Raw genomic sequence first — 49,238 nt, forward strand, 5'->3', positions numbered from 1 at the left:
TGACCTCGACGGGCGGGCGGCGTTTGCCGCGCCCGAGAGCGGGTACTCGGCTCGCGTGTTTTCTCACGACTGAAGAGGTGGGGTGCGTGCCATGATCGTGCTCGGATTGATCTTGCTTCTCATCGGTTTCCTGACCGGCATCTCGATTCTGTGGACGATCGGCATCGTCCTCATCGTCGTCGGGTTGGTCCTCGCCATACTCGGGGCCACCGGTCGGGCCGTCGGCGGTAGGAAGTACTGGTATTAGCCGGGTTGCCTCGACACGGCGACATCGAGACCTCCCGTCACGTCCGCAAGTAGTCCCAGCGCTCTGACGGCAGTGTCGCGAACGACTTCGATCGAGTTCGGCGCGGCCGTGCCGGCGTAGGCGACGGCAAGCCACACCGTGCCGCCTTCACAGCGTCGGGAAGGCGGCCGATCGTGTGCCGATCACCCGACGAGCTCGCTCGGGTCACGCAGCGAGCTGACTCCGGCAGCCCAGCAGCTCATCATGTGGTCGGCGACCAGGGCGTCGAACGCCAGGCACGCCGCGGCGCCGAACAGCACCCCCTCCGCCCTCTCCGGATGCTGGCGGATCAGACCACCGGCGAGATCGCGGACCGCGATCTGCTCGTGCACCGAATCGGCTTCCACATGCTCGTCGAAGAACAATGTCGCCGCACGCCCGAACCCGAGCCTCCGCAACCCGATGCTGTAGCGCTTGCTCGGCACCGACGACGTCGTCTCGACCGCACACAGGTGTCCGACCAGCTCACCCAGACATCTGCGATGCAGCCCGAAGAGCGACAACGCGTTCAAGGACGCGAGAGTGACCGCTGGAACCACCGCCAGGTACTGCGCATAGCCGTCGTCCAGTCCCACCGCACGCAGGGTCCGCGCGAACAGCGCCGAGTGCATACGCTCCGGCCGGCCACCGCCGTACTCGTCGTCCTGCACCTCTACCAGCGCCGCTTTGGGCGCCCCCGACAGGCGGGGAATGCCGAAGGTGTGGACGTCAGCCTCGCGGAGCTGATAAAGCGATCGATGGGCGAGTAGTTCCCGGAACTGTCCGACCGTGGCTTCGCGTGCCATGTAGCGGGAGAGCCCCGGGCCGTTGTCGGCAGCTGTCATCTCCCACAGTTCTGTCTCGACCTTGTCGGGATCGCCTGTCGGCGGCGCCGTCACCATGTCGCGGAGCGCCCGTTCGAAGGGGCGCTCGAGTGCAGTCCGGGCCGCGAGCAGATCGACGTCCCACTCCCAGTTGTCGCTCACCCCCGCCAGACCCTGGAGGTGAAGCTCGTAGAGCAACGTCAGGGTCAGTTGGATGTCCTCGCTGCACAGCACCTCGGCCGGTTCGGTGTGCAGCGTCATGCGTTGAGCTGACGCCCGGAAATCTGCCACAGGAGACTGGCCCGAGAAGACCTCGAGCAGCTGCGCGCTCAACGGTCCCCGGGGCGGAGGCAACGGCATGGACAGAGGCGACCCAGCGGGAGAAGTAGTCGCGCTGCTCGTATGCGTTGGCATGGACAGGGGGTGTAGAGAGGACACATGGACTCCGTTCCTGAATCCGACGCGAACCCGCTCGACGAGGCCGCCGTCACCATCACTGTCTGCCCTGGTGGTCCCTTGCTTGTTCGTGGACCAGTGCAACTCCTCGATTCCGACGGTAATCCTGTTCCCCGGCATCGCAAGGTCATCGCGTTGTGTCGATGCGGTCGCAGCGGCTTGGCGCCGTACTGCGACGGCTCTCACAAGCACAGGAAGACGGTGCGATCCCGCGCAGAGGACTAGCTCGGTGGGGGTGGTGGCTGAGCGGGCGCCGATTCGGCCCTGGCGCGTGAATCCGCGGTGCTCAGCGGGTCAGGCATCGTGGCCGGCCTCGAATTGCTGAACGTCGGCGAAGGTGATCATCGCGGGTGGATCGGTCCGTACCTCACCCGCCGTGGGTTGCAGGACGAAGCCGACGTGATCGCCGAATGGGATGCGATCGAGGATGCGGCCGACAAACCAGGCGGGAGCGGCGTCGAGAACAGGAAGGCCTGACTCGCCGGGGTGCCACGCACAGTGCGCGAACTTGTCTATCTGATCGCCGGTGTGTTCGCCGAACAGACGGGCCAGCTGGAGATCCGCACCCGAGAGCAGGTGTACGACGAGATGCTCGGCTCGCGCGGCGACACGGAAGGTGCGGTTGCGCGTGGACAAGGCCACCAGAAAACGGGGGGGATCGATACTGACCTGCGAGGTGAACCCGACCAGACAACCCGCCATCTCCCCGCCGGCAGCGGTGGTGACGACGAACATCGGATAGTCGATCATCCCGGCCACAGAATCGAAGGCCGCGTCGCCGCTGGCACCGGATGGAATCACCCGTTGATTGTCGCCCAGTAGGTCCCCTCGGCCAGGGTTTTCGTCGTCGGGATCGTCCACGTGGACGTGACAGCCGCACACGCCTTGTTCGACCGTCGCCAACCGGATTTCAGCGCGGTGCGTCAGCTAGGCGGGGGACGCGACCGTGCTGTCGCCGGCGCGGTTGGCCGGTTCGATGCTTCGCCGCTTGACGAGAAGAATGATCGCGAGGATCGGGTAGGCGAGCAGCGGCGCGAAAGTACCCACGTACGCCTGCTGGTCCAGCAGGATGACGGCACCGGTGAGCAGTGAGAAGTCGAAGAGTCCGTGTACGACGGAGTTGAGTGCGTTGCTGCCCGAGACGCGCCGGGTGAGGTAGAAGAAGTACCCCGCGAGGCTGACGATGATCGCCTGCGGGATCGCGGAGGCGCCACCGCCCGTGAACGCGTTCGACAGGTGCACCACGCCGAAGATGAGGCTGGACCACAATGCGACCTGGCCCTCACGCAGGCCGTGTTGGCGCAGCACCGTCACGCCGATGCCGCGGAACATGCCCTCCTCGCCCCAGCCGACGAACTGTGTGGCGATGAGCAGGCAGACGATGAACAGCCAGCCCTTTTCCGACAGCGCGCTGTAGTTGATTCCCAGCAGGATCGCGCCGAGGAGGATCGCCGGCACGACCCAGACCCATCGGCTGACCGGGCGGTCGTCCTTCATCACCGGCCGCCACCACCCGAGCGCGGCGATGACACCGTAGGTGAAGATCACGGAGAGCCCGAGCGGGATCAGCATGGTGAAGACCACCCCTCGGGTGGTCAGGGTGTCGTCCTCGTCGGCCCAGCCGCCGATCAGCAGCCCACTGATCTTGATGACTGCCAGGTATGCGACGACGATCACGGCGAAGGTCAGGTAGGAGAGGCGGCGGCCTGTGATTCCGAGCGGCGGCGCCTCGTGCTTCGGTGTATTCACTGCGCCAGACTAATAAACGCCCGTGCCTCATGTCGGTATCTGGAACGGTGTGGTTCGTCGCTTCCCTCGTCGACGCACATCGATCACCGGTACGGCCGGCGTTCTGATGCGATGGCCCGGCCGGCTCAGGGCTTGTCGGCACGGATCACCACCAGATCCTCCCAGTCCTGGCTTGCCGGACAGAGTCCGTGCGAGACGAGGTAGGAGGCGCGACTCCGCATGACCGGGCCGAAGGGGATGCGCTCGCGCTTTGCGATAGAGGCCACGAGATCGGCCTCGCGCAGCTGTCTCAGTGTTTTCGTCGTCCCGGCCACGCTCGATTGGACGAGGAGCAGGAAGCCGCCGCGCCGGAGAAGATCCGCCGCCTTGCGGCAGAGCGGGTCGAGGACTGCTCGGCCGTCGTGGCCCGCGTCCCAGCGTTCCGAGTGGGCGCCCGAGTTCGTGCGCGCTTCTGGCGCTGGGCAGGGCACATACGGCGGGTTCGCCAGCACCACATCGAACGGACCCCTCTCCAACGCCACAGGCAGGTTCCCGCGCCGGATGCGGATCGGCAGTCGCCGGGACCAGGCATTGGCTCGGGCGGACGCCACCGCGCGCACCGACATGTCCACCGCCGTCACTCGTGACGCACCGGATCTCGCGGCGGCCATGGCCAACGCACCTGTGCCGGTGCAGAAGTCGAGAACCGCAGCACCGTCGGGCAGGCCGACCTCCGCGAGCGTCGAGGCAAGCAGCCAGGTGTCATCCTGGGGGCGGTAGACGCCGGGTAGGCGCCAGATCCGCTGCGGCATCAGATCCGACGCGTCAGGGTGCCGAAGGCTGGACACCGTCCCCGGTTCGGGGACCCATCGTGGCGGGTGCGTGTGGCTCACCGGTGCGTGATCCCCCGGGAATGCCTCGACACTCTCCATGTTCCGCCCTTGGGTAGTGGTGCTGTGCCCGTCGACTACTGGCTCGGCTGTGGAATGTTGCATTCGGACACCTTCGGGTTGACCCCGGCGTAGTTCAACGGCCCGGCCAGCACCGTCACGATGATGGTGCCTACGCCGGCACAGTTCTCTTGGGTGTCCGTGTAATAGCCACGCTGGCCCGCCGCGATGGCACCGACCAGGAGCCAGATCAGCACGACGATCGTGATCAGTCGCACCACACACCTCCGTCCTGGCGTGGTTGTTCGATGTCGGAGCAATACCCCGGAGCGAACCTCGCGAAACGCCTCCCATGCGGTCGGCGGCCTCATGGGGCGGACCGGCACGGGAGGCGATCTCGGCCGTTCAGTCCTTGAAGGCGTCCTTGACCTTTTCTCCGGCCTGCTTGAGGTTGCCCTTGGCCTGGTCCTTCTTGCCCCGGGCCTCGGTGTCCTTGTCGCCGGTCGCCTCGCCGACCTTTTCCTTCGCCTTGCCTGCGACCTCTTCGGCCTTGTTCTTCGCCTTGTCGATTGCTCCCATGGGGATCTCCTCTTTGGTCAGTGGTTGCGCAGAGAGTTGATGAGTTCTTTCTTGCTCTGCTTCGAGTACCCGCTGAGTCCGAGCTCTCTTGCCCGTTTCTTCAACTCGGGCACCGTGCGGTCTTCGTAGGACTCGGCGTCGCCCCCCTTTCTTCCCACGGAAGTACGACCCTTGGCCGCGGCGGCATTCGAGATGCGTGCCGCCTTCTCCTTGGAATCGCCCTCCTTGCGGAGCTTCTCGTAAAGATCTTGATCCTTGAGGTGCGGGTCCGATCCCTTCCGCGGCATCGACTCCTCCTTCCTGGTAACGCCGTGCGTCGACCGGGTGGCATGAGGCTTGCCGGTCTCTGCTAGCCACAAGTACCCACGCCTCGACGGGCCGAAACCGCGGTGGGCAGCGTCACTCGTCCATCGCGGCACGGAGCGAGGCCAGGGTCCGGGCGAGAATCCGTGAAACATGCATCTGTGAGACCCCGACCTGCTCGGCAATCTGCGTCTGCGTGAGGTTGCCGAAAAAGCGCAGCAGGAGAACTGTGCGTTCTCGCTCGGGTAGGGCGGCGATCAGCGGTCGGAGGGCCTCGCGATTGTCGATCGTGTCGAAGGCGGCGTCGAGATCCCCGACAGACTCTGCGAGCGGCGGCGAACCGGGACGCTCCGTCGCGGGAGCATCGACCGATGTCGTCTGGTAGGCGCTTCCCGCCAGCAGGGCTTCATCGACGTCGTCGCGGCTCACGCCGAGTTCCGCGGCGACCTCTGTGGGGGTGGGGGCACGGCCGAGTTGCTGACTGAGTGCGCCCGTCACCCTTCCGACTGCGACGTGGAGTTCCTTGGTGCGGCGCGGAACCCGCAGCGCCCACCCCGCGTCGCGGAAGTGCCGACGGACCTCACCCATGATCGTCGGGACCGCGAACGACACGAACTCCGTGCCCCGCTCGTGGTCGAACCTGTTGACGGCGTTCACCAAACCCAGCCGGGCGACCTGAACGAGGTCCTCATGCGGTTCGCCACGTCCCGAGAAGCGGCGGGCGATGTGCTCTGCCAGCGGCAGGCAACGTTCCACGATCTGCTCACGCGCCGCTGCCCGTGCCGGGTCGTCGGACGGCATCGCGGCGAGGGCGGCGAACCGGACGTTGACGTCGGAGTACTCGTCCGATCCGGGCCCCGAGCGTCGGCTCACCCGGTCGCGCCGTCCGCCCGGCGGGTGAACTCGATCGTGAGAATGCGCCGGGATTCATCGTCGGGGTCGGTCACCTGATTCGCGGCGACCTCATCGGTGAGGGTTCGCAGGACATGCCATCCGAAGCCTTGATCGAGACCGCCGACCGGCTCGTCGGCGCCCGTCGACGTCGATCCGATGAACCTGAACACCCGTTCGTGAACGCGAAACCGGCACCACAGCACAGCCTCTGGTCGGCCGGCTCGGATGAGCCGGGTTGCTGCCTCGTCCACGGCTAGCGGCAGATCCGCGATGGTGTCGAGATCGAAGTCGTTGTGCGTCGTGATGGCCGTGACGACAGCACGGATGAGGAAGAGTTGGTCCACCCGAGCTGCCAGGCGGAGTTCGACTTCGGACCCGGCTTGCTGCTCAGGCTCTTCGGCATACGCCCGTGACATGCGGCCTCGTTCCCCAGCATGAGTTGTGGTTCCCGCAGACTACCCACTTCGCATCGCTCTCCAAACGTCAAACCGGGTTGCCGAACGTGTGCGCCCGGCATTGGCCTTGGAGCATCGCGTGTCACCAGCGCGGCATAGTCAGATAAATTAAGTTCATTGGCCGGCGTGTGCTCGATCTGGTAGGAACGAGACAGGTTGAGCCCACAGCCGGCGGTAGGTCGAGCGGATTGTCGCAGCTCCCGAAGACTCGGTTTCACCTGTTGATCGTTCGGCCACCACCGCTTTCTTTACGCAAGTCAACTGCGATAGCGAGGCGGGTGTCATGCCTGGACTTCACCGATTCGAAGTGCCGAACCGAAGTGCGAACACGTCGGGAACCCCGAACAGTGGATGTTCACCAGAACCTTCGCCACGCGTGGTGACGCTGAGCGGCGACGTCGATGCCGCGACGCTGCGAACAGTGAATGAGCAGCTCGGGGCCGGGATCGACACGGCCGAGCACGTGCTCGTTGTGGACCTCTCGGAGGTCACCTTTCTCAGCATCAGAGGAGCGGAGGCACTCGCGGCCGCGCAGTGGCGAGCCGACGCAGACAGGGTCGAGTTCTACGTGGTCACCGGTTCGGCTGCCGTCGACCGCACCCTCCGGGTTACCGAGCTGGGCAACCGATTCCGGCGCTTCCCCTCGATCGAGAATGCGCTCGCGCAGATCCATCACGATCGATCGCTGACCACGGTTCGAGCCCCGATCAACGGGTGGCGGGCGGTCAGCTGAAGGGCCGCTACCTGCCGCGGCGGGGCAGGAAACTGGCGTCACCGAAGACGACGTGCGTGCGGTGTTCGGCTGCGGAACCGGCGGCTCGGCTTCTGAACCGCCGATCCCTCGGCACCTACGGCCGCCCGGGAGGCCGCGGGGCCTACCAACTGGATGCCCGGGCACTCGGTGATCAAACCGCGGAGCCGGCATTCACCCGATCGGACGCTGCCCTTCGGTGCGCGTCGCCGTCGTCAAGAGGATGTGGTTGAACTCGTCGCGGAAGCCCTGCGGCGCGTCGAGCTTGGAGATGTCATTGAGCAATTGCCGTGCCACGTCGCGCAACTTGACGTTCGTCTCCTGTGAGCGCCAGGTCAGCACCTCGAAGGCGCGCTCGGCCGATATCCCGTAGGCGAGCATCAGCGCGCCTTTCGCCTGCTCGATCGCACCCCGCGACGATGCGATCTCCGCGATCGCGTCGTCGACGGATTCCTGGATGTCGGATTCGAACGCGTCCGTGACGTCGATGTAGAAACCGAACGTCCCGATCGCGGTGCCGTCCTCATCGAGGAGTCGATCGCCCACCACGACCACGTGGTGGGTTTCGCCTTTCGTGTCGATGATGCGGTGCCTGCTGCTGAAGGGTGCCCCGTGTGCCCGGACGTTGTCGAGGATGGCGGCGACGTGTGATTTGTCGTCGGGATGCTTGTGGGAGAGCATCAGTTCGGTGGTCGGCACGACCGAGCCGGGCTCGTAACCGTGCATTCTGGCCACCGCTGCCGACCACTCCCACGCGTCCTCCGCGACGTGAAATCGAAAGCTCCCGACGAGCATGGCCGTCTCCCCACCGACGGGCTCGAACTCCGGCTGCGCCTCGGGCGCGACATCGCTCACCTATCGAGTATGGACCCCATCGCGGGCGGAGGCGCCGCATCGCCGGTCGCGACCACGTCGACCAGGGCCTTACAGAAGGCCGGTAGGTCATCCGGGCTACGGCCCGACACGAGGTTGCGGTCGACCACGACCTCGCGGGCAGGTTCGTCGTCGAGTGAGACCAGGTCTTATGCCTGATCAGAGCTGTCGATCCGTCTGGTTCTCGACAATCCAGGCCGCGATCTGTGTCCGTGAGGTGAACCCGAGCTTGGACAGCACGTGTTCGACGTGGCCCTGGGCGGTACGGGGGGAGATCACCAACATCGAGGCGATCATCTTGTTCGAATGGCCCGCTGCGACCAGGCGTGCCACCTCGGTTTCGCGTGGGGTCAACAGCGACGCCACCGGTGCGGTCCGGGGCTGGTCGGTGGGGTCGTCCCCGAGTGCGTAGGCGACGGATTCGTCGAGGTTCATGGCGGTGCCGGTGCGAAATGCTTCGCCGTAGGCGCGGGTCCCGAGTGCGTCGCGGGTGAGTTGCTCGCATTCGTCGTGGTTGCCGACCAGGTACACGAGGGTCACCGTGACGCTTCCTACCGTCTGCGCGATCGTCTGTGCGGCACCCATCAGGACCGCGGCACGCGTCGGCTGGTGCTCGCGTATCGCGATCCAGGCCAACGACTCCAGGCACCAGCCTGTCATGACCAGGTCCTTGAGCTGCCGGAGGAGCCGCAACGCCTGCACCGTCAGGGTTGCCGACCGATTGATCTCTCCCGCCTGTAGCAGCGACTGTCCGAGAGCCCATGACGAGTACGCACGGAAGAAGGACTCACCTCGCGGAGTGGTGATCGCAAGCACCCGCTCCTGGCAGTCGGCGGCCGCCTTCTCGTCTCCGGAAAGTCCACTCGCCGCTGCCAGACCGAGCAGGCCGCCCAGCAGTCGTGTGATCTCATACCCGAATCGGCTCGGGTCGTTCCAGGGCGACCGTTCGTTTGCGCTGGCGAGCGCGGCCTCGAACGATTCGACCGCACTGGCGAGGTCGCCGGTGAACAGTGCCCGGTAGCCGCTCGCGTAACCCGCGGTCTCGAGCGACTCCGCGTCTCCCAGCTGTTCCGCGAGCGCGCGGCATTGATCCGCTCGCGTCGCGGCCTGGTCGAGTTGTCCCTGCATGCCCGCCGACACGCAGTCGCCGTACAACATCTCCACTCGTTCCTCGACCTGCATGGCGTCGGAGCCCGTCAGGGAGCGGCCCATCCAGTATCGGGCCTCCGCCAACAGGCCCCGGCACGTCCAGAACATGAACATGGCATTGGTGATCCGCGCATTGACATCTGGATCGGTTGCGACGACTTCCTCGGTCAGGCTGAACGCCAGCGCGTCCCGCAGGTTCGGCTGTTCCCGATCGAGCCGGGCGATCCAGCTCATCTGCTCGGGCCCGATCCATTCGGACTCGGCCGACTCCACCAGCCGTTCGTACCACGCGAGGTGCCGCCGCTGTGCCCTGGGGAGGTCGCCGGATTCGCGCAACCTCTCCCTGCCGTATGCACGGATCGTCTCGACCATGCCCAGGCGCACGGCGTCCCCGACCTGTTCACGGACCACGATCGACTTGTCGACGAGCGAGGTCACCGCGTCCACGAAATCGTGGGTGACCAGTTCCTCGGGGCAGATGCCCTCGGCCGCGTCCAGCTCGAAACCGCCTACGAACACCGACAGCCAGGCCCACAGCTGCTGCTCACGGGGCTCGCACAGCTCGTAGCTCCAGTCCACGCAGGACCGCAACGTCTGTTGTCGGGACGGTGCCACGCGGGATCCGACGGTCAGCAGCCGGTAGCTGTCGGTCAGGCGCTGCAGGGTCTGCTCGGCCGACATCGCGCGGATCCGCACCGCGGCCAGCTCGATGGCCAACGGCAGCCCGTCCAGCCTGCCGCAGATTGCCGCTACCGCAGCGCAATTGGCCTCGGTGAGCGCGAAATCAGGCAGAGCGTCGGTGGCCCGTGCGACGAAAAGCGCCACCGACTCGTACTGGGGCATCGCCTCGAGTTTCGGGGTTTGCTGTGGGTCCGGCGCCGTCAATGGCGGCACCTTCAGCACCCGCTCGCCGTCCACCCCGAGGAGCTCTCGACTCGTGACCAGAATTCGCAGCTCCGGGCACTCTCGCAACAGTTTCTGCGCCAAATCCGCGACGGCACCCAAGAGGTGCTCGCAGTTGTCCAGGACCAACAATGTGTGCCGGGTGGAGAGGTGATCGGCCAGCAGGCGGGCCAACGACAGGCCCGGCTGGTCCGGCAGCCCGAGCGCGCCGGCGACGGTCTCCACCAACAAGTCGGAATCCTGCAGGTCACCGAGCGCGACGAACCACACCCCGTCCGCGAAAGTTCGACTCGAATCTTCGGCGACGCGCAACGCCAGCCTGGTCTTACCGACCCCACCGATGCCGGCCAAGGTCACCAATCGCGAGGTCGCCAGCAAGCGCCTCGCCTCGGCGATCTCGTGGCGCCTGCCGATGAAACTGGTCAGTTCCGCCGGCAGGTTTCCTGGCTTGTCCTTCACGGAGGTCGTCATCGAACGTCATCTCGTCTCACGGTGTGCTGTGATCGACGTTATCCCCAGGAGGCGTGAGACGAAATCGTGGTGGCCATATCGTTGCGTCCATCTGTCCACCCGTTCTGCTCATGCTCGACCCACCGAACGGATGCCTCGGAAATGCATCGAGTTCTCGGGTGTCACCCGGTCGCGTCGGTGCGGGGGAGGGGCGTGCCCCTCGACACCAGTTGGTAGGCCGGGTTCAGGGCCGCGGCATCCCGGACCGAGGCGCCCGCGCCCGCGGTGTACCGCTGCGTGGTGTTCATCGACTCGTGCCCGAGCATCCGCATCAGCGTGTAGATGCTGACGTTCTGGTCGGCCATGGCGGTGGCAAATGTGTGCCGAAGCTGGTGCACGAGGGCGCCCTTCGCGCGGTCGCCGTTGATCCCCGCGCGGCGATAGGCGCGTTCGACGCGATACTGCAGCGTCCCGCGGGTGATCCGCCGCCCGTCGCCACCGACGAACATCGGGTCGGCGGCGCCGAATCGTTCCCATGGGGAGACCTCGGCCCGTGGCCTGCGTCGCGCGGTGTCGGGGAACCGCTCAGAGCGGTTGACGAGGTAGTCACCGAGCACGTCGACGACGGCCGGCTCGACCGTGACCACCCGCTCCTTGTTGCCCTTGCCGTGCACATGGATCACCTTGGCGTAGCCGGCCCCGTCGTCGACCGCGTCGCGCAGGTCCCCGAGATCGACCGCGATGAGTTCGGCCGAACGCATGCCGGTCAGCAGCCCGGTGAGAATGAGCGCGAGATCGCGTTCCGGCCAGGCGCGTGCGCCGCTGTCGTCCGACGACTGCAGGGTTGCGACCAGCCGTTCGACCGAGTCGGCGCGAAACGCCTTCGGCAGCGTCTTGGGTGCCTTCGGGCGGAGCACGGCAGACATCGGGTTGGCGACGATGGCGTCGACGGAGAACAGGAAGTCGCACAGCATGTTCCAGGTGGACCAGCAACGCCTGATCGACGCCGCCTGGTGGGTCCGCGCGTAGTCGGCGAAGGCCGCACGCACGGTCGTCTTGTCGAGGGCGTCGAGGGTGAGCTCCACGGCGGTCACCCCGCGGGCTCGCGCGAGGGCATCGGCGATGAGGGTGTAGTCCTGGCGGTACGCCTTGAGCGTGTTCGGTGAGGGCTTGGCGGTGCTGCGGTGAACGAGGAACTCTTCGAACCAGGGGGAGAGCCGCCCTTGCTCCCTGTCGCCCGCCTGGGGAGTTTCGTCGTCGGGTTCTTGCGCCGTCACCATGAGCGGGCACGCTAGCGGGAGGCACCGACACGGAGGGGAGTGGGTTCCGTCGTCTGGGCCCTCCACCGCGGGGGTCGGAGGGTCGGCAACGGCGCCATGCGGAGTCACCGGTGCCGCCGAAGGTCGCCTGACACAGATAATGTCATAACGCTTGGCGTATCGGCATCGAGCACGACGCAGTGGTCGTTCGCCGATGACGGGCGGAGTCACCAGCCACTTGCGTCCCGAAACCAGGACGAAGGGCCAGGACAACCTGCACGCGCGCGGGCGAATCGGTGATCGACACCCGGAACTGGATCGGGTATGCGGTTGCCGCGGTTGGCCTCGTGGTGACGGCGCTGTGCCTGGTCGCCGCCGGCCACGGCTACGAGGGCTGGGCCTGGCTCAGCGGGGTGGTCGGGCCGGGTGCTGCAGCCTCAGGCACACGTCGCGGTCGCGGTCACTTCCGTGACCGCGACCGCGATACCAGACCGGGAGCGGTCTGTCGGGCTGGGTTCGGTTCAATCCTGATGGGCGCGTTGGCGCTGTTCCTGCGCCTCCGCCTTGGCCCGCGCCTTCTCGGCGGCGGCCTCCTTGCCTGCTGCCTCACGCTGCGCGTCGGCCTTGTCCTGCTGTGCTTGACCCTCCCGGGTCAGATCGTCGTTGCCGGTGACGGCGCCTACCGCCTCCTTCGCCTTTCCCTTGATGCCCTCGACGGCGCCCTTGACGCCCTCGGCGGGACCAGACTTGTTCTCTGCCACTACTGCACCTCCTGTTTCGGTTGTCATGCAGGCGTTGGCTACCCGCCTGTCGCGGAATCAAACCGTTGGGGCATGTGACTCACGACGGGTTTGCACAAATGTGCGGCGTCCTATCGGGCACCCCGGTGCGGCCGCCGCGTTGTTCGAGTCGTAGGCGGATGGTGCAGAGCTCGAGTGAGAATGCCCAGCTTGGCGCCCATTTACGGGCGTTGAGCGGTATACAGCCGAGCCCCTTTGTGATAGGAAGGAGGTGGTTGAGATGACAGCCGATGGTTCATACCCATCCTGGGTTCACTGAGTTTCCGCTTCCCCATTTGATCAGGAGCGGACGTCGGCGCGAACCGATCCCTTTCCCCGTCGGGAGGTTCAGTCATGGTCGCAACCGCGTCACTCGAGCGCCGTCACCTGGGGTCAGGCCTCGGGCAGCCGTGCTATCGGGAGTCGGAGGAGACCCGCGTCGTCAGCTGTCATACCGCCGTCGTGATGGTGGTGGGCGATCTCGATGCTGCGTTACTTCCCGAGTTCCAGCTGCTGCTCGACCGCGCGCTCGCCATCAGCTATCACTCGGTGGTGATCGACCTGTCGCTGGTTGCCTTCCTCAGCCTGGAGGCGGCTTCGGCGCTGGGCCCCGCGCAGGAGCGGGCATCGGGCAATCGTCTCGAACTCAGCGTTGTTGCTGGTTCGCGTGCGGTCGAACGGGCCCTCGAGATCACTGGAATGGATGCCCTGGTCCGCACCGACACTGTGGATACTCCCGCGCCGCTGGCGCTTCCGAGCTGACCAGGCCGCGCCCAGCCGGGCACATGGGTCTCCGCGCTCGCCCGGGTGTGGTCGTGGAGTTGGAGTGGCGCCCCGAGCGAATCTGATCACCGGCACCGCGACGCGTGATGCGCCAGGGTCATTGCGTACCTCTGGAGAGCAAGATGTGGTCGAACTGGCTGCGCACGTTGTTGGGAAGGTCCAAAGCGGTGGGCAGTGCGCTGACGAGTTGTTCGGCGATGACCCGGAGCTTGACGTTCGACTCTTGCGAGCACCAGGTGAGCACCTCGAAGGCGCGGTCGGCGTCGACGCCGTAAATCACCATCAAGGCGCCCTTGGCCTGTTCGATGACGGCACGGGACTCGACGAGTTCGGGCAATCGTTCGGCAATGGTTTGGTCGATGTCGCGGTGGACGGAGTTGGTGACATCGACGTAGAAGCCGGAAGTGCCGATCACCCTCCCATGGGCGATGATGCGCTGACCGATGACAACGACATGGCGGACGTTGCCGATGGTGTCGATGATTCGGTGCCTGCTGCTGAACGGCTCGCCGTCTTGGAGCACCCGACGCAGTAGGTCGGCGACACCGTCGCGGTCCTCGGGATGCTTGTGCTCGAGCAGCAGCTCGGTCGTGGGGATGACCTCGCCGGGTTTGTAACCGTGCATGCGGGCGACGGCGTCCGACCACTCCCACCGTTCGCCGTTGAAGTAGAAGCGAAAACTCCCGACTCGTTCGAGCCGGCCCGACATGAGAACCTCACGGTAGTCGTCGCCAGCCGTCGTCACCCTTCAAGTCTGGCACCGATCCCGGAACGTATCCAGTGGGGGTACGAAGGGGTCGGTACCGAGGGTTTTTGCCGTTCAGAGGGTCTTGATCAGCGACAGCGGAGGTCTCCGGCGGCCGCGCAGCGGGTGGTGCAAGTCGCCGGTGGGGGAGGGCGACCCAGGACCACATCGCGCTCTCTCGCGAGCCGGGTGGGCGGTTGGTTTGAGAGGGCTTCCCGGGGGAACCCAGAGCCAATGAGAGGACTGCCGGTGCTGACCGGCAGAGAACATCTACAACCTGGTCGCGCTGGCTTGTCCCTCACGGGCCGCCAGCGCCTGCTTCGATATCGATGATGTGCGGGAACTGAACTCGCGCGTCGAACTCTACGGATGGTGTTCGCCATGATTGTGCTCGGATTGATTCTCTTGCTCATCGGATTCCTCGCCGGCATCTCGATCTTGTGGACGATCGGAATCGTCCTGATCGTGGTCGGTGTGATCCTCTGGATCCTGGGCGCGAGCGGTCGCGCAGTTGGTGGGCGGAAATACTGGTATTGATCCGGGACTGATAGGCACTGAGTGCCCACTCACGCGGGTGGCCCACCGGCACGCATGGCGAATTCGACCATGAGCAGGTGACCCGGTGCAGCAAGCAGGTGGTCCTGATCCGGCTCCACGGCAGGTTCGCGCCGCATCGTGAGATCCTCGGTGAGCGATCGTAATACGTGCCAGCTGAAGCCCTCCTCCGGCCATTCGGAGACGTCATTCGGATCGACCCGGCCGCTGACACGGAATTGCACCCCTGTGTCTGTCAGTGCGAACCGGCATTCGAGCAGCGTGTCGCGGAGGGTGCGACGGAGCAGGCGTGTGCAGGATTCGTCCACCGCGAGCAGCAGGTCGGCGACCGCATCGATATCGAAGTCGCGCTGTGCGGCGACAGCGCTTGCCACCGCCCGGACCACAGCGAGCTGATCGGGTTCGGCGGGCACCTTGATCTCAATCTGAGTTTTCACGCGCACCGACGCGTTCTCGCGATCCCCGTCGTAGCCGGTATCGGACAGCTGGCTCATGGATCCTCGCGGTTGCGTCTCGGCAGGTCGCCGCGTTCCGTTTCGTGACACTAAAGCTCTGCCTACCCGGACTGGTCCGGTCCCAAACAGTCCTGAATCCGGCACCGGGTGATGGAGGCTGTGAGTGTGAAGCCGTGACGGCCAGGATGAGATCGCGCTCGGCGCCGAGAGCGCCGGAGACGAAGCCGATCGTGGTCATGCCCGCCGGGCCGACCCGAACGCGATGTGACCCCCGAGGGCACCGCTGGCCGCGGCGGCCGCAAGCCCCGCCCAGCTCCACGCCTCGGCGCGCAGGCTCGGTGCGTGTCTGCGAAGTCGGAAGGAGACGAGCATCGCGGAGGCCGCCGCCGTGTTACCGACCGCGTGAACCAAGCCGGCACGACGGTCGGGATCGTCCCGCACCGCCCAATCCGCCCATCCCGTCGCGACCGCGAGTGGCGCGCCGGCCAACCCCAGGCCGATGAGGCGCCGCGCCGCGCGGTGGTCACGCAGCACGGTCTCGAGGACCACTGCCGCCGTCCAGGCGCCGACGGGGACGGTGACCGCCATCGGATGGACGGGATGGCCCAGCCAGGACCCGCGCAAGACTCCGGCCGCGGCACCGTTGTCGAGGATCCCATTCACCCGCTGCTGGAGGGGCACGCTGATCCGATCGAGCGCGTCGACCGACTCGGGTACGCCGAGGAGTTCACGAACCTTCATGACAGGCCGCCGTTTCGCTCAGGTGTGCCGTGGATGGATCGCCGTGTGCGCCGTGCTTCCCACCCGTCCTAGCACCAGGCCCACTGCGACCATCGCCGCGCCGAGCCCGAGGTGCAGCCAGTTGTCCGCGGTGTTGACCGGAATGAAGTTGGCCGTGCTGTGCTGGTCGACCACCAGGCCGTAGATCCACAGCACGAGGTAGATGATGCCGCCTCCGACGAGGAACAGCCGCGCCGCGGCGGCCGTGCGCGCCATCGCGATACCGGCGACGCCGAAGAGGAGATGCACGACGTTGTGCAGGACCGAGACGGTGAACGTGCCGAACAGGGCCGCTCCGGACTCGTGTCCGGCGAACTCGAGTTCGTCATAGTTCGTCGTGATGCCCGGGACGAATCCGAGGATCCCGACGGCGAGGAACACCAGTCCGACCACGAGCGCCGCGACCTGGATCGGGGTTCGGGTGGCGGTGGGCTCTTGTGGTTGTGATTGCATCGGTACGCCTCCTGCCTTTCGATGCCGACGTCGAAGCGGTACCCGCGGATCACGACCGGCAAACGGTGCGGCGAAACTCACTCGCGGTGTACCTCCGCGGGGGCCTTGTCCGGGCGCATCCCGCGCAGGATCGGGTGCAGGCGGTGCGAGCCCGTCACCGAGCACGACGAGGAGAAGCACGATCGGGTGTTTGCCTCGGCGGTGGCGCTGCGCATGCTCGGTCAGGGTGCGCTTCGAATCGGTGGTGAGGAGTACGCGGAGGACGGCGGGACCAGGGGAGTGGCCACCCTGCTCCGCGATCATGTGGTGGTGCCCGCAAGTCCTACGTCGATTCCAGCGAGCCGCGATGAGGCCGCTTTCGTGGCGACCGATGGCCAGGCTCGGTGCCGCGGTCACTCGATCGGTGAATGCGGGCGATGCGGATCGGTTGCCGCGGTGGTGCCGAGTCGCGGAGTCGCGAAGAAGACGACGAGCATCGCGACGCCCAGCCCGAGGTGCAGCCAGTCGTCGGCCGGGTTGGTTGGCAGGAAGTCTGCTCCGGACCCGTCGTCGACGATCAGGCCGTAGATCCACAACACCACGTAGCCGATACCGCCGAGCACCAGGAACAGCGCCGATGCGGCCACCGAACGCGACGCGGCCACGCCGGCAACACCGAACACCAGATGCACGATGTTGTGCAGGATCGACACCTCGAACATGCCGAACAGCAGGGCGTGCGAATCGTGTGCCACGGCCAGCGCGTCGTAGCCGGTGGTCAAGCCCGGAACGAAACCGAGCGCACCGATGATCACGAAGACCAGGCCGATCAGACCGGCCGCCATCTGTACCGGCGCACTGTTGCTCGTGCCTGGAAGTCGCCTCATGGCTGCTCTCCTCGCGTGTTCATCGAGACCATCGCTGCCTCTTCCGCGCACCCCGAGTACCCAACCGCGTGGAGGCACACACCCGATCTCCGTGCGCGGTGGGGCGGCAAGATCGCTCGGTGACGTCGTGGAGGTCCGGCCGTAAGGGGGTGGGGAGAGGTGGGGGCGCCGCGGCAAATGGTTGCCAGTGAGGAGGAGATTCGTGGAGCGCCACGGCCAGGCGTCGGAGTCGGCGGGACACCGGTGGTGATAATGACATAACGCTTGGTCTATCGGCATCAGGAGCCCGGCAGCGGTCGCCGACACCGACACCTCACCTTCAGTGCTGCTCCCGTCCGAACAACCCGGAAAGGGGAGGGGCGTCGCGCCAGGCCGGGGTGACGCGAGGGCCTTAGGCTCGTTTGCAACGTTCTGTTCGGATGTCCAGGCAGGGGAGTTGCGATGGAGACGGTCGAACTATCGGTGGGGACGATCGAGTACGAGGACACCGGCGGGTCGGGGCCGGTGATCGTGTTCCTGCACGGGCTGACCATGGACGGGACGCTGTGGCGTCACATCGTCGCCGATTTGCGTGACGAGTATCGGTGCATCCTGCCGACGTGGCCGCTCGGCGGCCACCGGATTCCGATGAAGCCGGACGCGGATCTGTCGCTGTCCTCGCTCGCTGTGCTGATCGGGGAGTTCGTCGAACGGCTCGGGCTGACGCAGGTGACGCTCGCGCAGAATGACTGGGGCGGTGCGCAGGTCCTGATCGCGAACGGCGACACCTCGCGGATCGCCAGGATGATCATCACCGCCAGCGAGGCCTTCGAGAACTATCCGCCGCCGCCTGCTCGACCCATCGCGGTCCTCGCCCGGATCCCGGGAGGGCTGTTCCTGACCATGCAGGCGATGCGCCTGCGCGCGATGCGACGATCGCCGAGAGCGTGGGGAGGGATGAGCAAGCGCGCGGTACCGACCGAGGTGATGGACGGCTGGTTCCGGCCGGCCTCGGAGAACGCGCAGGTACGGCGCGACCTTCAGAAGTACGTGACCTCCGTGCCGAACCGGGACACGCTCCGGGCCTGGGCCGCCGCGTCCGCCGGCTACCAGGGTCCGGTGCTGGTCGTGTGGGGGACCGAGGATCGGGTGATGCCGGTCGAGCACGGCCGCCGCCTGGCTCAGCTCTTTCCCCATGCGGAGCTGGTCGAACTCGCCGACTGCTACACGCTGATCCCCGAGGACAGTCCGCGCGAGTTGATCTCGGCTATCCGCGGGTTCCTATCGTCGCCGTGAGTGGCGCTCAGACGACCCGGTAGGCGACCCGCCGTCGATCGGACGGCCCGACCCGAAGCAAGACGCACCTCGCTGCGCAGCCGCGGGCCGTCGAAGGATCCTCCGGCCGCGCCGAAGAAGGTCCGGTGCCCGAACGGCCCGCCGGCTCGGTACACACGGCGTTTCGACCGAGTCACGCGCTGATTGCGCGTTTCTGACTCGCGAGTTGCTGCCCAGGTGCGCGAATCGTAAGAGCGGCGACACCGGGCGCCACGGGGTGGACACAATCCGTCTCTAGGGTCATTCGCATCTCCACCCCGCTGTCTGTCTTCACCGTCGCAGCAGCTCAGCGTGCCCGTCTGCGTCGACCGACGCGCTACCCATCGGCTGGCTTCGTCCGGCAACGCAGGGATCATCGGTCCCTGCGACAGAACGAGAAGGAATCTCACCGACCATGAAAATGACCAGACTTGCTGCCGTTTCGGCCATGACGATCGCGTCGATGGGAATCATTGCCGGTACCGCCCACGCGGATCCGGCGCCCGCCACGACGGCGGGCGTGGGGTGGAATGTCACCCGCAGCGGTAACCAGGTGATCCTCGATACGGCCGCGGGTTCGCTGGCCAAGGAGAACAACCACCTGATCGTCCGGGACTCGAGCGGTGCCATTGTCGAGTCGGTGCCGCTGGCGCTCGCGGTCGACGGCATCGCGCACCCGGTGACGGCGAAGATCGACGGCCGCACCGCGACATTGACCGCCGACACCAGCCCGGCTGCGGCAACCCCGGTCGCCCTGCCTGTCAAGGACATCGACCTGCCCGCGGCCGTCGCGGGTGTCAAGGACAACATCACCATGACGGGCGCCGTCGGCGGGTTCCTGGGCGCCGCGACCGGTCTGGTCGGCGGCTGCATCCTCGGCGCGGTCGCCGCAGGCGTGGTCTCCGCGCCTGCGGCAATGCTGTTCGGTGCGGGCCCGCTCGCGGGCTGCATCGGTGGTGCGCTGCTGGTCGGAGCAGGCGCCTCGCTGGCGGGCACCGCGATCGGGGGACTGGGCGCCGTGGCCGCCAACGCCCAGCCGTTCATCACGCTGCTGAACGCGCCGCCGGCCGCCAAGAAGTAGCCCACGTCCTGGCGGCGATCGCTGCCGCCGAAGGCCGTCGGGTGGCCGTCCCTCGCAGGGCCACCCGACGGTGGTGGAGGAGGGGTGTCGGGAGGGTGGCACTTGGGGGAGCAGGGGTCTCGAGGCCGCCGCCGGCCGCTGGTCTCGGCGACAGGGGACTCGGGGCGGGCCGGTGGCGAATCCCGCGCACCGGCAGCGTGTTCGGGCAAGCTCCGCCGGAAACGCTCATAGCGCATGTAAACTGTTGTACTTCAACATATTTCATGGATAACAGTGATTATCCATGAAACTCGGTTGCGGTACCGGTGATCGGTGAGCCCGCGCCGCCGGTGGGGGTCTGCGGCATGTTTCGGTCGGCCGCGGCGGTGAAACGTTCCGTTCGGGCGATCCGGATTCATCGGCACCCGGACGGCGATCCGCCGGGACGCCGCCGACCGCACGGCCGCAACGAACCCGTCGCTCCGGCGGAGGTCCTCGCTGGGAGGTGGAGTCGGGGCTCACCTTCGGGTGGCCGTCCCGTTCGATGGGTGGCGGTGTGTGCGGACTCGCGCCGATCCGAGGTCCGTCCGTGTTCGCTGGGGGCGGCCCGGATGCACGCAAGATGACATAATGTCGATTATCGGTTGTATGCCGAACTGCCTGATAACGCAGCCGCCGAGTCGTTCGTCTCGTCCGGCTTTCGCTTGTTGTGGCAATCCGCCGTGAGGCTCTGCGGTGCGCTCGGATGGCACGTCCGCCTGGCCGGTCGGTGGCCTGTCGGCGTCCGCAACGTCTTCATCGTCGGTTCTCGATTTCCCTCGGGTCGCGTGGCCGAGACGTCTCTGCCGGCCGTCTGCTCCGTCCGGTGTGCATGTCCGGGCCTCGGCGGCCCTCCGTGGCCGCGCCCCTACCTCCCGGCTACGCCACCCCAATACGTCACTGTGACGCAATGAGGGTCTGTCGCTGATGCCCTAAGTGGCTCCGCCACTGAGGTATCGAGTGGCCCCGCCACTGGAGCCTCGAGTGGCTCCGCCGCTGTGGCCTTGCGGCTCTGGGTTGAATCGGGAGTCGAACCGGGTTCGTTGCCCGCCGCGTGGCGCCTGTGCGAATCGGTGCACGACCGTCATTCGCTTCCGCTGCCGTTGTGGCGCTTTCGTCGGCGAGCGAATGTCGATACTCCCCCTGGGCGTGCTTTCGATGAGGTGCGGTCGATACCCATAACGTCACAGTGATGAAATGGCGGGTGGGCGTCCCAGCCGCGAGCATCGGCCCGGATCACTCAGGTTCGACGTCCGAGGCGGGCGGCGAGCGCGGGACCGATCGCGGCCAGCGACGACGGTTCGATCATCTCGTTGTGCCCGCAGTCGACGGGGTATTCCTCGATGCGACCCGTCACGAGAGGCCGCCATTCCTGCGCCGACCGGTCGGCTCCCCCGTCCTGCCCGCGCTGCGCCGGGAACACCAGTAGGTCGCCGTCGAACACGGCGGGCACGAAGCGCTGCACCAGCAGCCGCGAGTTCGCGTATCCGTCGTTGATCCGCTCGAGGTGCGCCGCGGTGATCCCCGGACTGCCGAGGAACTCGCCCAGCATGCGCGCCGCGGAGTCGTAGGTCAGATCCCGATGCCGCTCGGGCGCACCGATATCCAGCCCGAGGCCACGCAGCAGGTCCGCGATCTCGAGCCGCCCGAGCAGGGGGTCCGAGCCGTCGTCCGGGTAGCTGTCCATGACCGCCAGCGTCGAGACGGACTCACCTCGGCGCTGCAGCTCGACGGCCATCGCGTGCGCGAGGACGCCGCCGAGGGACCAACCGAGCAGGTCGTACGGCCCCTCGGGGGTGATCGCGCGCATCTCGTCGACGTACCGCCGCGCGAGCTCCTCGATCGATCCGTACCCGGGACCGCCGGTGATCGCGGGCAGTTGCAGGCCGAACACGGGTCGTTCGGCGGGGATGTACCGGACCAGTCCGGCGTACCCCCACGACAACCCGATTCCGGGATGGACACAGAACAGCGGGCGGCCGGTTCCGGTGCCGCGCAGCGGGATCACCACCCGGAGCGCGTCCTCGACACCTGCGACGGCCGGGGTACCGATCCGGCCTGCCATCCCGGCCGGTGTCGGATCCAGGAAGAGCATCTGCAACGAGATCTCCGGTCCGAGCCGTTCACGGAGTTCGGTGACCACGCGGGTCGCCGCCAGCGAGTTGCCACCGTGGTCGAAGAAGCTGTCGTCGGCGCCGATCCGTTCCACCCCCAGCACCGCGGCGAACGCGTCGGCGACCGCCGACTCCACCGGACCGGCAGGCTCTCGGTACGCGACTGACGCGAACGTCGGCATCGGCAGCGCGTCCCGGTCGAGTTTGCCCGTCGGCGTCGACGGGATCCGGTCGAGCACCGTGACCGAGGCCGGCACCATGTGGCTCGGAAGTCGCTGCGCCGCAGCGCGCCGGAGCTCGTCGGGCGCGAGGTGCGAGTCCCCGCTCGCGCGCACATACGAGCACAGCAGCGTGTCGCCCGACGGTCCGATGCGCGCTATCGTCACCGCGAACCCGACGCCAGGCTGCGCGGCGAGCACGGCGTCGATCTCGGCGGGTTCGATGCGGAAGCCGCGGACCTTCACCTGGAAGTCGCTGCGGCCGACGTACTCGAGCGTGCCGTCGGTCCGTCGACGGACCAGGTCGCCGGTGCGGTAGATCCTCTCGCCGTGCCGGCCGAACGGGTCGGCGACGAACCGGTCGGCAGTCAGCGCGGGCCGACGGTGGTAACCGCGGGCGAGGGCCGACCCCGCGACGTACAGCTCCCCCACCACACCGGGTGCCACCGGGTGCAGGCGCGCGTCGAGCACCAGCTCGGACACGCCGCGGATCGGACCACCGAGCGTGATCGTGGCACCCGCGGCCATCGGGCCGCTGATGTTCGACATGATCGTGGTCTCGGTGGGGCCGTACGCGTTGAGCATCGTGCGGTCCGGCGACCACCGCGCCACCAGTTCCCTGGTGCACGGTTCACCGGCGACGACGAGGACCCCGAGCGCGTCGAGTCCGCCGGAATCCACCGACTCCAGCGCGGTCGGGGTGACGAATCCGTGTGTGACGCGACCGGTTTCGAGGGCCGTGGCCAGCTCCGCGCCCCCGAGCACGTGCGGCGGGACCACCACCATGGTCGCGCCCGCGCTCAGCGCCATCACCATCTCGAACACCGATGCGTCGAAGCTCGGGGACGCGAAGTGCAGGGTGCGGGCATCCGGGGTGACATCGAGGCGGATGCGCTCCTCGGCGGCGAGGTTCGCCAGACCCCGGTGGGTGAGCACGACGCCCTTCGGGACGCCGGTCGACCCGGAGGTGTAGATCAGGTACGCGGGGTGGTCGACGCGTACCGGGCCGATCCGCTCGGCATCGACGATCGACGCGTCCGACATGACCGAGACCACCTCCGTCGTGTCGGGATCGTCGAGCACCACCCAGTCGACGTCGTCGGGCAGACGATTCCGCGTCTCGTCGACGGTCACTCCCAGCACCGCGCCGGAATCGCCGAGCATGTGCTCGATCCGCCCGGCCGGGTTGCCCGGGTCGACCGGCAGGAACGCCGCCCCGGTCTTCGCGACCGCCCACACCGCGAGCACCGACTCGAGCGACCTCGACAGGGCGAGCGCGACGTAGCGTTCCGGACCGGCACCGCGGCCGATCAGCATCCGCGCCAGCCGGTTCGACCGCCGATCCAGCTCCCCGTACGTGACCTCGACGCCGTCGCAGGAGACCGCGACCGCATCGGGGTCGCGCCCGGCCCTGGCCAGCAGCTCGGGGAACAACAGCTCCGTGGCGTCAGGGCCGCCGTGCGCCGGGGCGAGGTCGCGCAGGTCGTCGTCGCGCAGGATCCCGATGTCGCCGACCGCGCCGTGCGGATCGGCGAGCGCGGATTCGAGGACCAGGAGGAACCGTTCGGCGACACCGCGCACCGTGGCGGCGTCGAACAGGTCCGTCGCGTACTCGATGCTCCCGGCGATGCCGGCCGGGGCGCCCGAGTCGTCGAACTGTTCGGCGAGCACGAACTCGAGGTCCTCCTTCACCACACCGGAGGGCGTGGCGAGGCCCTCGACCGTCAGGCCCGGCAGATCGAGGCGGGCCCGCGCGTCGTTCTGGAACTCCAACGCCACCTGGAAGATCGGTGAGTACGCCGTCGATCGCGGCGGGTCGAGCGCCTCGACCACCCGCTCGAACGGGAGGTCGGCATGTGCGAAGGCGCCGAGGTCCACCTCCCGCACGGCGGCCAGCAGATCCGCGAACGACTGCGCGGGATCGATCCGGGTGCGCAGCGCCAGTGTCCCGACGAACATGCCGACCAGGTCGTCGAGCGCCGCTTCTCCCCTGCCCGCGACCGGCGTGCCGATCACGATGTCATCGGAGTCGCCGAGGCGGCTCAGCAGCACCGCGAGCGCGGCGTGCACGGTCATGAACACGCTCGTCCCGTGCCGCCGGGCGAACTCCTCGAGCCTGCGGTGCAGCTGCGGTTCGATCGCGAAACCCGTTCGCGCACCGCGGAACGACTGCTGGGACGGGCGCGGTCGATCCGTCGGCAGGCCCAGCAGGTCCGGTGCCCCCGCGAGGGTCGACGTCCAGTGGTCGAGCTGCCGCGCGGCCACCGACCCCGGGTCGTCCGCGTCGCCGAGCAGCCGGCGCTGCCACAGTGTGTAGTCGACGTACTGGACCGCGAGCGGCGACCACTCGGGCGCGCGGCCCGCCGCCCGTGCCGCGTACGCGCGGACCAGGTCCCGGGACAGCGGACCCATCGAGAGCCCGTCCACCGAGATGTGGTGCGCCACCAGTACCAGGACGTGCTCGTCGGCACCGAGCTCGAACAACGCGCCGCGGACCGGCACCCTGGCGGTGACGTCGAACCCCGCGGACACCTCGGCCTGGATCCGCCTGGCGAGCTCGTGCTCGTCCCGGACCGGTACCGGCCGCAGGTCGGGCGCCGCCTCGGCCGCAGGGCGAATCTCCTGAACCGGCCCGTCCGGTCCGGTCGGGAAGACGGTCCGCAGCGACTCGTGCCGGTCGATCACGTCGGCCAGTGCGGTGTCGAGGGCCGGGGCGTCGAGGGCACCCGACAGGCGCACCACCAGCGGGACGTTGTACGCGGGCGACGCCGGGTCGAACTGGTTGATGAACCACATCCGCTGCTGCGCCGCGGACAGCGGGATCACTTCCGGTCGTTCGAGCACCTCGAGCGCGGGACGACCGGACGCCCCCGTCTCCGCATGCTCGATGCGCTGGGCGAGTGCCGCCGCGGTCGGCGCCGCGAAGAGCGCGCGGACCCCAAGATCGACGTCGAGGGTCTCCCGGAGCAGGGCGACCACGCGCGTTGCGGACAGTGAGTTGCCGCCGAGTTCGAAGAAGTCGTCGCCGATCCCCACGCGGTCCACCCCGAGGGCGGTCGCGAACACCTCGGTCACCGCCTCCTCCACGGGATTGGTCGGCGCCAGGAACGCCGTCGGGGTGTGGCCGAACCCGGGGTCGGGCAGCGCGCGCCGGTCGAGCTTCCCGGTGGGGCCGAGCGGGATCTCGTCGAGCACGACGATCGATGCAGGCACCATGAAATCGGGGACCCGCTCGGACAACCGTGCCCGGAGGTCGTCGACGGCGATGTCCAGGCCGTGGACGGGGGCCACATAGGACACCAGCACGGTGTCGCCGCCCGGCCCGGGGCGGCCGAGGGTGGCCGCGAACCGGACGTCGGGATGCGCGGTGAGCACGGCGTCGATCTCGCCGAGTTCGATGCGGAAGCCCCTGACCTTCACCTGGAAGTCGCTGCGCCCGCGGTACTCGAGCTTCCCTTCCGCGGTCCACGCCCCGACATCGCCGGAGCGGTACATCCGCTCGCCGGGCGCGCCGAACGGGTCGGCAACGAATCGTCCGGCGGTCGTGCCCGTCCTCCGGTGGTATCCGCGGGCCAGGCCGGGACCGGCGATGTAGATCTCCCCCTCGACGCCAACAGGCACCGGCTGCAGCCGCGCGTCGAGCACCATCTCGGCGACGCCGCGGATCGGGCTGCCAAGGGAAATCGGCGCGACGTCCGGCACGCAGTCCTCGATGTTCACCACGATCGTGGTCTCCGTCGGCCCGTACCCGTTGACCATGCGCCGCTGTGGCATCCAGTCCGCGATCAGTTCCGGTGGCCACGCCTCGCCGCCGACCATCACGCACTGCAGGTCTTCGAGCCCCGCCGGGTCGATCGAGGCGAGGGCGGCAGGCGTGATGAAGGCGTGGGTGACGCGTTGGTCCTTCAGCACCGCGGCCAGATCCGCGCCGCCGTAGACGGTGCGCGGCACGATCACCATGGTCGCGCCCGCGGCGAAGCACAGCAGGTACTCGAGCAGCGAGACGTCGAAACTGGGCGACGAGAAGTGCAATGTCCTGGATTCCGCGGTCACCGCGCACCGATCCCGCTGCTCGTCGGCATAGTTCCCCAGGCCCCGATGGGTCAGGGTGACCGCCTTGGGCAGGCCGGTGGAACCGGAGGTGTAGATCAGGTACGCCGGATGGTCGATCCGCAGGGGCGTCGTGCGCTCGGCGTCGGTCACCTGCGCCGCCGGACGGGACGCACAGTCCGCGGCGAAGCCGGGGTCGTCGAGCGTCAGCCACGGCACCGTGTCGGGCAGCCGGTGCCGATGCGCCGCAAGGGTCAGCCCGACGCCTGCGCCGGAGTCGGCGAGCATGTGCTCGACCCGCTCCGCGGGATAGTCCGGGTCCACCGGGACGAACGCTGCCCCGGTCTTCGCCACCGCCCACACCGCGAGCACCGACTCGACGGAGCGCGGTATACCCAGCGCCACAGAGGTTTCCGGTCCCGCTCCACGGTCGATCAGTGCGCGCGCCAGGCGATTGGACCGAGCGTCGAGATCCGCGTAGGTGACCTCGTGTCCGCCGGCGACCAGCGCGACCGCTTCTGGACCGCGGGCGGCCGCCTCCGCCAGGATCTCCGGGAGCGTCCGGTCGGCGCTGCGCGGGCCGCCCCGTACCGGCGCCAGCATCAGGCGTTCGTCGGCGGTCAGCAGGTCGAGTCCGGCCAGGCGCCGCAGGGGATCGTCACCGATCGCGCGCAGGACGTGCAGCAGCCGGCGGGCGGCAGCATCGACAGCGGTCCGGTCGAGGAGGTCCGGGTGGAACTTCATCGTCAGGCGCAGACGGTCGGTCGCGGACGCGACCACGCTCAACGGGTAGTGAGCGGCGTCGCGGACCTCGACGCCCTGCAGTCGCATCCCCGCGATGTCGGCGTCCGCGGACAGCGCGCTGCGCACAGGATAGGACTCGAACACGGTCAGCGTGTCGAAGCCTGCGGCCGGTCCCGCGGCGCGCTGGACATCGGTGAGCCCGACGTGATGATGATCGAGCAGCGATGCCTGCTCCGCCTGCACCCGATCCAGCAACGCACCAAGGGTTTCCGCGGCATCGAGTCGGACCCGGACCGGCACGGTGTTGATGAACAGTCCGATCATCGATTCGATGCCGGGCACATGCGGGGGCCTGCCGGACACGGTGGCGCCGAACACCACGTCGTCGCGACCGGTGAGGAGGCCGAGGACGATCGCCCACCCGACCGAGAAGACGGTGTTGAGCGTCAGCCCGCGCTCGTGCGCGAGGGCGCGCAGTCGCTCGGTCGCCGGGCCGTCCAGCTCGTACCGCATGTCCCGCGACGGCGCGGACTGCGCTGTCGCCGTGGACCCGTCGCGGACCAGCAGGGTGGGTTCGTCCGTCCCGTCGAAGGCGTCGGCCCACGCACGCAGCGCCGCAGGCCGGTCCTGCGCCGCGAGCCATGCGAGATAGTCGCGGTGGGGCCGCACCCGCGGCAGCGTGGAGGTGTCGCCGTCGGTCGCATAGAGGACGACCAGTTCCTCGAGCAGCAGCGGCGTGGACCACCCGTCGAGCAGGATGTGGTGGTTGGTCAGGATCAGCCGAATCGTGCCATCGGGCATGCGCACCAGGCCGATCCGCAGCAGCGGCGGCGATGCCATGTCGAACGGTTGGGTGCGGTCCTCGGCCAGGATCTCACCGAACCGATCCGATGCCGCCGGTTCGGTGAACCCGCGCAGGTCGGTCTCCGTCCACGGCGCGGACACCTCGCCGGTGACGATCCGTACCGCCTCCCCGTCCGGCGCGCGTACGAACGCCGTGCGCAGATTCGGGTGCCGGTCGAGCAGACCCTGGACCGCACGATGCAGACGCAGCGAGTCCACCTCGCCGCCGAGCGTGAGGATGAGCTGCACCAGGTACGCGTCCACCGAGGCGCCTGCGAGCTCGGCATGGAAGAACATGCCGCGCTGTATCGGTGTCGGTGGCCACGCGTCGGACAGCGACGGGAACCGGGCCTCGAACCGCTCGACGGCCGTCTGGTCCAGGTGCACCAGGCCCAGATCCGACGGTGTCCGCCCGCCCGCACCCGGCGCGCTCGCCTGCTCGACCACTCCCCGCGCGGCAACGATCCACCCCTGCGCGAGCCGTTCCACGTCCGCGCCATCGAGCACGCGGCGCGGGAAGGACCACGTCGCCCTGATCCGCGGGCCGTCCGGACCGGGCACCGTCACCGCGTTGACGTCGATCGCGAACGCCACCGGCATGTCCGCCGCGACCGCATCGCGCAGTCCGGATTCCGTGACCGGAAGCCAGGTTTCGTCACCGCGCGTTTCGCCGCCGCCAAGCCGACCGAGGTAGTTGAAGCTGATCTCCGGCTCGGGCAACCCGCGCAGCCCGGCCCCGCCTTCGTCGTCGAGGTACCGGAGCAGGCCATACCCGATCCCGTGGTCGGGTACGGCGCGCAACTGCTCCTTGACCGACTTCACCGCAGCACCCGCGGCGGCTCCCCCGCCGCGGGCCTGGTCGATGTCGATGCCGGACAGATCCAGCCGCACCGGGTAGATCGAGGTGAACCACCCCACCGTGCGGGACAGGTCGGCGCCCGGCACCACCTGGGGCTCGCGGCCGTGTCCCTCGAGCGCCACCACGACGTCGTCGGTGTCTACGCCGCGGCCGCGCCGCCAGTGCACGAGAGCGAGGGCCAGCGCGGCGAGGAGTCCGTCCTCGACGACGCCGTGGAACACCCGCGGCACCGTGGTCGTCAGGCCCAGGGTCACGTCGGCAGGCAACTCCACCTCGACGCGCTCGAGGGTGCCCGCGACGTCGACCGACGGATCGAGTTCTCCCGCAGCGCGTCCCACCGATGCTCGGGAGGCTGTCGACAGCCACAGGTCCAGCTCGCCGGTGCGGTCCCGTGCCGCTCGCACGAGCCCGTCCGCCCATGTCCGCATCGAGGTGCCGATCGCCGGTAGGTCCGGCTCCGCGCCGTCCGCGGCCTGCGCGCAGGCGAGCGCGAGGTCGGGGATCAGGATCCGCCACGAGACCCCGTCGATCGCGAGGTGGTGGGCGACGACGAGCAGCCTGGCCGCGTCTCCCCCGACGAGGTGCACGAACTGGATCATGCTGCCGGATTGCGGGTCCAGCAGGTCGGCTGCCGCCTCCACCGCGTCCTGGGTCGCATGGTCCGCTCCTGCGACGTCGTCGAGCGGGACCTGCCGCACGATCGTGTCGGCGGGCACTGCCCCCGGCGGTCGCACCTCGAGCCGCCACCCGGACTCGGAGCGGGCGTCCTGGCGCAGCCGGGACCGCAGCATGTCGTGCCGGTCCAGGACCGCGCCCACCGCACGGGTGAGGGTGTCGCGGTCGATTCCCGCTGGCACCGCGAGCAGAACCGACTGCGAGTAGCGGCGGAAGTCGCCACCGCGGCCCGTGCCCGCGCGTTCGAGCAGCCACCGCATGATCGGGGTGAGTGGGACGTCGCCGACGCCGCCGCCCGGCAGTTCCGGTAGCACGACGACGTCGTCGACGCCGGTGAGCTCGGCGAGACCGGCGAGACCGGCGACGGTGCGGCACTCGAAGACGTCGCGCGGCGTGAACGTCACCCCCGCGGCCTTCGCCCGCGACACCAGCTGGATGGACATGATCGAGTCGCCGCCGAGCCCGAAGAACGAGTCCTCGGTACCGACCGCCTCGACACCGAGAAGCTCCGCGAACAGTCGCGCAAGCAGGCGTTCGGTCCCGGTGCCGGGTGCTCTCCCGCCCACGGTCCCCGGCCGCGGCTCGGGGAGTGCGGCGCGATCGAGCTTGCCGTGCGCGGTGATCGGGAACTCCGCGAGGATCGTCGTCACGGACGGCACCAGGTATCCGGGCAGCCGACGGGCGACGGCCTCGGTGACCGAGGCCGGATCGAGGGCGGCACCGGACTCGGGGACCACGTAGGCCACCAGGCGCGCGGCGCCGTCGGCAGGCCCGGGACGCGCGAGCACCACCGCGGACGCGACGCCGGGAACCGCGGTCAGCGCCGACTCGACCTCCCCCGGCTCCACCCGGAATCCCCGGATCTGGACCTGGGAGTCGCTGCGCCCCAGGAACTCGAGCTCGCCGTCCGAGGTCCAGCGGGCCCGATCGCCGGTGCGGTACATCCGCCCCGCGGGTCCGAGCGGGTCGGCGACAAAACGTCCCGCGGTCAGCCCTGGCCGTCCCCGGTATCCCCGCGCCACCTGCGCGCCCGACACGTACAGCTCGCCCGCCACCCCGAGCGGCGCGGGACGCAGCCGCTCGTCGAGCACCCACACCCGCACACCCGGTAGTCCGCGACCGATCACCGATCCGGTGGAACGCGGCCCGGTGACCGCCGCGACGTCGATCATCCGCCACGTCACGTGCACGCAGGTCTCGGTGATACCGAACATGTTCACCAGAGCAGGCGCGGTGACGCCGTGCCGCTCGACCCAGCCCGCGAGGCGGGCCAGGTCCAGCGCCTCGCCGCCGAACACCACCCAGCGGAGCGCGAGGGTGCCCTCGTCGGCCGCGGCATCGGCCTGGGCGAACTGGTAGAACGACGAGGGCGTCTGGCTCAGCATCGTCACCGACTCGGCCACCAGCAGGCGGCGCAGCACGTCCGGGGAACGCGCGGTGTCGTGCCCGACGACGACCAACCGGCCGCCGAACCCCAAGGCCCCCCAAAGTTCCCACACCGCGAAGTCGAACGCGAACGAGTGGAACATCGTCCACACATCGTCCGCGCCGAAGCCGAGCGCGGCGCGGGCGCCGGTCAGCAGCGTCACCGCGTTCCGATGCGTCACCGCGACACCCTTGGGTCTTCCGGTCGAACCCGATGTGTAGATCACGTAGGCAACGGAATCCGCGTGCAGCGGGCCCGTGCGATCGGCGTCGGTGACCGGCGCTGCGCTCAGGGAGTCGAGCCGCGCGCGCATGTCCTGGTCGTCGAGACGCACCACGGGTGTACCGGCGACCGGGTCCACCGGCACGCTCGCGTCGACCAGCACGCAGGCCGGTGCCGCGTCGCCCAGCAGGAACTCGATGCGCGCCGCCGGATACGACGGGTCGACCGGCAGGTAGGCCGCGCCCGATCGCGCGACCCCGACGAGTGCGGCCACCAGGTCCGCGGAACGTCCCATCATCACGGCGACCATCGACTCCTGGCCGATGCCGCGGTCGATCAGCCAGCGCGCCAGCCGGTTCGACCGCGCGTCGAGCTCGCGGTAGGTCATCCGCTCGTCCGCGGCGACCACCGCGACCAGGTCCGGATCGGCGGCGGCGGCCGCTGCGAACAGGTCCGGCAGGGTCAGATCTGACGGCACCGCCGCCACCGGGCTGGACGCGCGCTCCGCCGCCTCCTCGCGCGCGAGCACACCGGCGACGTCGATCTCCCCGACCAGGGCGTACGGATCGGCCGCGACGGCCGCGAGCACGCGGCCGAACATCGCCGCGAGCGCCGTCGCGGTGGGTTCGTCGAACACGTCGGATGCGAACAGCAGCTCGCCCGTCAGTCCCGCCGGGGCCCCGGCTTCGCCGAACCGCTCGCCGATCCCGAACTGGAGGTCGAACTTCGCCTCGCCCATCTCGACGTCGAGTACCTCGGCCGTCAGTCCCGGCAGCCGGACGCGGGGTTGCTCGACGTTGCGGAACTCGAGCATCACCTGGAAAAGCGGTGTGTGCGACGTGGATCGCGCCGACGCCGACCGCTCCACGAGCTGCTCGAACGGCACGTCGGCGTGTGCGAAGGCGTCCAGGTCCGCATCCCGCGTCCCGGAGAGCACCGCGGCGAAGGAGTCCGCCGGTTCCACCGCGGTGCGCAGCACCAGGGTGTTCACGAACATGCCGACCACATCGTCCAGCTCGGCCTCGCCGCGCCCGGCGACAGGGGTTCCGACCACGACGTCACGTCCGGCTCCCACGCGGGACAGCAGCACCGCGAGCGCGGCGTGCACCACCATGAACACCGTCGAATCGTGCCTGCGGGCGAGTTCGACGAGCCCGCGGTGGACGCCGGGATCCACCGAGAGCGCCACCCGCCCACCGCGCGTCGAGCGCCGGACCTCGCGCGGGCGATCCAGCGGCAACCCGGTCACCGGCGGCGCCCCCGCCAGTCGGTCGTCCCACCAGGCGAGTTCGCGGGCGACGCGCGAATCCTTGTCGTCCCGGGAGCCCAGCATCGAGTGCTGCCACACCGCGAAGTCCGCGAACTGGACCGGCAGCGGCCCCCAGTTCGGTGCGCCGCCGCCGATCCGCGCCGCGTACGCCGTCGCGACATCCCTTGCCAGGGGTCCGATCGAGAATCCGTCGGCCACGATGTGATGGACCACCAGCACGAGGAGGTGGTCGTCCGCCGCGGTGCGCAGCAGCCGCAGCCGAACAGGAACCTCCTGCGCCACATCGAATCCCTGGTGCACTGTCTCGGCGACGCGGGCGGGCACTCCGTCCGCGGCAACCGGTTCCGGCGTCAGGTCGCCGACCACACCGGGCGCGGGAACCGTCACCTGGGACGGGCCTGCGGCCGAGGACGGGAACACCGTCCGCAGCGATTCCTGACGCTCCACCACGTCGACCAGCGCACGCCGCAGGGCGTGCGCGTCGAGGCTGCCCGAGAGCCGCAACACCATCGGCACGTTGTACGCGGCCGACGCCGGATCGAACTGGTTGACGAACCACATGCGTTCCTGAGCAGGCGACAACGGGATTCGGTCGGGCCGGGTACCCGTGCGCAGCTCGTCGCCCGCCGGTGCGGTGGCGCGTACGCACAGGGGCGCGAGCGCCGCCGCGGTCCGGCACTCGAACAGGTCCCGCACCCCGATCCTGCTGCCGCGCGCGCGGTTGATGCGGGCCACGGCCCGCGTCGCGCTGAGGGAGTTGCCACCGAGCGTGAAGAAGTCGTCGTCGACTCCCACCCGCTCGACGCCGGTCACCTCGGCGAACACTGCGACCAGACCGGCCTCGGTGGAGTTGCCCGGCTCCCGGAATCGCGGTGTCAGCGAGTCGAAATCCGGTTCGGGCAACGCGGCGCGGTCCAGCTTGCCCACCGGGGTCAGCGGTATCGCGTCGAGCACCATCACCGTCGTCGGCACCATGTGCATCGGCAGGAACAGGCCCGCGTGGTCCGTCAGGGCGGCGACGTCGACGCCGTCCGCGGAGTTCGGCACGACATACGTCACCAACAGCGGGTCGCCTGCTTCCCGTGGCCGCGCGACCGTGACGGCGAACCCGACCGCCTGGTGCGCGGCGAAGACCGCGTCGATCTCCCCGAGCTCGGTGCGCAGTCCCCGCACCTTGACCTGGAAGTCGCTGCGGCCCAGGTAGTCGAGCGTTCCGTCCGGCCACCACCGGACGACGTCACCGGTGCGGTACATCCGGTCGCCCGGCGCGCCGCGCGGGGCGGGCACGAATCGCGACGCGGTCAACGCGGCCCGGCGATGGTATCCGCGGGCCAGCCCCGCTCCCGCGATGTACAGCTCTCCCGGCACCCCGGCGGGGACCGGGCGCAGGAAGTCGTCGAGGACGAACACGTCGGTGCCGCGCACCGGGCTTCCGATCGGCACCTTCGCCCCGGGCACCAGGGGTGCGCTGATCGTCGTCAGGACCGTCGACTCGGTCGGCCCGTATCCGTTGAGCATCGTCCGGCCCGGCGCCCAGTCGGCCACCAGTTCCGGACCGACGGCGTCGCCCGCGACGACCAGCACGTCGAGGGCATCGAGATGATCGGGGTCGACGGTGGCGAGCGCGGCCGGTGTGATGCAGACGTGGGTTATCCGCTCCCGGCCCAGGAGGCTGCCCAGATCGGCACCGCCGTACACGTGCGGCGGCGCGATCACCAGGCACGCCCCCGCCGTGGCGGCCTGCAGCAGCTCGAGCACCGAGACGTCGAAACTCGGTGAGCACACGTGCAGGCAACGCGCCGTCGCCGGGATCACGTAGCGGTCGCGCTGCGCGGTGAGCAGGCTCGACAGGCCGCGGTGGGTGACGCTCACACCCTTCGGCAGGCCCGTCGATCCCGATGTGTAGAGCAGGTACGCAGCGTCTTCGAGGCGCAGGGCGCCCGGCCGCTCGGCCTCGTCGACGGCATCCGCTGGGAGGGCGGCGAGGTCCGCCGCGCATCCCGGATCGTCGAGTACGAGCCAGTGCACGGAGTCCGGCAAGTTGCCGCGGTCGGAGGCGAGCGTCAGTCCCACGGCGGCGTCCGAGTCGGTGAGCATGTGCTGGACGCGGGCACGCGGGTAGGTCGGATCCACCGGTACGAACGCCGCGCCGGTCTTCGCCACCGCCCACACGGCGGTCACCGACCGCGCCGAACGCGGCAGGGCGATCACCACCGCCGCGCCCGGCCGCGCCCCCGCACCGATCAGATACCGCGCCAACCGATTCGACTCCGCGTCGAGGTCCCGGTACGACAGCCGCGCGTCCACCGAGTCCACCGCGACACCGTCGGGCAGGATCGCGGCTGCGGCGACGAGGATCTCCGGCAGCAGGAGTGGCGGGCTCGCCGGGCCGCCACGGATCGGCGCGGCGGTCTCGTGCCCGGACAGCAGGTCGACCCGGGCGACAGGGTGCGCCGTCTCGTGCGTCACGGTCGCGAGCGCACGCCGCAGCCGATCGGCTATCGAGTCCACCTGGGCCGGGTCGAGCCGGTCCGGTCGGTACTTCAGGAGCAGCCGCAGGCGGTCGTCCACGCTCGCCAGCACGGTCAGCGGGTAGTGGGTGGCGTCGAAACCCTCGACACCCGCCACCCGTAGGCCGGCGATGTCGGTGTCGCGCGCGAGCGCCGAGCGGTCGACGGGGTACGACTCGAAGACCGTCAGGGTGTCGAACGTCGCCCCCGGGCCCGCCTCCCGTCGGATCTCGGCGAGCCCGATGTGATGGTGGTCGAGCAGCGCCGCCTGCTCCGTCTGCACGCGACTGAGCAGATCACCGACGCTTTCTCGGGGATCGAACGAGATCCGGACCGGCACGGTGTTGATGAACAGTCCGATCATCGCCTCGATCCCGGGCACCTGCGGGGGACGGCCCGACACCGTCGCACCGAACACCACATCGGTGCGGCCGGTCAGTGCGCCGAGCACCAGCGCCCAGGCGACCTGCACGACGGTGTTGACCGTGACCCCGTGCTCCCGGGCCGCCGCCACCAGCGCCACGGTCTCCTCGGCGGACAGGGTCAGCGTCGCCTCCCCTGGTTTCGCTTGCGTCACGACGCTGTCGTCCCCTGGTACCAGCAGGGTCGGCCCGTCGGTGCCCGCGAGGGCCCGGCGCCACTCCGCGACACCGGATTCGTGGTCCTGCGCGGTCAGCCACGTCAGGTAGTCGCGGTAGTCGCCCGTCGGCGCCGACGTCGGCTCCCGGTCGGCGGCGTACAGGGTGAGCAACTCCTCGAGCAGCAGCGGTGTCGACCAGCCGTCCAGCAGGATGTGGTGGTGGGTGAGCAGCAGCCGATGCTCCTCCGCTCCCGTCCGGACCAGTGTGAAGCGCAGCAGCGGTGCGCGGTCCATCACGAACGGCGTCGACCGATCCTCCGCGAGCAGCTCCCGCCAGCGTTCCCGACCCGCCGACCCGTCGAGGCCGGACAGATCGATCTCACTCCACGGCAACGAAACACGACCCTCGACGACCTGGTTCACCTCCCCCGCGTCGTCCTCGACGAAACACACCCGCAGGTTCGGGTGGCGATCGAGCAGGGCCCGCGCGGCCCGGCGCATCCGCTCCGGCGACGGCCGGCCCTGCAGATCGACGACGAGCTGGACCGTGTACGCGTCCACCGATCGCTCCGCGAGGCGGGCGTGGAACAGCAGTCCCGACTGCAGCGGGGTCAGTGGCCATACGTCGGTCAACCCGGGTCGCCGTGCCTCGAGGGCGTCGATCGCCGCCTGGTCGAGGGGGACGAGATCGAGATCAGACGGGGTGAGCCCGCCCGCGCCGGGAGTGTGGGCGTAGGCACCGAGTGCACCCAGCGCGCTGTGCCAGAGGTCCACGAGCCGGTGCACGTCGGCGGAATCAAGGACTTCGCTCGGGAACGTCCAGGACGACTGCAGGACATCGCCTCCCGGCCGCGGTACGAACCCGACCGCGATGTCGACGACGGCCGTCACGGGCATCTGCGGATCGTGGGCGCCGCCGAGCCCGTACCGCGGGGTGGGCAGCCACGCCTGCGGATCGTCGCCCGCCCCCGCGGTGATCCTCCCCAGGTAGTTGAAGACGATCTGGGGCTCGCGCCACCCGCGCACCCGCGCCCCCGATTCCCCTACGAGCCCACGGAGCAGCCCGTAGCCGATCCCCCTATCCGGGATTGCCCGCAGTTCCTCCTTCACGAGCTTGACCGCCGCACCCGCAGCAGCTCCCCCGGCGAACGCCTCGCCGAGGTCGATCGACGACAGATCCGGGCGCACCGGCGAGAGCGTCGTGAACCAGCCGACCGTGCGGGTCAGATCCGCGCCGGGCACCGCCGACTCCTCCCGCCCGTGCCCCTCGACGCCGAGCAGGACGTCGGACCGATCGACGCCCATCTCGGCGCGCCAGCGGACCACCGACATGGCGAGGGCCGTCAGCAGCCCGTCCAGCACGTCGGCGCGGAGCGACGCAGGCAGCGCGGAGATCAGGGCCTCGGTCACTTCGGGGGACGCCTCGCCGGTCAGCACCTCGCTCGTGGCCGCGACATCGCGTACGGGATCCAGCGGTCGCGACCCGATCGCAGGGTCGTCGCCATCCAGGATCCGCTCCCACATCGGCAGCTCGGCGACCCGCTGAGGGGCAACATCTTCCAGCGCGAGCGCCCACCGGCGCATCGACGTGCCCACCGGCGCCAACTCGGGCACCCGTCCCTCCGACGCCTGCGCCCACGCGGTCGCCAGATCCGGTACCAGCACTCGCCACGACACGCCGTCGACGACGGCGTGGTGGACGACCAGCAGCAGCCGTCCGGTGCCGGACGGTCCGTCGAACCACACGACCTGCACCATCGTGCCCGCCGCCGGATCCAGGCGGTCGGCTGCGGCCTGCGCCGCGGCGGAGGCGCGCACGTCGAACGCCGCGTCGTCCACCGAATCCACCTCGATCCGCGTCAGCACGTCCCGGGCCGTGACGCTGCCGACGGCGGAAACCGTCATCCTCCAGCCACTCTCCGTACCACTGTCGCGTCCCAGTCGGGCCCGGAGCATGTCGTGCCTGTCGAGCACGGCCTGCACCGCGACCTCGAGCGCGACCCGGTCGACTCCGTCGGGCAGCGCCAACAGCACCGACTGGGAGAACCTGTCGATCCGGCCGGCGCTGTGGTCGAGCATCCACGCGAGGATCGGGGTGAGCGGGACCTCCCCGACACCGCCGCCGGGCAACTCCTCGAGTGTCGCCTGCCGGGTCACGGCGCGCGAGTCCGCCACCGTAGCGAGCCCGGCGACGGTCGGGTGATCGAACACGTCACGGGGCGTGAGGGACAGCCCCGCCGCCTTCGCCCGCGCCACCAACTGGATGGACATGATGCTGTCGCCGCCAAGGGCGAAGAACGAGTCCTCCATCCCGACCGCGTCAAGGCCGAGTACCTCCGCGAACAGCAGGCCCAGGTTCTCCTCGGCCGCGCCGGACGGTGGCCGGCCGATCGACACCTCAGCCCCGAGATCGGGCGTGGGCAGTGCCGTCCGGTCGATCTTGCCGTGCACGGTCATCGGCATCTCGGGCAGCACCACGATGTGCGCGGGAACCATGTAGACGGGCAGCCGTGCCGAGAGGGCCTCGTGCAGACGCGCCGTGTCCACCTCCGCCCCTGCGGCCGCCACCACGTACGCGATCAGCAGGTCTCCCCGCTGCCCGACCGCGCGCACGTCGGCCACCGCCTGACCGACGGATCCGGCTGCCGTCAAGGACGATTCGACCTCACCGAGCTCGATGCGATTGCCGCGCACCTTGACCTGCCGATCGCCGCGACGCAGGCAGACCAGCTGACCGTCTGCGGTCCACCGCACGAGATCCCCCGTGCGGTACATCCGCTCGCCGGGTGGCCCGCCGGGTTCGGCGACGAACCGGCCGGACGTCAGCCCCGGACGTCGGTGGTAGCCGCGGGCCAACGCCGGGCCCGCGAGGTACAGCTCGCCGAGCACCCCGACCGGCACCGGCTGCAGCCTGCGGTCGAGCACTCGCACGCGGAATCCCGGTGCCGGGCCTCCGATCGTGACGGTGTCGCCCGGGGTCAACGGATCGCTGATGCTCGCCGCGATGGTCGCCTCAGTGGGACCGTAGCCGTTGTGCATCCGCCGTCCAGGAGCCCAGCGGGCCACTAGGTCCGGCGGGACGGCCTCGCCGCCGGCCACCACACACACCAGGTCGTCGAGTCCGGCCGGCTCCATCGCGGAGAGCGCCGTCGGGGTGATGAAGCAGTGGGTCACGCGTTCGGCCGCGAGCAGCTCCCTCAGCTCGTCACCGCCGTACACGGTGGGCGGCGCGATCACCAGAGTCCCTCCCGCACCGAACGCGAGGATGAAGTCGAGGATCGAGGCATCGAAGCTGGGCGACGTGAAGTGCAGTGCCCGGGAGTCGGGCGTGGTCCGGCAGCGCTTGTGCACGTGGTCGGCGAACGGCGCGAGTCCGCGGTGGGTGATCGTGACGCCCTTCGGGATTCCCGTCGAGCCGGAGGTATAGATCAGGTAGGCCGCCTGGTCGAGCCGCATCCAGGCGGTCCGATCGGTGTCACGGATCGGCGGGACGGCGGTGCGGTCGCCGGTGAGGCTGTCGGCGTCGATCGTCCACCAGCGCGGCACGTCGGGCAGTACGTCCCGGGACTGCGCGATCGTCAGCCCGAGGACGGCACCCGAATCGCCCAGCATGAAGGCGATCCGGTCCACCGGGTGCGCCGGGTCGACCGGAACGAAGGCGGCCCCGGTCTTCGCGACCGCCCACATGCCGATGAGGTACTCGGCGCTGCGCGGCATGCCGAGCGCCACCACGGAATCGGGTCCGACACCCACGTCGATCAGGCTGCGGGCGAGCCTGGTCGACGCGCGATCGAGGTCGCGGTAGGAGACCTCGTGGCCTTCGAACCGGATCGCGGGCGCATGCGGATCGATCGCCGCGCCTGCGGCGAGCACGGCGGCCAGCGTGCGCGGCGGTGCGCCTGGTTCACCCTGCACGGTCGTGAGCGCAGTGCGCTCCGCATCATCAAGGATGTCGATGTCCGCCACCGGCATGTCCGGGGACCTGGTCACCGCCTCCAGGATCCGCACGAACCTGTCGGCGAAGGTCCGCGCCGTGGCCTCGTCGAACATATCGGTGGCGTACACCAGACCGGCGGCGATTCCGGCTGCGCCACCCGTGGCGTCGAACTCCTCGGCCACCGTGAGCTGCAGGTCGAAGATGGCGGGCACGTCGCCGGAATCGATCGCCTCCACCCGAAGGTCCGGCAGCGCGAGATCCGGCCGCGCGATGCTCCGGAACTCGAGCATCACCTGGAATAACGGCGTATGGGCGTGTGAGCGGGGCGGATCCAGCGCCTCCACAACCCGTTCGAACGGGATGTCCGCGTGCGTGAACGCGCCGAGGTCGGTCTCCCGGGTCCGGCGCAGCAGCTCGCCGAACGAGCACGCCCCGCCGAGATCGCACCGCAGCACGAGGGTGCCGACGAACATCCCGACCATGTCGTCGAGAGCCGCGGCCCCGCGGCCCGCGATCGGGGTGCCGATCGCGATGTCATCGGTGCAGGCGAGCCGGGACAGCAGGGTGGCCAGTGCCGCGTGCACCACCATGAACACGCTCGCATCGCGGCTGTGGGCGAGGGTGATCAGCCTCCGGTGCAGGTCTTCGTCGACCGTGAACGCGACGCGCCCACCGGACTGCGAGCGGACCTCGGGCCTTGGCCTGTCGCTCGGCAGATCCAGTACCTCGTCCAGGCCCGCAAGCGTGGTGGTCCAGTAGTCGAGCTGACGGGCGAGCGGGGACGACGCGTCGTCCTCACTGCCCAGCCATTCACGCTGCCACAGTGTGTAGTCCGCGTACTGCGCGGTCAGCGGCGGCCACTGCGGCGTGCCGCCGTACAGGCGCGCGGCATACGCGGCGGCCACGTCCCGCGCCAGCGGGTTCAGCGAGAAGCCGTCCGCGAGGATGTGGTGCAGCACCACGGTGAGCACGTTGTCAGTCTCGTCGGCCAGGAACAGGATCGCCCGCAGCGGAATCTGATCCGCGACGTCGAAGCCCCGTGCCGTCGCCGCAGACATCCGGGCGTGCAGGTCGTCCGCACCGCGTACCCGGATGACCTCGAGTCCGGGCTCGGCCAACTCGGCGGGCAGGATCTCCTGGCACGGTCCGTCGTCGGTGAGCGGGTAGACCGTGCGCAGGGATTCGTGTCGGGCGATGACGTCTCCCAGCGCGGCCCGCAGCGCTGGGACGTCGAGGTTGCCCGACAACCGCAGTGAGAATGAGATGTTGTAGGCCGGGGACTGCGTGTCGTACTGGTTGACGAACCACATCCGCTGCTGCGCAGGGGACAGCGGGATCCGCGCCGGCCGGGCCTGCGGGATCAGCGGCGATCGGTGCACCCCGCTGCCCTCCCCGCCGACCCGCCGGGCGAGCTCGGCGACGGTGGGTCCGTCGAAGACGTCCCGGATGCCGAGCGCGGCGCCGGTCGCGTCGTTGATCCGGGCCACCAGCTGCGCCGACACCAGCGAATTGCCCCCGAGAACGAAGAATCCGTCGGCGACACCCACCCGGTCGACACCGAGCAGGTCGGTGATCACGCCGGCCACGATCTCCTCCACCGGGTTTCGCGGCGCGACGTAGGAGCGCGCGGCGGCACCGGGGACCGGCAGGCTCGCGCGGTCGAGTTTGCCGTGCGCGGTGACCGGAAGGCGGTCCAGGATCAGCACCGTCGACGGCACCATGTAGCCAGGAAGGAACTGCGCGACGGATGCTCTCACCTCGTCCGGATCGAGGACCGCGCCGCCGTAGGGCACCGCGTACCCCACCAGCTGGATCCCGACGGGTCCCTCGTCCGCGACCACCACCGCAGACGCCACCCCCGACGCGGCCGCGATCGCGGCCTCCACCTCCCCCAGCTCCACCCGGTAGCCGCGTACCTGCACCTGGTGGTCCCTGCGGCCGGCGTACTCGAGCGTGCCGTCCATCCGCCACCGCCCCAGATCGCCGGTGCGGTACATCCGGGTGCCCTCCCTGGACGGGTCGGCGACGAATCGCGCCGCGGTCTCCCCGGCGAGACGTGGATAGCCCCGCGCCAGCTGGGTGCCGGACACGTACAGCTCGCCGACCACACCTGGCGGAACGACGTGGAGCCGCTCGTCGAGCACGCGCACCCGCAGCCCCGGCAACGCGCTGCCGATCGACGCTCGACGACGGGCCCCGGGCGCCCCGGACAACGGGCCGTGGGTCACGTGCACGCACGTCTCGGTGATCCCGTACATGTTCACCAACTGCGGTGCCGAGTCCCCTCGGCGAGAGAACCATTCAGCGAGCAGCCCCGGATCCAGCGCCTCCCCACCGAAGATCACGTACCGCAGGTGCAGCACTGCGGCGTCCCCGGCGTCGGCCCGTGTCCGCTCGGCGTGGGCCAGCTGGTGGAAGGCACTCGGGGTCTGGCACAGGACCGTGACCGCCTCGTCCTGCAACAGCTGCAGCAGCTCGTGTGGCGAGCGGGCCGTGGTCTGGTCGACCAGCACCACGGTGCCGCCTTGGATCAGCGCACCCCACAACTCCCACACGGCGAAATCGAAGGCATGCGAATGGAACATCGTCCACACGTCGTCGCCGCCGAATCGGAACAACTTTGCCGTGTTGGCGAACAGCGTGGTCACGCTGCGGTGCGAGACCGCAACTCCCTTGGGCCGACCGGTCGACCCGGACGTGTAGATCACGTAGGCGAGCGAGTCCGGGTACAACGGCGCGGTCCGGTCGGCATCGGTCACCGGTGCCGGTGACAGCTCGCCGATCGTGGTCGTCACTCCGGGGTCGTCGAGGTCGACAACCGGAATGCCGGTGCGGCGCAGGGCCGAACCGTTCGCGCCGCCGTCGACCAGGACACACGCCGGTGCGGCGTCGGCGAGCACGTAGGCGATGCGATCCTCCGGATAGTCCACGTCCACGGGGACGTACGCGGCGCCTGCGGTGAGGACCGCGAGGAGGGCGACCGGTAGGTCGTCCGAACGCGTCATCGCGACCGCGACCAGTGACCCAGGCCCAACTCCCCGGCCGATCAGCAAGCGGGCCAACCGGTTCGCACGCGCCGTCAGCTCCGAATACCGGATGCGGGCCGTGCCTGCGACGACCGCGCACGCGCCGGGGGCGCGTGCCGCGGCGCGTGCGAACAGCTCCGGCAGTGTGGTCGGCGGCACCGCACGTCCGGACCACTCCCGTGCGACGAGGGACCTCTCCTGCTCGTCGGTGATCTCGATGTCGCCAACCACCGCGCCCGGATCGGCGGCGGCAGCGGCCAGGATCCGCACCAACCGGTCCCCGATCCCGGCGACCGTGGCGCGGTCGAACAGGTCGGTCGCGAACCGAAGGGCCGCAGACAGTCCGGCGGCGCGACCGGAGTCGTCGAATTGTTCCCGCACGCTCAGCTGGAGATCGAACTTGGCGACACCCGGATCCACCTCGACCGCCTCGGCGGACAGCCCCGGCATCGTCACCGTGGTGGGCTCGCCGTGCTGGAACTCGAGCAGCACCTGCACCAACGGTGCGTGCGCGGGAGATCGGTCCGTGGCGAACTCGTCGACCAGCCGCTCGAACGGCAGATCGGCGTGGGCGATCGCTCCCACGTCGGTCTCGCGCACCTGCGCGAGCAAATCGGCGAAGGTTGCCTCGGGCCGGACGGCGCTGCGCAGCACGAGCGTGTTGACGAACATGCCGACCAGCTCGTCCAGTTCGGGTTCGCCGCGACCGGCGACCGGCGTCCCCACGACGACGTCGGGCCCCGCGCCGAGCCGGGCGAGCAGCACCGCGAGCGCGGCGTGCAGGACCATGAACAGCGTGCAGTCGTACCCGCGCGCGATTCGGAGAAGGTCACGGTGGATCCCGGCGTCGACGTCGAATTCGATCCGGTCGCCGGACGCGGTCGGGCGCGTCGACCGGGGGCGGTCGTGCGGCAGCGAGATCGCCACCGGGAGGTCGGCCAGCCGGTCACCCCAGTACGCCAGCTGCCGGGCGGCCAGCGACCCCGGATCTTCCTCAGCGCCGAGCAGTTCGCGCTGCCACAGGCCGTAGTCGGCGTACTGGACGGGCAGCGGGTCCCACTCGGGCACGCTCCCGGCCACCCGCGCCGCATACGCCACCGCCACGTCACGGGCCAGCACCCCGGCGGACTGCCCGTCCGCCGAGATGTGGTGCAGCACGACGGCAAGGACGTGTCGGCGCGAGCCGGTCCGGAACAGCACGATTCGCAGCGGAACCCGTTCGCGGACATCGAATCCGTCGGCGGCCGTCGCCGCGACCGCCTCCCACACCTGCTCCGGGTCCACGACGACGGGTGTCAGGTCCACCGCCGCGTCCGCCGCAGGCACGATCACCTGGTGCGGTCCACGCGCGTCGGAGGGGAACATGGTCCGCAGGGCCTCGTGCCGCGCGATCACGTCACCCAGCGCCGCCTGCAACGCCGCACGGTCGAGCTCGCCCGTCAATGTCACGGCGAACGGGATGTTGTAGGCAGGCGACGCGGTGTCGAACTGGTTCACCAGCCACATTCGCAGTTGCGCAGGGGACAGCGGCAGCCGGTCCGGGCGGTCCCTGGCAACCAGCGCGGGCCGGTCCTCCGCCGGCCGACCGAGATCCGCGCCCTCGAGGATCCGGTCGACGTGGTGCGCCAGTTCAGCGACGGTCGGTTCCGCGAACAGCTCGCGCACGCTCAGCTGTACGGGCAGGGCGGCATTCACCCGTCCGATCACCCGCGTGGCGACCAGGGAGTCGCCGCCGAGGTCGAAGAAGTTGTCGTCGGCGCCGATCCGCGCGCAACCGAGCAGGTCCGCGAACGCCGCCGCGACCGCCTCCTCCGTCGCGGTGTGTGGCGCCCGGTAGTCGGCCGTGGTCCCGCCCGGGTGCGGTTCCGGCAGTGCCTTCCGATCCAGCTTGCCCGCCGGGGTCAGCGGCACGCGGTCGAGGACGACGATCGTCGCGGGCACCATGTGCGCCGGCAGCGACGCGGCGGCGTGAGCGAGGAGCTCGGCCTCGTCGATCTCGGCGCCTGCCTCGGGCAGCACATAGCCGACCAGCACGACGTCGCCGGAGGGACGGGTGTGCCCCGCGGTCGCCGCGTACGCGACACTCGGATGCGCCAGGAGCACGCTGTCGATCTCGCCGAGCTCGATCCGGAAGCCGCGGATCTTGATCTGGAAGTCGCTGCGCCCGAGGTACTCGAGTTCGAGCGATGCCGTGTCGGGCGTCCCGTCGCGCGTGCGAGCGATCCACCGCACCAGGTCGCCGGTCCGGTACATCCGTCCGCCGCGGGCGCTGTACGGGTCCGCCACGAAGCGTTCCGCGGTCTGCCCCGGCCGGTGTCGGTAGCCGCGGGCCAGTCCGTCGCCCGTCACGTACAGCTCCCCGACCGCACCAACCGGCACCGGCTGCAGTCGCCGGTCCAGCACCATTTCACCGCACCCGCGAGACGGTCCGCCGACCGTGACGGGGGCACCTGGCCGCAGCTCGGCGCTGATGCCTGCGACCACGGTGGCTTCGGTGGGGCCGTACGCGTTGAACATCCGGCGACCCGCGCCGGCCCACTGCCGGACCAGTGCGGGCGGGCAGACGTCACCACCGGTGACCACGCACCCGAGATGATCGAGCCCGGCGGGGTCGACGGACGCCAGCGCCGCGGGGGTGACGAACGCGTGTGTGACCCGCTCACGGCGTAGGACGTCCGCCAGTTCCACGCCGCCGTACACATCCGGCGGGGCCACGACCATCGTCGCGCCGGACCCCACCGCCATCAGCAGCTCGAGCACGGACGCGTCGAAGCTGGGCGAGGAGAAGGACAGGGTGCGGGAGTCCGCGGTGATCGCGAACCGTTCGCGTTCCTCCGCGGCGAGGTTCGCCAGCCCGCGATGGGTCACCACCACTCCCTTGGGCAGGCCCGTCGACCCGGAGGTGTAGATCAGGTAGGCGACGTCGTCGAGGTGGGCCGGACGGGTCGCCGCGGCGAGGGAGGCCGTGGGGTCGGGCGTCTCGATCGGGTCGTCGAGGACCAACCACGTGGTGGTCTCGGGTAGCCGGCCGCGGTGCGCCCGGACGGTCAGACCGAGCGCGGCGCCGGAGTCGGAGAGCATGTACTCGATCCGGTCCGCCGGGTAGTTCGGGTCGACGGGCAGGAATGCGGCCCCGATACGAGCCGCCGCCCATACCGCGGTCACCGCTTCGACCGATCGCGCGATCGCCAGGGCCACAACGGAATCCGGACCGATACCGTGATCGAGCAGGCGCCTCGACAGCCGGTCGGCGAGTTCGTCGAGCTCACGGTAGGAGAGCCTGCGCCCGTCGGCGACGATCGCCTCGTGGTCCGGATTCGCGGCCACCGCGTCGGCGAGGATCCGGGCGAGTGTCCGCGGGGCGACGTCGGCCGGACCCGCCACCGGGGTCAGCCCCGCTGTCTCCGCGGCGGTCAGGATGGGTACGTCCCCCACCGGCCGATCGGGATCCGCTGCGACCCCGGCGAGCAGCCGCTCGAACCGATCGATCAGCGAGGTCACGGTCTGTTCGTCGAGCGCGGTGTTGTCGTAGGTCAGTCGCGCGTCGATACCGGCGGGTGTGCCCTGCGCGGTGAAATGCTCGGTTAGGTCGACCGTGAGTTCGGTTGTCTCCGGGGCGACCGCGGCGGACTCGGTGGTGTGGACGTCGATTGTCACCCGCGGACGGGGCGCGCCGAGCGTCTGGATGACCCGCTCGAACGAGATCTCCTGGTGCGCGAAGGCGCGGTGCTCACGTCTGCCCGTCTCGCGCGCCAGGGCGGTGAACGCGGCGGAGGTGTCGATCGGGGTGCGCAGGGCCACGGTGTTGCGGGTGGGGGCGGTGGCGGGCCGGTCCGGTACCGGAGCGGCGACGACGATGTCGTCGGTGTCGGTGAGCCGGCTCAGGACCGCGGCCAGTGCGGTGTGCAGCATCGTGAACGGCTCGATGCCGAGGCCGTGGGCGAGCGCCGCGGCCGCGGTGTGCAGGTCGCGGTCGAGCACGCGCGTGACCGAGCCCCGTCCGGTCCCGACGGGTCGCGTGGGGCCTGCGCGCGGCAACGCGACCGAATCCGGCTGTCCGGCCAGTTCCTGCGTCCAGAACTCCAGTTCGTCGTTCTCGCGCAGCATGCGCGCCCCGATCCGGGCGGACTCCGCATGGATGTCTGCCAGCACCGCTGTCGGCTCGGCGGCGAGCAGTGCCTCGACGAGTTCGACGAAGCGCCGGTGATGGGTGCGCAGCTCCGCCTCGCCGTATCTGTTGGGGTTGCCGCGGAAGTCGACGAGGGCCCGGGCGGGTGAGCCGCTCTGGTAGATGTTGACCAGCAGGTCGTTCACGGGTCCTGAGGTCACGATGCGGTACTCGCCGACGATCGGCCCGAGGGTGATCTCCTGGCGGAAGAGCATCACGTTGACCATGGGCCCTGACAGTCCCTCCCGCGCGCCGGTCAGCCCGGCGTCGCGACGGATGTCCTCGACGCTGCACCGCTGGTGGCGCAGGGCGCCCATCAGTTCCAGCTGCACCCGCCTGACGAGTTCGGCGACCGTGTCGTCGGGGTCGACCGTGATCCGGAGCGGTGCGACGTTGACGAGCATGCCACCGGAATGCTGCAGCGACGCAGTGGTGCGCGCGGACACCGGCATGGTCACCAGGACGTCGCGGCTGCCCGTCATCCTCGACAGGTAGCAGGCGAACCCCGCGATCAGAAGCGCCGCAGGTGTGGCGCCGATCCGGGCGTCCGAGGAATTCAGCCGATCGAGTGCCGTATCCGTCAACTGTGCGCTCTCCAGCCGGCTACGGGCCGCTGCCGGGCCGTCCCGGCGTGCGAGCGTGGAACCCGCCTCGATCCCCCGGACGTGCTCTGCCCAGTACTCGCGGTCGACCTCGAACCGGCTCGACGAGCGGTACGTCTGGTCCAGCTCGTAGAGCGCGTGCAGATCGAGGGCCCGGCTCGGTTCCGGTTCGACTCCTGTGAACGCGGCGGTGTAGAGGGCCGCCACTCGGTTCAGCATCGTCATCCCGCTGTAGCCGTCCAGCGCGACGTGGTGGATTCGCGTGTACCAGAGAAAGTCACTGTCGCCGAACTGGAGGATGGTCATCTCCACCAGTCGGTCCCGCGTCAAGTGGATCGGGGTGACGTAGTCGTGGTCGATCCACGCGTGCGCCGCACCGAGCGGGTCCTGCTCCCGCCGGAAGTCGAACAACTCGATCGAGGTGTCGATCGAGTGATCGACCACCTGGCTCGGCTCTCCGCCGGTGTCCACCAGACGCAGGAACGGCGATTCGTACTCACGAGCCGCGGTCACCGCAGCCGAACGCAACAGGTCGAGGTCGATGTCGCCGTGCAGTTCCACGTACTGCGCAATGAAGATGGGCGCCGCCGGATTGAGTTGCTGACCGAACCACACACCCCGCTGGACCGCCGACAGCGGGAACGCATCCGACGAAGTGCTTCGAGCGGCGGTCCGCAGCCGCTCGACGCCTTGATCTAGATCATTCGATGATCGATCTTTCATCATCAACCTCATGCAGAGGGCTGCAGCGCTTCGCCATCGGCGATCGCCAACTTTTCTGTTCAGAGTATCCCCCGGGTCACGCGGTCGAGGCGTCTCCTGCTGCGTCACCCCATTGCGTCACGGTGATGAAATGCCCTCTCGGCGCGTTCAGCCCCTAGGGGCGATTCCGGCGGGCGGCCGCGGCGATCTCGCGGTACTCGTCGCGGTGGGACAGCAGGTGCGAGTCGAGTCGCGCGTGGTCCTCGAGCCCCGGGATGGTGCAGTCGGTCTCGTGGGCGTATCCGTTGCGGCCGAGCCAGGAATTGACCTCGGCCCACGCCCAGGTCTCCCCCGGGGTCAGGGTGACGGGCAGGGGGAACGGATCATGTTGGTGCCGTTGCCTTGTCACCCAGAGTGCGACTGCCTGCCTGGTGCAGCCGGCGCGCTCGGCGATCATCCGGCGATTGACGAGGTCGGGCTGCGTTCGTTCCGCGGCGACACCGCGCTCGGCAAGGGCCTCGGCGAGATTCATGCCTGCGACGGCGCGCCGGTACGCGGCGCCGATCACGGTGACGACGTTGAGGTGCCCGTGAGTGGTCACCGTGGCACCGAGGTCGTCGCGGATCCGCTTCTCCACGGAGGCCGGCAACAGGGGCGTGATGAACGAGTACCGATAGCTGCTCTCCTCGTGGTCCACGGTGTGAGCGTATCCGCCGTCCATCGCCGTGTTGACATTCGTCAACACGCAAGGTCGGAGCGTGGCGGTCGGCGTCTCGCCCGCGGCGTGGAGTTAACCTACTAATCACTCGGTAATTAAGGAGCCCGCATGACCGTCACCCTGTCCCGCATCACGATCTCGCGCGGTGAGCTGTCCTTCTTCGAGGCGACGCCCGAGGCGGGTGTGGAGGCCAAGGGGACCGTAGTCATGGTCCCGGGCTTCACCGGCTCTCGGGAGGACTTCCTCCCGATGGCGCCGTTCGTCACCGCCGCGGGCTACCGCCTGATCTCGTACTCGCAGCTCGGCCAGTACGACTCGGACGGGCCGGACGGCCCGGATGCGGTCGGCGAGTACACCATCGCCAAGTTCGCTCTCGACCTCGCCGAAGTGCTCGACCGGGCCGCGCCCGGCGAGAAGGTTCACCTCCTCGGCCACAGCTTCGGCGGCCTCGTCACCAGGGCCGCCGTGCTGAACGACCCGAAGCGATTCCTGGACTACGTGATCCTCGACTCGCCGCCGAGCGGCCAGGACCTGGGCATGGACATGAGTCAGATCCCCGACCTGCTGTGGGCCGGCGGCAACGAGGCGCTGTGGAAGGCCATGTTCGGAGCCTTCGAGGAGATCTTCCCTGCACCGGTCAAGGAGTTCCTCTACAACCGCATGATGGCCACCAGGACCGCGAACATCGCAGGCATCGCCCTCACCATGAGCGTCGAGCCGGACCGCGTCGAGGAACTGGCCGCGACCGGCCTGCCGATCCTCGTCGCCGCGGGCGAGAACGACATCATCCCGGTGGACGTACAGGCCGACGCCGCCTCGCGCCTCGGCGTGAAATTCGAGGTCATCGCGGGGGCCGCGCACACGCCCAACGAGGAGAAGCCCGAGGAGCTGACGACGGTGCTCGTCGACTTCTGGGGCGGGGCGGCCTGAACCTGGGACAGCGCCGAACCGACACCGCGCGGTGACCGCGTCCCAGCGGTCGCGCGC

The 49,238-nt window shown here is 69.4% G+C and carries 29 protein-coding genes; 8 read left to right on the plus strand and 21 right to left on the minus strand.

Annotated features, from left to right (window positions below):
* Positions 1 to 91 precede the first annotated feature (91 nt).
* Positions 92 to 247, plus strand: coding sequence for a DUF6131 family protein (locus tag ACWFRB_RS03915; RefSeq protein WP_452639025.1), 156 nt, complete (start codon positions 92 to 94; stop codon positions 245 to 247).
* Positions 248 to 429: 182 nt separating this feature from the next.
* Here ACWFRB_RS03915 and ACWFRB_RS03920 read toward each other — a convergent pair whose 3' ends face one another.
* Positions 430 to 1,449, minus strand: coding sequence for an iron-containing redox enzyme family protein (locus ACWFRB_RS03920; RefSeq protein ID WP_452638975.1), 1,020 nt, complete (start codon positions 1,447 to 1,449; stop codon positions 430 to 432).
* A gap of 78 nt (positions 1,450 to 1,527) precedes the next feature.
* Between ACWFRB_RS03920 and ACWFRB_RS03925 the strand changes: the two genes are divergently transcribed.
* Positions 1,528 to 1,770, plus strand: a complete 243-nt coding sequence (locus ACWFRB_RS03925; protein WP_452638977.1) for a CDGSH iron-sulfur domain-containing protein — start codon at positions 1,528 to 1,530, stop codon at positions 1,768 to 1,770.
* A gap of 69 nt (positions 1,771 to 1,839) precedes the next feature.
* On the opposite strand, the gene ACWFRB_RS03930 is transcribed toward ACWFRB_RS03925, so the two are convergent.
* From ACWFRB_RS03930 to ACWFRB_RS03965, 8 genes are all read right to left on the minus strand, one after another.
* Positions 1,840 to 2,295 carry a flavin reductase family protein gene (locus ACWFRB_RS03930; RefSeq protein ID WP_452639027.1) on the minus strand — a complete coding sequence of 152 codons (456 nt, stop codon included), beginning with the start codon at positions 2,293 to 2,295 and terminating at the stop codon, positions 1,840 to 1,842.
* Positions 2,296 to 2,472: 177 nt separating this feature from the next.
* Positions 2,473 to 3,294 carry a CPBP family intramembrane glutamic endopeptidase gene (locus ACWFRB_RS03935; protein ID WP_452638978.1) on the minus strand — a complete coding sequence of 274 codons (822 nt, stop codon included), beginning with the start codon at positions 3,292 to 3,294 and terminating at the stop codon, positions 2,473 to 2,475.
* A gap of 125 nt (positions 3,295 to 3,419) precedes the next feature.
* Positions 3,420 to 4,085 (minus strand): HemK2/MTQ2 family protein methyltransferase, encoded by a 666-nt coding sequence (locus ACWFRB_RS03940; RefSeq protein WP_452638980.1) that lies wholly within the window; start codon positions 4,083 to 4,085, stop codon positions 3,420 to 3,422.
* A gap of 155 nt (positions 4,086 to 4,240) precedes the next feature.
* On the minus strand, positions 4,241 to 4,441 hold the full coding sequence (locus ACWFRB_RS03945) for a hypothetical protein (protein ID WP_452638981.1): 201 nt from the start codon (positions 4,439 to 4,441) through the stop codon (positions 4,241 to 4,243).
* A 127-nt stretch (positions 4,442 to 4,568) separates the two neighbouring features.
* Positions 4,569 to 4,742, minus strand: a complete 174-nt coding sequence (locus ACWFRB_RS03950; protein ID WP_452638983.1) for a CsbD family protein — start codon at positions 4,740 to 4,742, stop codon at positions 4,569 to 4,571.
* A gap of 17 nt (positions 4,743 to 4,759) precedes the next feature.
* Positions 4,760 to 5,029 (minus strand): DUF7218 family protein, encoded by a 270-nt coding sequence (locus ACWFRB_RS03955; RefSeq protein ID WP_452638984.1) that lies wholly within the window; start codon positions 5,027 to 5,029, stop codon positions 4,760 to 4,762.
* Between the two features lie 112 nt (positions 5,030 to 5,141).
* Positions 5,142 to 5,918, minus strand: a complete 777-nt coding sequence (locus tag ACWFRB_RS03960) for a SigB/SigF/SigG family RNA polymerase sigma factor (protein ID WP_452638985.1) — start codon at positions 5,916 to 5,918, stop codon at positions 5,142 to 5,144.
* On the minus strand, positions 5,915 to 6,283 hold the full coding sequence (locus ACWFRB_RS03965) for an ATP-binding protein (RefSeq protein WP_452638987.1): 369 nt from the start codon (positions 6,281 to 6,283) through the stop codon (positions 5,915 to 5,917). The genes ACWFRB_RS03960 and ACWFRB_RS03965 overlap by 4 nt, the downstream gene beginning before the upstream one ends.
* Before the next feature lie 394 nt (positions 6,284 to 6,677).
* On the opposite strand from ACWFRB_RS03965, the gene ACWFRB_RS03970 reads away from it, so the two are divergent.
* Positions 6,678 to 7,127 (plus strand): STAS domain-containing protein, encoded by a 450-nt coding sequence (locus ACWFRB_RS03970; RefSeq protein ID WP_452638989.1) that lies wholly within the window; start codon positions 6,678 to 6,680, stop codon positions 7,125 to 7,127.
* Positions 7,128 to 7,319: 192 nt separating this feature from the next.
* Here ACWFRB_RS03970 and ACWFRB_RS03975 read toward each other — a convergent pair whose 3' ends face one another.
* The 4 genes from ACWFRB_RS03975 to mbp1 form a co-directional block, all read right to left on the minus strand.
* Positions 7,320 to 7,940: a PAS and ANTAR domain-containing protein gene (locus ACWFRB_RS03975; protein WP_452639029.1), complete on the minus strand. Its 621-nt coding sequence runs from the start codon at positions 7,938 to 7,940 to the stop codon at positions 7,320 to 7,322.
* Between the two features lie 237 nt (positions 7,941 to 8,177).
* The gene (locus ACWFRB_RS03980; RefSeq protein WP_452638991.1) at positions 8,178 to 10,541 is read right to left on the minus strand and encodes an ATP-binding protein; all 2,364 of its coding nucleotides are present in this window, start codon (positions 10,539 to 10,541) and stop codon (positions 8,178 to 8,180) included.
* A gap of 161 nt (positions 10,542 to 10,702) precedes the next feature.
* Positions 10,703 to 11,800: a tyrosine-type recombinase/integrase gene (locus ACWFRB_RS03985; RefSeq protein ID WP_452638992.1), complete on the minus strand. Its 1,098-nt coding sequence runs from the start codon at positions 11,798 to 11,800 to the stop codon at positions 10,703 to 10,705.
* Positions 11,801 to 12,300: 500 nt separating this feature from the next.
* Positions 12,301 to 12,540: a microaggregate-binding protein 1 gene (mbp1, locus tag ACWFRB_RS03990; protein WP_452638994.1), complete on the minus strand. Its 240-nt coding sequence runs from the start codon at positions 12,538 to 12,540 to the stop codon at positions 12,301 to 12,303.
* A 372-nt stretch (positions 12,541 to 12,912) separates the two neighbouring features.
* Here mbp1 and ACWFRB_RS03995 point away from each other — a divergent pair, with 372 nt between their 5' ends.
* Positions 12,913 to 13,320: an STAS domain-containing protein gene (locus ACWFRB_RS03995; RefSeq protein WP_452638996.1), complete on the plus strand. Its 408-nt coding sequence runs from the start codon at positions 12,913 to 12,915 to the stop codon at positions 13,318 to 13,320.
* A 118-nt stretch (positions 13,321 to 13,438) separates the two neighbouring features.
* Here the strand turns inward: ACWFRB_RS03995 and ACWFRB_RS04000 are convergent, their stop codons facing one another.
* Positions 13,439 to 14,086: a PAS and ANTAR domain-containing protein gene (locus ACWFRB_RS04000; protein WP_452638997.1), complete on the minus strand. Its 648-nt coding sequence runs from the start codon at positions 14,084 to 14,086 to the stop codon at positions 13,439 to 13,441.
* Positions 14,087 to 14,467: 381 nt separating this feature from the next.
* Between ACWFRB_RS04000 and ACWFRB_RS04005 the strand changes: the two genes are divergently transcribed.
* On the plus strand, positions 14,468 to 14,623 hold the full coding sequence (locus ACWFRB_RS04005) for a DUF6131 family protein (protein WP_452639030.1): 156 nt from the start codon (positions 14,468 to 14,470) through the stop codon (positions 14,621 to 14,623).
* A gap of 29 nt (positions 14,624 to 14,652) precedes the next feature.
* On the opposite strand, the gene ACWFRB_RS04010 is transcribed toward ACWFRB_RS04005, so the two are convergent.
* The 5 genes from ACWFRB_RS04010 to ACWFRB_RS04030 all read right to left on the minus strand — a co-directional run bounded on the left by ACWFRB_RS04010 (position 14,653) and on the right by ACWFRB_RS04030 (position 17,195).
* Positions 14,653 to 15,135, minus strand: coding sequence for an ATP-binding protein (locus tag ACWFRB_RS04010; RefSeq protein WP_452638998.1), 483 nt, complete (start codon positions 15,133 to 15,135; stop codon positions 14,653 to 14,655).
* Between the two features lie 195 nt (positions 15,136 to 15,330).
* Positions 15,331 to 15,837 carry a DUF2231 domain-containing protein gene (locus tag ACWFRB_RS04015; RefSeq protein ID WP_452639000.1) on the minus strand — a complete coding sequence of 169 codons (507 nt, stop codon included), beginning with the start codon at positions 15,835 to 15,837 and terminating at the stop codon, positions 15,331 to 15,333.
* Between the two features lie 18 nt (positions 15,838 to 15,855).
* Positions 15,856 to 16,329 (minus strand): DUF4383 domain-containing protein, encoded by a 474-nt coding sequence (locus ACWFRB_RS04020; RefSeq protein WP_452639001.1) that lies wholly within the window; start codon positions 16,327 to 16,329, stop codon positions 15,856 to 15,858.
* Positions 16,330 to 16,406: 77 nt separating this feature from the next.
* Positions 16,407 to 16,544, minus strand: a complete 138-nt coding sequence (locus ACWFRB_RS04025; RefSeq protein WP_452639002.1) for a hypothetical protein — start codon at positions 16,542 to 16,544, stop codon at positions 16,407 to 16,409.
* Between the two features lie 177 nt (positions 16,545 to 16,721).
* Positions 16,722 to 17,195, minus strand: coding sequence for a DUF4383 domain-containing protein (locus ACWFRB_RS04030; protein ID WP_452639003.1), 474 nt, complete (start codon positions 17,193 to 17,195; stop codon positions 16,722 to 16,724).
* Between the two features lie 441 nt (positions 17,196 to 17,636).
* Between ACWFRB_RS04030 and ACWFRB_RS04035 the strand changes: the two genes are divergently transcribed.
* Both ACWFRB_RS04035 and ACWFRB_RS04040 read left to right on the plus strand, forming a co-directional pair.
* The gene (locus tag ACWFRB_RS04035) at positions 17,637 to 18,470 is read left to right on the plus strand and encodes an alpha/beta fold hydrolase (RefSeq protein ID WP_452639005.1); all 834 of its coding nucleotides are present in this window, start codon (positions 17,637 to 17,639) and stop codon (positions 18,468 to 18,470) included.
* 433 nt (positions 18,471 to 18,903) lie between these two features.
* Complete coding sequence (locus ACWFRB_RS04040; RefSeq protein ID WP_452639007.1) at positions 18,904 to 19,569, plus strand: hypothetical protein; 666 nt, start codon at positions 18,904 to 18,906, stop codon at positions 19,567 to 19,569.
* Between the two features lie 1,258 nt (positions 19,570 to 20,827).
* Here the strand turns inward: ACWFRB_RS04040 and ACWFRB_RS04045 are convergent.
* Positions 20,828 to 47,554, minus strand: coding sequence for a non-ribosomal peptide synthase/polyketide synthase (locus ACWFRB_RS04045; protein WP_452639008.1), 26,727 nt, complete (start codon positions 47,552 to 47,554; stop codon positions 20,828 to 20,830).
* A 154-nt stretch (positions 47,555 to 47,708) separates the two neighbouring features.
* A complete protein-coding gene (locus ACWFRB_RS04050) occupies positions 47,709 to 48,230 on the minus strand; it encodes a hypothetical protein (protein ID WP_452639010.1) in 522 nt (173 codons plus the stop codon).
* Between the two features lie 129 nt (positions 48,231 to 48,359).
* Here ACWFRB_RS04050 and ACWFRB_RS04055 point away from each other — a divergent pair, with 129 nt between their 5' ends.
* On the plus strand, positions 48,360 to 49,181 hold the full coding sequence (locus ACWFRB_RS04055) for an alpha/beta fold hydrolase (RefSeq protein ID WP_452639012.1): 822 nt from the start codon (positions 48,360 to 48,362) through the stop codon (positions 49,179 to 49,181).
* Positions 49,182 to 49,238: the final 57 nt, after the last annotated feature.

The organism is Rhodococcus sp. NPDC055112 (genome assembly GCF_053607505.1).

Excerpts from the sequence above, each read along its gene's own strand:
- ACWFRB_RS04055 (WP_452639012.1), top strand. The coding sequence starts at position 48,360 with ATGACCGTCACCCTGTCCCGCATCACGATCTCGCGCGGTGAGCTGTCC.
- ACWFRB_RS04005 (WP_452639030.1), top strand. The coding sequence starts at position 14,468 with ATGATTGTGCTCGGATTGATTCTCTTGCTCATCGGATTCCTCGCCGGC.
- ACWFRB_RS03970 (WP_452638989.1), top strand. The coding sequence starts at position 6,678 with ATGCCTGGACTTCACCGATTCGAAGTGCCGAACCGAAGTGCGAACACG.
- ACWFRB_RS03915 (WP_452639025.1), top strand. The coding sequence starts at position 92 with ATGATCGTGCTCGGATTGATCTTGCTTCTCATCGGTTTCCTGACCGGC.
- ACWFRB_RS03920 (WP_452638975.1), bottom strand. The coding sequence starts at position 1,449 with ATGCCGTTGCCTCCGCCCCGGGGACCGTTGAGCGCGCAGCTGCTCGAG.
- ACWFRB_RS03980 (WP_452638991.1), bottom strand. The coding sequence starts at position 10,541 with ATGACGACCTCCGTGAAGGACAAGCCAGGAAACCTGCCGGCGGAACTG.
- ACWFRB_RS03930 (WP_452639027.1), bottom strand. The coding sequence starts at position 2,295 with ATGATCGACTATCCGATGTTCGTCGTCACCACCGCTGCCGGCGGGGAG.
- ACWFRB_RS03975 (WP_452639029.1), bottom strand. The coding sequence starts at position 7,940 with ATGCTCGTCGGGAGCTTTCGATTTCACGTCGCGGAGGACGCGTGGGAG.
- ACWFRB_RS04025 (WP_452639002.1), bottom strand. The coding sequence starts at position 16,544 with ATGCGCAGCGCCACCGCCGAGGCAAACACCCGATCGTGCTTCTCCTCG.
- ACWFRB_RS03955 (WP_452638984.1), bottom strand. The coding sequence starts at position 5,029 with ATGCCGCGGAAGGGATCGGACCCGCACCTCAAGGATCAAGATCTTTAC.
- ACWFRB_RS04045 (WP_452639008.1), bottom strand. The coding sequence starts at position 47,554 with ATGAAAGATCGATCATCGAATGATCTAGATCAAGGCGTCGAGCGGCTG.
- ACWFRB_RS03950 (WP_452638983.1), bottom strand. The coding sequence starts at position 4,742 with ATGGGAGCAATCGACAAGGCGAAGAACAAGGCCGAAGAGGTCGCAGGC.
- ACWFRB_RS04040 (WP_452639007.1), top strand. The coding sequence starts at position 18,904 with ATGAAAATGACCAGACTTGCTGCCGTTTCGGCCATGACGATCGCGTCG.
- ACWFRB_RS04035 (WP_452639005.1), top strand. The coding sequence starts at position 17,637 with ATGGAGACGGTCGAACTATCGGTGGGGACGATCGAGTACGAGGACACC.
- ACWFRB_RS04020 (WP_452639001.1), bottom strand. The coding sequence starts at position 16,329 with ATGCAATCACAACCACAAGAGCCCACCGCCACCCGAACCCCGATCCAG.
- ACWFRB_RS04015 (WP_452639000.1), bottom strand. The coding sequence starts at position 15,837 with ATGAAGGTTCGTGAACTCCTCGGCGTACCCGAGTCGGTCGACGCGCTC.
- ACWFRB_RS03985 (WP_452638992.1), bottom strand. The coding sequence starts at position 11,800 with ATGGTGACGGCGCAAGAACCCGACGACGAAACTCCCCAGGCGGGCGAC.
- ACWFRB_RS04010 (WP_452638998.1), bottom strand. The coding sequence starts at position 15,135 with ATGAGCCAGCTGTCCGATACCGGCTACGACGGGGATCGCGAGAACGCG.
- ACWFRB_RS04030 (WP_452639003.1), bottom strand. The coding sequence starts at position 17,195 with ATGAGGCGACTTCCAGGCACGAGCAACAGTGCGCCGGTACAGATGGCG.
- ACWFRB_RS03940 (WP_452638980.1), bottom strand. The coding sequence starts at position 4,085 with ATGCCGCAGCGGATCTGGCGCCTACCCGGCGTCTACCGCCCCCAGGAT.
- ACWFRB_RS03925 (WP_452638977.1), top strand. The coding sequence starts at position 1,528 with ATGGACTCCGTTCCTGAATCCGACGCGAACCCGCTCGACGAGGCCGCC.
- ACWFRB_RS03995 (WP_452638996.1), top strand. The coding sequence starts at position 12,913 with ATGGTCGCAACCGCGTCACTCGAGCGCCGTCACCTGGGGTCAGGCCTC.